The organism is Paraburkholderia sp. SIMBA_027, assembly GCF_046535315.1.
GTDB lineage: Bacteria > Pseudomonadota > Gammaproteobacteria > Burkholderiales > Burkholderiaceae > Paraburkholderia > Paraburkholderia tropica.
Genome location: NZ_JAWRWY010000022.1, coordinates 1 through 57,030, shown reverse-complemented (window position 1 = coordinate 57,030; position 57,030 = coordinate 1). Strand labels below are relative to the sequence as shown.

Below are 57,030 nucleotides of genomic sequence, written 5' to 3'. Positions count from 1 at the left end.
CTGAAACGCGAGCATCAGGCCGACCACGATGAAGAACAGCAGCGAGCCGAACGCATTCGCGGAGACGAACACATTTGCCGCGCGCACGCGCAGTCGCCGGATGTCGTCGATCGTGCCGCTCAGTTCGTGCTCGTAGACGAAGCGGCGGCGCGGGCCGTTCAGGCGCAGCTCCTTGGCGCCTTCGGTGATCGAGCGATAGTGCTTCTGCAAGCGGTCTTCCGCGGCGCGCGCGAGACCGAAGCGCGCGATGCCCGCGCGCCGCGCGAGCGTCTGCACGACCGAGCCGAGCGCGATCGCGACGAGTGCGACCAGCAGCATGACGGGCGAGAGCACCAGCAGATAGCCGAGGCAGCCAATGATCGTCGCGGTTGCGATCGCGAGGCTCGAAAACAGGAACGAGAAGCCGCTGATCGTATCGATGTCCTGATTGAGCGCGGTGACGAGGCGATGGCTGCGGAACTGCTCGATCTGGCCGATGGGCGCCGCGAGAATGCGCTCGCTGAGATCCTTGCGCAACATCGCGATCACGCGCTGCCCGACGATGTTGTTGCCGATGTCGGACACCACTTCGCCGATCAGCGCAATTGCGCACAGGCCCGCGAAGCTCCAGAGCAGCGCGGGCAGCGCGTGGCCGCTTTGCAGCGTGCGGTTGGTGACGGCCAGCAGGGCGGCGGTGGCGACGCCGCTGGCCGCGCCCATCAGCGTGGCCAGCACGGTGATCGGCCACAGGCGGCGAAGCAGTCTTAGCAGTTGCACAAACATCGGGTTCCCCAGAAAGATCGGTAATTCGTGTGTCGAGTCGCGTGTCGTTCAGCGGCGGCGGCCGAGCAGCACCATGAGATACGGCGCGCCGATCAGCGTCGCCACCAGCCCGGCCGGCAGTTCGCGCGGCATCAGCAGCGTGCGGCCCAGCCAGTCGGCGATCACGAGCGTCAGCGCGCCCGTGGGCGCGGCGAGCGCCAGTTGCGCGAGCGGCCGCCGCGCGCCGAAGAGGCGCGCGAGATGCGGCGCGATCAGCCCCGCGAACGACAGCGGCCCGACGATCAGCGTGGCCGCCGCCGTCAGGAGCGCGATCAGGGCGAGCAGCGCGAGACGCGCGCCGCGCATCGGCACGCCGAGTGCGCGCGCGGGTGCGTCGCCGAGCGGCAGGATCTGCAGCCAGCGCTGCGTGAACGGCAGACACGCGCAGAGCGCCACGCACAGCGCGAGCGCGAGGGCGGCGTCGGCGGGCGTGATCGTGTAGGTGGAACCCGAAAGCCATTGCAGCAGCGCCGCCGCCTGCTCGCCGCCGCCGGCGATCGACACGGCCACCACGGCCTGAAACAGCGCGCCGATCGCCACGCCCGCGAGCATCACGCGCTCGGGCGCGTAGCGCGAGCGGTGCGAGAACGCGAGGATCGCGAGCAGCGCGGCCAGCGCGCCGAGGCTCGTCGCCGCGAAGCGGGTGGCGTGATTCGCGCCGATGAAGCCGCTCAAGCCGCTCAAGCCGCTCAGGCCCGTCACCAGCGCGACGAGGCCGAGCGCCGCGCCCGCGCTTACGCCGAGCAGTTCGGGACTGGCGAGCGGATTGCCGGTCAGGCGCTGCATCAGCGTGCCCGCGATGGCGAGCATCGCGCCGGCGGCCAGCGCTGCGAGCGCGCGCGGCGCGCGCCAGATCGTGACGTGCGCCAGCTCGCTCCATCCGCTCAGGTGCCAGCCTTGCGGCCCGCGCGCGAAGACGAGGCTCAGCGCGAGTGCGCCGAGCAGCGCCAGCATCAGCGCCGCGAAACGCCAGCGCAGCGCGGTAGCGGAAGCGGACCGACCGTGTCCGGCCAGCGAAGCCGACGGCGGCGCGACGAGCCGCGCGCCGCGCTGCATGCGCGCGAGCAGGATCAGCATGACGGGCGCGCCGTAGAGCGCGGTCGCCGCGCCGGTCGGCAGCAGGTCGCCCATGACGCCGGAAAAGCGCTGCACCGCTTGATCGGCGACCCAGAGAATCAGCGCGCCGCACAGCGGAGCAGCCACGAGACGCTGCCCGAGCCGACGGGCGCCCGCCATGCGCGCGAGCGGCGGCGCGGCCAGACCGATGAAGCCGATCACGCCCACCGCGCTCACCACCGCCGCGCTCAGCATCACGGCCAGCGCGAGCGCCAGCAGACGCATGCGGCGCAGCGACAGGCCGAGGCTGTGCGCGTTGGCATCGGCGAGACCGAACAGCGTCATCGGACGCAGCAGCAGGAACGCGGCCGCGCCGCCGATCGCGAGACGCGTGGCGAGCATCGTCGCCGCGCGCCAGTCCTGCTGCACGAGCGAGCCGCCGCCCCAGATGAAGAGGCCGCGCAGATACGGCGCGTAGAACATTTGCAGCGCCACGCCGATCGAGCCGCAATAGAGCGTGACGACCATGCCCGCGACGGCGACCGGCACGGGCGCGAGACCGCTGCGCCACGCGAGGCCGAACACCAGCAGCGCGGCGCCGAACGCGCCGCCGAGCGCGATCCACGAACCGGCCGCGCCGGCGAGCGCGGGCGCGGCGAGCGTCGCGATCGTAAGCGCGAGTTGCGCGCCTGCCGATACGCCGAGCGTCATCGGTTCGGCGAGCGGATTGCGCAGCACCTGCTGGAAGATCGTGCCCGCGAGGCCGAGGATCGCGCCGCACAGCCAGCTCACGACGAGACGCGGCAGCCAGCTGTCGTGCACGACGATCTGCTGGATGCCGAGCGGCGCGCGCAGCGCGTGCGCCCATTGCGCGGCGGGCAGCAGCGCGCCGAGATTCGCGAGGCTCAGCGCGAGCGCCGTGGCCAGCAGCGCGGCCGTCAGCAAGGCGGCGAGGCAGCCGTGCGGAAGCCAGCGAAGCAGGCGCGGCGGAGCGAGACGGGCAGTATTCATGTGTGTTGCGGGTCGCGCAGGGCGGACGGTTCGTGGGGCGCGGTGGCGAGTGCAGCGGTAAGTGCGTCGGCGAGCGCATCGGCAAAGCGCGCCGCCGAGGGCAGCATGCCGAAGCCCCAGAACGGCGGCAGCGCGGCCACGCGTCCCCCCGCGACGGGCGGCAGGGCGCGCCACAGGCGATTGCTCGCGAGCTGGCGGTCCACGCCCGCGGGCAGCGGGTCGAAATAGAGCAGGCCCGCGTCGGGCGCGCCGGCCAGTTGTTCGAGACCGGCCACGCCGATGCCCCAGTAATCGGTCGGGCCGCGCCACGCGTTGCGCAGCGCGAGCGCGTCCATCACGTCCTGAAACAGGCTGCGTGCGCCGTAGACGCCCACGTGGCGGCCATCGAAAAAGCGAATCAGGTAGAGCGGAGCGGCGGGGCCGAGTGCGTCGTGCGCGCTCGTACGCGCGTGGTCGAGTCGAGCGCGCGCCGTCTCGATGGCGTGCTGCGTGCCGTCGATCAGCGCCTGCGCCGCCGCTTCGCGCTTGCACAGCTTGCCGAGCTGCAAGGTCACCTCGCACGAACGGCGATACGGCGAGCCCGCATCGGTATAGACCGCGAACGCGCGCACGGGCGCGATGCGTTCGAGCATCTCGCGCTGCGATTCCTGGCTCGAATTGATGAGGATGAGGTCCGGCGCGATCTGCTGGAGCAGTTCGAGGCTCGGCGCGAGGCGCAGGCCCACGTCGGTCACGCCGCGCGGCACGGCGGGCGCGACCACGCTCGCGTTGTAGCTGTCGATCTCGGCGACGCCCGCGGGCATGACGCCCATCGCGAGCAGCGTTTCGACGAGACCCCAATCGAGCACGACGACGCGCGGCGCGCGCGCGGGCACCGATGGCGCAGCAGAAGCGGCCGCGGAAGCAGCAGAAGCGCCGGAAGCCGCGAACGCGCGCGGCATGTCGAGGCACAGAAGCGGAAGCAGCGCGGCGCGCCGCAGCAAGGTGCGTCGCTGCATGTCAGCGCGCGACCGCAAGCCGGCTTCCGCTATGAGGATGCGGCAAGATATCCATCGGAATGCCATAGATCGATTCGAGCACGCGGGCGTCCATCATTTCGTCGGGCGTGCCGCACTGAAGCAGGCGGCCGCTGTGCAGCGCGATCATGTCGTCGCAGAAACGCGCCGCGAGATTGACGTCGTGCAGCACGATCACGACCGTGAGCGCGCGCTCGTCGGTCAGCGTGCGCAGCAGGCGCAGCACCTCGATCTGATGCGCGATGTCGAGCGCCGACGTCGGCTCGTCGAGCAGCAGACAGGGCGCGGCCTGCGCCACCAGCATCGCGAGCCAGACGCGCTGACGCTCGCCGCCCGAGAGGTGATCGGCGAGCTGCGAGGCGAAACGCGCGGTGTCGGTGAGGCGCAGCGCCTCGTCGATATGCGCGTGATCGTCGGCGCTCAGGCGGCCGAGCGCGCCGTGCCACGGATAGCGGCCCAGCGCGACCAGCTCGCGCACGGTCATGTCGGTCGCGGCGGGCGGATTCTGCGGCAGATACGCGACCTGCCGCGCGAACTCGCGCGCGGGCCAGTCGCCCAGCGCCGTGCCGCGCAGACGCAGCGTCCCGCGCGTGCACGCCTGCTGGCGCGCGAGCAGCTTGATCAGCGTGCTCTTGCCCGAGCCGTTATGACCGATCAGCGCGGTCATGCGGCCAGCGGGCAGGACGAGGTCGAGCGGTTGCAGCAGGACGCGCCCGTCCGCCTCGAAGGCGGCGCCTTCGAGTTCGAACAGCGGCGCGGGCGCCGCCGCCGCCCGCGCCGCGCGAGCGTGGGCGTCGCGGGCTGCGTGCGCGTCGGACGATTGAGACGATTGAGTCGATTCAGTCGATGCCATGTCGGTCAACACGCGCCTCCTTGCCTTACCAGCGATAACGCGCGGACGCGATCACTTCGAGGCCGTCGGCGTAGGTGCAAGTCGTCGAGCTGAAGCACGATGCCACGTACTCGCGGTTGAACAGGTTCTTCGCGTTCACCGAGAACAGCCAGTGCTTGCCGGTGTCGTAGTGAACCGTCGCATCGAACACGGTGACGGCGCCCACGTGGATCGTGTTGGTCTCGTCGTAGGTCGCGCCCATGTAGCGCACGCCGCCGCCGAAGCCGAGGCCGCGCAGCGGGCCGCCGTGCAGCGTGTAGTCGAGCCAGGCCGATGCCGTATGGCGCGGAATGCCCCACACGCTCTTGCCTTGCAGCGACGTGGTGGTGCCGCTGATGGTGGTCGCCGTGTCGTTGGACTCGGTCGTCACGTCGTTCAGATACGTGTACGAGAGAATCAGGTTCAGATCGTTCGTGAGGCTCGCGTGGCCTTCGAGTTCGAGGCCCCGCGCGCGCACTTCGCCCGCCTGCGTGTAGTAGCCCGAGTGATCGAGGTCGGCGGTCAGGACGTTGTGTTCGGTCAGGTTGAAGAGCGACGCGGTGACGAAGCTGTTGTAACCCGTCGGCTGATACTTCACGCCCACTTCGTATTGCTGCGCGGTGGTGGGCTTGGCCATGCCGCCGCCATACAGTTCGCCGACCTGCGGATCGAACGACTTCGAGAAGCTCGCGTAGGGCGCGATGCCGTTGTCGAACAGATAGACGAGACCGGTGCGCCACGTGAACGCGCGCGCGGATTGCGCCTCGTAGGTCGCGGTGACGGGGTTGTTGTCGTCGGCGTCGACCCAGTCTTCACGCGCGCCGATCAGGAAACGCCACTTGCCGAACGCCATCTGGTCCTGCGCGTACACGCCGAGCTGCTTCTGGCGGATGTGATCGTACGAGGTCTCGGACGGCATCGTGTTGTTGCCGTAGACCGGATCGAACACGTCGAGCGAGGACGCCGCGAAGTTCGCGCCCACGTCTTCGCCGTAGACCACGCGCTGGAAGTCGAAGCCGGCCAGCACCGTATGCGAGACCGGGCCGGTCGAGAATTTCGCCTGCGCCTGGTTGTCGATCGTGAAGACCTTCGCGCTTTCGCGGTTGTAGAACGTGTAGCGGTTCAGCGTCGTGTTCGAGCCCGAGGCGTAGCCGTACGGGAACACGTTGGTGAAGTCGTCCTTCACATAGGTGTAGTGCGTGTTCTGGCGCACCGTCCAGGTTTCGTTGAAGCGATGCTCGAACTGATAGCCCAGCGAGAGCTGCGTGCGCGAGTGATGATCGAAATCCGGATCGCCGACATTGGTATGCGACGAAATCTTGCCGGCGGGATTGAACAGCACCGTGCCGACGGCGGGCACGAAGTTGTAATAGCCCACGTCCGGATCGCGCTCATACTTCGCGAGCACCGTGAGCGTGGTGTTCTGGTCGGGCTTCCACGTCACGGCGGGCGCGATGTAGATGCGTTTCTGGCGCGTGCCGTTGACCTGCGTGGTCGAGTCGAGGCCGGTGCCGGTCAGTCGATACGAGAGCTTGCCGTCCGAGGTCAGCGCGCCGCCCAGGTCGAAGCCCGCCTGCACGCGATTGTGGCTGCCGGTCGTGAAGAACACTTCGTGGATCGGCGTGGTGGTCGGCTGCTTGCTGACGAGATTGGCCACGCCGCCGGGGTTGGCCTGGCCGTAGAGCACCGAGGCGGGACCATGCAGCACGTCGATGCGTTCGAGACCGTACGGGTCGAAGTTGGGGATCGCGTAGCCGAAGCTGACGTCGCTCGGAATGCGCGCGCCGTCGAGGAACTGTTCGAGGTAGAAGCCGCGGCTGAAGAGATAGGGCGCGCCCGAGGCCGAGGCGCCGCGAATCTCCGAGGTCACGCTGGCGGTGTAGCGCAGCGCTTCGGCCACGGTCTGCGCGCCTTGCGCGGTCATCTGGTCGCTCGTCACTACCGAGACCGACTGCGGCGTTTCGATCAGCGGCGTATCGGTCTTGGTCGCCGATACCGAGGTGACGGCCACATAGCCGTCCGCCGCGCCGGTGGCGTGGTTGCCGCGGTTGCTCGTCACCTTGACGGCGGGCAACTGCCCGTCCGTGCCGGTCGTTCCGGTCGTGGTGGTGTTGTTATTCGTGGTGCTGCTGGTCGTCGTCGCGGTTTGCGCCTGGGCGGCGTGGAAGCCGCTCAACAGGCAGAACAGCAAGGCATTGCTCAACGCGCTTGAAACGCGTACCCCGGTTTTCATGTGATTGACTCGCTGCGTTGGAGGAATGTGAATGAGAGTGATTCGTAATTACAAACTGAAAGGCGATAATGCGTGCTCTTGGTGGCGCTCGATGGGCAAAACCGTGGGGAGTACGGCAGGTCAAGGCGGCGCGAAAGCGGGCCCAGACGCACTATAATCGGAGGCACTGACTTACGTCAGGACAACTTTGTCGTCAAAAAGGACATTTTTGGCGCATCAGACGTCTCACGCCCCATATTTGTCATCGAATAAGACATGGCCGTACCTCGGCTCCAGACCTTCGGACAGAGTGCCGCTGCCAAAAAGGTGATCGCGCAAGCGATTGGCTACGCAGACGGCGCCCACGAAATTGCCCACATTCATCATCGCGCGCAGCTCATCTATGCGGCGGGCGGCATCGTGCGCGTCATCACGCCGGGCGGATTGTGGATGCTCAAGCCGGGCATGGCCTTGCTCATCGGAACGCAAATCGAGCACGAATTGCACATGGTCGGCCAGACCGCGCTGCGCACGCTCTATATCGACCCGGAGGCGCTGCCGCCGCTCGGCAGCGATTGCCGGATGATCGCGCTCGACGATCTGCTGCGCGCGAGCATTCTGTCGATGTGCGCGACGGGTGAGGGCAGCGATGCGGAAGCCATCGAGCAGCGGGCGGCCCTGATCGTGCCGCTGATCCTGCATCTGCTGGCGGAGCGCCTCGCGGGCGCGCCCACCGCGGCCGACGACGAGGTGCGCCTCGCGCTGCCGGAGAACCCGCGACTGCGCACGATCTGCGACAGCCTGATTGCCGATGCCGCGAACGCCGACACGCTCGAACAATGGGCCGAGCGTACCGGCGCGAGCGTGCGCACGCTCGCGCGGCTGTTTCGCCAGGAAACCGGGATGAGCTTCGTGCAATGGCGCGAGCGGCTGCGTCTGGAAGACGCGCTGTCGAGGCTCTCGGTCGGCCACGCGCCCGGCGATGTTGCGCAGGCGCTCGGTTACGCCGATGTGCGCACGTTCGCGGTGATGTTCCGGCGCGCGTTCGGCAGCACGCCGCAGCAGTTCCGGCAGAGCTTGAGCAAGGTCTGAGCGGCCGCTCAGGCAGCGTCGCTGTCACTCGCGGCAAAGCGGTACGTGACGAAATGCGCGTCGCGCTCCACGGGCTGAAAACCGAGCGCCTCGTAAAAGCGCATGGCGGCGTGATTGCACAGGAAGCACGACAGCATCAATGGCCGATTCGATTGCGTCGCCCGTGACATGAGGGTTCGCATGATCGCGCCGCCAATGCCGCGATTGCGAAACGCCGGCTTCAGGATCAGCAACGAGAGATGAAGCGCGTCTGTATCGCTTGTCAGCGCGAGATAGCCCGCGATTTCCCGCCCTTGAGTTTCCTGTCCCTGAACGATCAATTCGATATCGGCATCGTGATACGACCTATCGAAGCGCGCTTGCTGAAATGCGTCGTCCCAGCCGAAAGCCCGGTCGATATGTGCATGCAGCGCCGATTGATAAAGCGCGAATAACGCGGCGCGGTCAAGCGGACCCTCGGGCATGCGAATCAATTCGAATACCAGCGAGTCGCTCGCGCGAATTGCGTTTTGAATCGGTGGCCGGTGGGTTTTCATGGCTCGGGTCTTTGGTGGTCTCTGTAGCGTCTCTTTAGCCGGAGTCGTCCGGCATAGCGCTCAAGCGTTCAGTCGATGCGCCATCTTAGCGCGGCGCATCATTCGCAATCAAAAGCGCAGTACAAATGACCGGTCACTTCAACACATGAAGACTTAAATGCCGACACATCGAGCGAGGAAGAAAGTTCCATGCCCGAATCACCGTCGGCGCGATAACGACTCTTCACCAATCGATGACGGGCGATTGATTAAATTCATTCGTGTGAATATTGACCGCACCTGAAGACGCGGACTAATCTGGAAATGCAAACATTCACCGCGCTTGATTCATCGGCCTGCATCCGGACCGCATAAGACCGCATCAACGCGAAGTTTTCCGATGAAGCCATTCAGGCGTTTGGCGTGGCCATTCATAGACAATGATCGAGGCCAGAAACCATGAATACACTCGACATCCAGGAAAGCATTCGCGACGTCAATCTCTCCTATCTCGTGCTGGCGCAGCGCATGTTGCGCGAGGACCGCGCGGTGGGCATGTTCCGGCTGGGCTTGTCGGCGGAGGTCGCCGATCTGCTGGCGGGACTGTCTCTCGCGCAGGTCGTGAAGCTCGCCACGTCGGATCATTTATTGTGCGCGTTCCGCTTCAACGATCAGATGCTGCTCTCGGCGCTCGTGCAGCCGTCGAAGCACGCCGACATCGTCTCGACGCACGCGGCGATTCTGATGGCCGGACACCCGGTCGAACTGCTGGTCTAGACGCTGCCCATCATGCCCATCACGAATACGATATCCCGCCGGAGCGTCACCGAGGACGCACAAGAGGTCTTTCGTGCCGTCGCGCTGATCGAACTCGGCGCGCGCATGCAGGTGCTGGAAAGCGAGCTGAGCCTGTCGCGCGACCGGCTGATCCGCCTGTATCGCGAAGTGCGGGGCGTGTCGCCGCCCAAAGGCATGCTGCCGTTTTCGGCCGACTGGTACATGCCGTGGCTGCCGAATATTCACGCTTCGCTGTTCTTCAACACCTATCTGTTTCTCAGGCGCGAGGCCAGTTGTTCGCATCTCGATGCGCTCACAAAAGGGTATCGGCTCTATCTCGAACATTGCAAACGCACCGAAGGCGAACCCGTGCTCGATGTCACGCGCGCGTGGACGCTGGTACGTTTCTTCGAAGCCGAGATGCTGCAATTGACGCCGTGTTGCCGCTGCACCGGCAAGTTCGTGGCGCACAAGCACGACTTGCAGAAGGGCGTCGTGTGCGGCGCGTGCCAGCCGCCTTCGCGCGCGGGCAAGACGAGGAAGGCGGCGCGTGCGGTGGAAGAGGCGATCGCCGCGGTGATCGACGAAGAAACGAGCGTGGTCGCCGTGAACGAGGCGGCAGCCGTGGCGGCTTGATATCGCTTGATAGGGCTTGATATCGACATCCGCAATGCACAACGCCAGCGCGAAATGCGCTGGCGTTGTGCTATGGCTTTGCGAATCGACGTCGTATTCAGCGTATTAAACTAGTCCGGTGGTAAGAAACACGGCGATCACGAGAAACGACGCCGCGACCTTAATGCCCGTCATGAAGAAAATGTTGCGATAGGCTTCGCGGTGCGTAAGTCCCGTGACGGCGAGCAGCGTGATGACCGCGCCGTTATGCGGCAGCGTGTCCATGCCGCCCGCCGCCATCGACGCCACGCGATGCAGCACTTCCAGCGGAATGCCCGAAGCATGCGCGGAGGCGATGAAGCGATCCGCCATCGCGGCGAGCGCAATGCTCATACCGCCCGACGACGATCCCGTGATGCCGGAGAGCAGATTAATCGTCACCGCTTCGTTGATGAGCGGATTCGAAATCGACTGCAATGCGTGCGCGACCACCAGAAAGCCCGGCAGCGCGGCGATCACGGCGCCGAAACCATATTCCGATGCGGTGTTCATGGTCGCGAGCATCGCGCCGCCGACGGCGGCTTTCGAGCCGTCCGCGAAGGTGCCGCGAATCGACGCGAAGCCGGACAGCAACACCACGAAAATGCCGCTGCACAGCGCGCCGAGCACGGCCCAGATCGCGTTGATCTTGGCGATCTCGATGCTGATCGGCGCGTTCATGCCCGGCAGGCTGAACGTGTAGGTGGCCGGATACCACTGCGGAATCAGGCGCGTCAGCACCAGATTCACCACGCCGACGATCACGAGCGGCAGGATGGCGACGAGCGGATGCGGCAGCTTCACGTCGTCGGCGGTGACGGGCTCGTTACGCAGATTCGTGCCGTAGCCTTCGCCCTTGCGTTGCGCGCGGCGGCTCTGCACTTCGAGATAGACCACGCCCGCAACGAAGATGAACGCCGAGCCGATCAGGCCGAGCCACGGCGCGGCCCACGAGGTGGTCTTGAAGAACGTCGTCGGAATGATGTTCTGGATTTGCGGCGTGCCGGGCATCGCGTCCATCGTGAACGTGAAGGCGCCGAGCGCGATGGTCGCGGGCATCAGCCGCTTGGGAATGCCGCTCTGGCGGAACATTTCGGCGGCGAACGGATAGACGGCGAACACCACGACGAACAGCGAGACGCCGCCATACGTGAGCAGCGCGCAGACGATCACGATGACCGGAATCGCGCGGTCGCGTCCGAGCAGGCCGATCACGGCGGCGACGATCGAGCGCGACGCGCCCGACAGTTCGACCAGCTTGCCGAAGATCGCGCCGAGCAGAAACACGGGGAAGTAGAGCTTGATGAAGCCGACCATCTTGTCCATGAAGAGGCCGGTAAACACGGGCGCGACCATGGCGGGATCGGTCAGCAGCACCGCGCCGAGCGCGGCGACGGGGGCAAACAGAATCACGCTGTAGCCGCGATACGCTGCCAGCATGAGAAAGCACAATGCGGCCAGCGCAATGATGACGCTCATCGAATTTCCTTGTTGTTGTCGTGCCGGTCGAGTGGCGTGGCCGGCGTGTAAATCGACGCGCGCCCCGAAACACGGGAACGCGGGATCGCGCGATCCCGTTTCCGTTTCGACCTTCGTGGTGTGCGTGTTCACGGGCGCGGCGCAGCGGCCGCGCCGATGAAACCGGCGGTCTCCTGAAGGCGAGGCGCAAGCCCCGCCGCCGAACGCTGCGATGCTGCGACGCTTCGATGCGTCGCGGTGTTATGCCGGCACAGCCGAGCCGTAAGGCACATCCTGCTGGCCGTAACGGCGCACGCGAATGTTCGCCTGTTCGCCGTGCGCGATCATCCCTTCGATCGCGCACAGACGCGAGCAGTACGAGCCGATCAGCGCGCTGGCCTCGTCGGTGAGCACCTTCTGATACGTGCAGGTCTTGATGAACTTGCCGACCCACAGCCCGCCCGTGTAACGCGCGGCCTTGCCCGTCGGCAGCGTGTGATTCGTGCCGATCACCTTGTCGCCGAACGCGACGTTGGTGCGCGCGCCGAGGAACAGCGCGCCGTAGTTCTTCATGTTGTTGAGGAAGTAGTCCGGATCGCGCGTCATCACCTGCACGTGTTCCGAGGCGATGCGGTCGGCTTCCTGCACCATTTCCTCGTAGCTGTCCGCGACGATCACCGCGCCGTAATCGCGCCACGACACGCCCGCCGTGTTGGCCGTCGGCAGAATCTTGAGAATGCGTTCGACTTCGGCGATGGTGTCCTGCGCGAGCTGCATCGAGTTCGTCAGCAGGATCGCGGGCGTGTTGAAACCGTGTTCGGCCTGGCCGAGCAGGTCGGTCGCGCAGAGTTCGGCGTCCACGCTGTCGTCGGCGATCACGAGGGTTTCGGACGGCCCGGCGATCAGGTCGATGCCGATGCGGCCGAACAACTGGCGCTTCGCTTCGGCGACGAACGCATTGCCCGGGCCGACGACCATCGAGACCGGATCGATGCTCTGCGTGCCGAGCGCCATCGCGGCGATCGCCTGCACGCCGCCGAAGGTGTAGATCTCGTCCGCGCCGCCGAGATGCATGGCCGCGACCACGGCCGGATTCGGGCGGCCCTGCACGGGCGGCGATGCCGTGATGATGCGCGGCACGCCCGCGACCTTGGCCGTCACCACGCCCATATGCGCCGACGCGACGAGCGGAAACTTGCCGCCCGGCACGTAGCACGCGACGCTGTCGACCGGCATGTTCTTGTGGCCGAGCACCACGCCCGGCAGCGTTTCGACTTCGATATCGCGGATCGATTCGCGCTGCGCCTGCGCGAAGTTGCGCACCTGCGCCTGAGCGAACTTGATGTCGTCGAGCTGGCCTTGCGAGAGCGAACGCACGGCGGCGGCGATCTCGTCGTCGGACAGGCGGAAGCGCTCGGGCGACCAGTTGTCGAATTTCGCGGACAGCTCGCGCACGGCTTCGTCGCCGCGCGCGGTGACGTCGGCGAGGATGCCCGTGACCGTGTCGCGGACCTTGGCGGCGTCTTGCGACGATTCTTCGGCGGTGCGGCCGTGCTTCAAGTAGTGGATTGCCATGGTTGTTCCTGAGAGAGCGAGGACCCGTTCGCGCCGCCGTTGCACTGCTCTTTGCGTCGGCTTTGCGTTACGATTGGACGCAAATTTAGCGCAAGCTTTTATGCAAATGCAGTGCAAATAGTCCCGACTTACCCTGGGATGTCCGCTGCGATAGCCTTATGCAGGGCTGTCATGACCGCAAGATTCGGGACGAACTCATGCAAAAAAATGCAAACAAAAGCGGCAGGCCGAAAACCGCGAAGGTCAAGCTCGACGACGTGGCCGCGCGGCTCGGCGTGTCGGTGTCGACGGTGTCGCGCTCGCTCGCCGGTCATCCCGCCATCAGCACGCAGACGCGCGAGGCCGTGCAGGCCGTCGCCGCCGAACTCGGCTATCGCATTCCCACGCAGGGGCGGCGCGCGCGCAAGTCGGAGACGCGGCTGATCGGCGTGGTGGTCGGCGCGCTGCACAACCGCTTCATGACCGTGCTGCTCACGCATCTGCACGACGCGTTGCAGGAGTTCGGCTACCAGATCACGCTGATGATCGACCCGATGAACGACGCCGGAAACCTGCTCGCGTTCCGCCCGTTGATCGACGGATATCTCGACGGCCTCGTGTTCGCGACGGCAACGCTCGATTCGCCCGTCGTCGCCGAAATGCAGCGGCGCGGCATTCCGCTCGTGCTGGTGGTGCGTTCGGTGGACGACGTGGCGGTCGATACGGTCGAGATCGACAACGTGCATGCGGGCGCGGTCGCGGCCGAGCATCTGTATCAGCTCGGGCATCGGCGCATCGGTCTGGTGATGGGGCCGAAGAACACGTCCACGAGCCGCGACCGCGCGCGCGGCGCGCTCGAGTGGCTCAAGGGCGCGGGCGTGGAGGCGGACGCGCTGTCGATCGTGTGGGGCGACTACACGACCGAGGCGGGCTATTCGAGCACGATGGCGCTGCTGGGCGAGGCCGAGCCGGTGACGGCGATCGTCGCGGGCAACGACACGATCGCGCTGGGCGTGCTCGAAGCGGCAAGCCGCAGCGGCATCGCGGTGCCGGAGCAACTGTCGATCATCGGTTTCGACGATATGCCGATGGCGGGTTCGCCGCTCGTCGGCCTGACGTCGATCCGGCAGCCGGTCGAAGCGATGGCGCGCACGGCGGCGCGGCGCATCGTCGAGCGCATTCGCGCGGGCGGCATGGGCGCGCCCACGCGCGACGTGCTGCCGATTCAACTGCTCAGGCGCGAGTCGACGGGGCCGCTGAAATGAGCGGCGTGCGATGGCCGTCGCGTCAAGCCACGGCCGCCGCTTCATGCGGGCGCAGCAACGCCGCGCCGCGCCAGTGCGGCGCGCCCGCGCGTTCGTACTGCGGCGGATACTGAATCGCGTCGACCGCGCCGAGGCGCTCGGCCGCGTGCCAGGCCCAGCGCGGGTCGTCGAGAAACGCGCGTCCGATCGCGACGAGATCGGCCTGGCCGTCCGCAATGATGGCTTCCGCGTGCTCGGGTTCGACGATCATGCCGACCGCGCGCGTGACGATACCGCTGGCTTTCTTCACGTGCTCCGCGAGCGCGACCTGATAACCGGGCACGGCCTTGATCGACGCATGCGCCACGCCGCCCGTGGTCACGCACACGTAGTTCACGTCGCGCGCCTTCAATTCGGTGGCGAACGCCGCCGCTTCCTCGACCGTGATGCCGCCGGGCAGCCAGTCCGTGCCGGTGATGCGAAAGCCGAGCGCGACGTGCGCGGGCAGGGCCGCCTTGACGGCTTGCGCGATCTCCAGCGGGAAGCGCATGCGATTTTCCAGGCTGCCGCCATACTCGTCGTCGCGCCGGTTCGCGAGCGGCGAAAGAAACTGATGCAGCAGATAACCATGCGCCGCGTGAATTTCGACGACATCGAAACCGAGACGCACGGCGCGCTGCGCCGCTTCGACGAAGCGATCGCGCACGCGGGCGAGATCGTCGGCCTGCATGGCGCGCGGCGTGTGCCAGCCATCGGCGAAAGGAATCGCCGACGGTGCTTCGGTATCCCAGGGATTTTCGTTTGCGCCGAGCGCGCCGCGGCCTTCCCACGGACGCTGCGCCGACGCCTTGCGTCCGGCGTGACCGAGTTGAATGCCCCAGCGCGTGCCTTGCGGCGCGACCGCGCGCGCCGCGTCGATCACACGGCGCAGCGCGGCTTCGGTGTCGTCGTCGTAGAGACCGAGGCAGCCGTGCGTGATGCGTGCGCGCGGTTCGATGGCGGTGGCTTCGAGCATGACGAGGCCGGCGTCGGAGATGCCGAACTGCATGAGGTTCATGAGGTGCCAGTTGTTCGCCTGGCCGTGCGCGGCGCTGTACTGGCACATCGGCGCGATGGCGATGCGGTTGCGCAGGCGAACCGGGCCGATATCGACGGGGGAGAACAGCTGGCTGGACATGACGATCCCTTTGCGTGAGTGGTGTGCCCGGCTCCGCGCCCTCGCGAAACCGTTGACGAGACTTTACGCGGCGCGCGCCGCGCGGAGAATCGGCACAAAGCGGAACGTGGCGTTGCGTGTCACGCAACGTACGGCGCGCCGGGCGTGGATCGTCGTGCGATCCGTCACGGCTCCAGCAGGCGCAACAGGCGCAACTCTTCGAGATCGAGTTCGGATTCGATGCGATGGAGCACGGCGTCGTCGACCTTGCCCGCGCGATGCAGGCCCAGCAGCGTCTGGCGCGACACGCCCACGAGTTCGAGTTCGACGCGCAGGAAGCGCTCGCGATGCGCGATGCGCTCCTCGCCCGCGGTGTGCGCGTTCTCGTTCGCGCTGACGCGCACGCGGTACTCCGCCTGCAGGCGTTCGAGCATCGCGGGCTCGATGGCGTCGGCGCGCTGGCCGATTGCGTCGAGCGCCTTGAGCGACGCGCCGAACGTGCGCGCGCGCGTTTCGTGCTCGGACATCGTGTGGCGCGCGGGCGGACGCAGCTTCAGCAGACGGATCAGCAGCGCGAGACTGCCGCCTTGCACGACCAGCGTGGCGATGATCAGCAGGAAGGTGCTGAACACGATCACGTCGCGCCCCGGGAAATTGCCGGGCAAGGCCAGCGCCGCGGCGAGGCTGACCACGCCGCGCATGCCCGCCCAGCCCATCACGGCGGCTTCGGCGAAGGACCAGGCGCGGCGGTTGACGTTGCCCGCGCCGTTCGCGTTTTGCGCGTGGTTTGCACCGGATGCGCGCAAGCGTCCCGGCAGCCAGATCGCAACGAACACCCACACGAGCCGCGCGACGATAGCGGCGGCGGTTGCGGGCAGCGCCACGCGCAGGCCTTCGATCACGACCGCGCTTTCGTGATTCACGCGCGCGAGAATGCCGTGCAGCGCGAGGCCGATCAGCACGAACACGAGCGCGTCGAGCATGAACACGATCGCTTCCCACGTCGCCTTGGCCTTGATGCGCATGTCGGCGCTGAACACGCGATGCTGGCGGATGCCGAGCACGAGTCCGCAGGTGACGACCGAAAGCACGCCCGAGCCGCCGACGGCTTCGGCGACGCCATAGCTCGCCCACGCCATCGCGAAGCTCAGCACGATGCCGAGCATCGGATCGACGAGGCGCGCGAGCACCCAGCACATCGCCTGGCCGCAGACGAGACCGACCGCGATGCCGAGCAGGATCAGCGTGAAGAACAGGCCCGCGCCCTGCGCGACGGTGATCGTGGTCGCGGCCAGCGCCGCCGACACCGCGATCTGGTAGATCAGCAGGCCCGAGGCGTCGTTGACGAGGCTCTCGCCTTCGAGCACGGCGACGAGGCGCGCGGGCAGCGGATTGCGTTGCAGGATCGCTTTCGCGGCAACCGCGTCGGGCGGCGAGACGATCGCGCCGAGCGTGAAGCACGCGGCCCACGGCAAGGCGGGATTGAACGCATGCACGGCGAAGGCGACCGCGACGGTCGTGAACGTCACCGCGCCGAGCACGAGCGAGACGATCGTGCCCAGCTCGCCGCGAAACTCCTTCCACGCCGTGTAGAACGAACTCGACATCAGCAGCGGCGGCAGCACGGCCGCGAGCAGCAGGTCGGGGTCCATGTCCGGCACGCGCTTGCCTGCCACCGCGACCACGCAGCCGCCGAACAGCAGCACGACGGCGGGCGGTATCGTCAGGCGTTCGGCGAGCCAGGTGAGCGCGCCCGCGCCGCAGATCAACAGCAGCAGGTAATGAAAAAGCTCGACGTTGCTCATGCGCGCGCGGCCTCGACGAACGGCGCGCGGGCGCGGGAGGGAAGCGAAATCACGATCATCGGGTTTCCTTGCGGGGCCGCCGCGCGTACCGGTGCGCGTCGGCGAATTGAATGGACGATGAAAGGATAAAGCGGTTTTGCGCGCGATGCGCTTAAGCGCCGGCGCGCGCGCCGCATCGCGCCATCACGGGCGCGCGGAAGGCGTGAGGCTCACCGTGCAGGTCATGCCCATCGCGAGCTTGATGCCGGCGGGCACGCGGTCGAGGTGTATGCGCACCGGCACGCGTTGCGCGAGCCGCACCCACGTGAAGATCGGATTGACGTCGGCGAGCAGGTCGCCGCTGCTGGTCGGATTGTCGCGATCGGCGATACCGCTGGCGAGGCTCTCCACGTGACCTTCGATCGGCTCGCCGCCCGAGAGCAGCCGCACGCGCGCGCGATCGCCCACGCGCACGGCGGGCAGCTTCGTCTCTTCGAAGTAGCCGTAGACCCAGAACGAATGCGCGTCGACGAGCGCCATGCGCGCGACGCCCGCGCTCGCGAAGTCGCCCGGATAGAGATCGAGATTGGTGATGTAGCCGTCGGCGGGTGCGTGCGCTTCGCTGCGCGCGAGATTGAGCGTGGCGGTGCGCTGCGCGACTTCCGCCGCTTTCACCTGCGCCTGCGCCGAGGCGAACGCCGCGACCGCGCCTGCGTACGTCGCTTCGGATTGACGCGCGAGCGAGTCGGCGTCGGTGCGGCTTTCCTCGGAGATCGCGTCGCCCGCGAGACGCGCGCGGCGCGCGGCCTGGGCGCGCTTCATCGCGAGTTCGGTTTGCGCCGCCGTCATGCGCGCTTTCGTTTCGGCGAGTTGCGCTTGGGCGCGCAGGAGGTCCGCGTCGGCCTGCGCGATCGCGTACTGGAAGCGCGCCGGATCGAGCACGTACAGCACGTCGCCCTTGTGCACGTACTGGTTGTCGCGCACGCGCACGTCGCTGACGAGGCCCGACACGTCGGTCGAGATGCGCACGACCTGGGCGCGCACGCGGCCGTCGCGCGTCCAGGGCGAGTCCATGTAGTCGAGCCAGAGCGCACGCACGAGCGCGATGGACACGGCCAGCAGCACGAGGGTGGTGGCGGCGCGCAGGAGGGTTCGCGTTGTCATCGGGAAGTCGTCATGGGATGGGGGTGATGTGGGGCGTTTTCGTGCGTGCGGTCATTGCCGCAACAGGAGCGCGACGCCGCTGAACAGCGCGGCGAACAGCGCGACGCGAAAGAGCCCCGGATGCCAGACATGGCGATAGACGCCGATACGCGCGCACGCGAGATCGACGATCACGAACAGCAGCACGCAGCCCGCGAGGATCGGCAGCAGACCCGGCACGAGCAGCGAAAACCATTCAATTTCGCGCGGCATCGGGCGCTCCCTGTTTCGCGGATGTCGTGGATGTCGCATCGGCGACCGGCGATTCGGCGCCGTAGCCGCCGCCGAGCGCGCGCATCAGTTGCGCCCAGGCGTCGAGCCGCTGCGCCTGCACTTGCGCGAGGTTCTGCTCCTGCAGCAACTGCGCGTTCTGCGCGGCCAGCACGTTGAGGAATTCGCTGATGCCGCCGCGATAGCCTTCGTCGGCGAGCCGCCAGGCGGTGCGCGCGGCGTCGAGCGTTGCTTCGGTGCTGGCCTGCTGGGCCTCGAGCGCGCGCAGCGAAACGGCCTGCACGGCGACGTCGCGCATCGCGTCGACGACCGTGCGGTTATAGGCGTCCACGGCGGCGTCGCGCGAGGACACCGCCACGCCGTACTGGCCGCGTCGGCGTCCACCGTCGAAGATCGGCAGCGAGATCGCCGCGCCCACGCCATGCCCGACGCCGTCGCTGTTGATGAAGTTGAAGAAGCCGCCGACGGTCGCCGCCGAGCCGAGCGAGGCGGTCGCGAGCAGGTCGATGTCGGGATAAAAGTCGGCGTGCGCGGCGTCGATGCCTTGCTCCGCCGCGAGCACGCGCCAGCGCGCCGCCACCACGTCAGCGCGATGGCCGACGAGTTCCGCGGGCAAGGCGAGCGGCAGCGCGAGCGGCACGCTCAGCGCGAGCGTCGGTCGCGCGAGCGCGTCGCCGTAACCGGGGCCCTGGCCCGCGAGCGCGGCAATCGCGAGTCGATCGAGCGCGATCTGCTGCTGGGCGCGTTGCAGTCGCGTCGCGCTGGTCGAGAGCTGCGTCTGCGCCTGAGCGGCTTCGAGACGGCTGCCGATGCCCGCGTGCCAGCGCTGCGTGGCGATGTCGAAGGTGCGCCGCTGCTGCTGCTGGATCGCGGCGTAGGCGTCGGCGAGCGCGTAATCGAGCGAGAGCTGCACGTAGGCGCGCACCACGCCGGTCTGCAATTCGACTTCGGCGAAACGCGCGTCGGCGGCGCTCGCATGCAGGCTGTCGAGTGCGCCCGTGCGGATCGCGCGCTGCTTGCCCCACAGATCGAGGTCGTAAGTGAGCGTCGCGCCGACGCTGTTGCTCCAGACCGTCGTGCCGCCGGGCGGCGCGGGCGTGGTGTAGCGCGCGTAGCGGCGGCGCTCGAATTCGCCGTCGACGCTCGCTTGCGGCAACGCGCTCGCGCCCGCTATTTCGGTCTGGAAGCGCGCGGCGTCCACGCGCGCCGCGAAGGCCTGGAGGTCGGGATTGCCCGCCGTGGCGTCGGCGACCACGCGGTCGAGCTGCGCGTCGTGCCATTGTCGCCACCAGTCGCCGCGCGGCCATTGCGCGTCGGCTTGCGTCGCGCGCAAGGCCGCGCCCGGATCGAGCGACGCGGCGTCGAGCATCGACGCTTGCCGGTGGATGCCGCCGCTGTCGATGCAGCCGCTCAGCAGGCAGGCGGTTGCGATGGCGGCCACCACGGGCAACATGCGAACCCACTGCGCTCGCTGCGGTCGACGAAGAACGTGCGCGCTCATGCTGCACGCTCCGTGCGGATCGCGAGCGGGTCGTCGCGCAGGGCGAGTTCGGTGAACTGGAGCAGGGCGTGCATGCGGCAGCGAACGAGGGAGTCGGGACCGGCGGGTGCGTCGGTGGCGGGCTCGATGCCAGGCGGCAGCGCGTCGAGCGCGGCGCGCGTGGCGGCCAGCGCGCGGTCGGCGCGTTCGGGTGTGGGCGTATCGAACAGATCGGCGAGCGCGGTGAGCCACGCCGTTTGATGATCGGGCCACGCAGGCGGCAGCGTGGGCGCGATCTGCTGCGTGTCGAGCCGCATCAGGATCATCGCGCGGCCCGCTTCGAGCACCGCGAACGCCCACGCAATCATGTGCTCGCGATCGACGCACGGATCGGCGGGCGCGCCCGCGATCTGCAGGATGCAGTCGCGCAGCTTGCGCTCGAAGGCGTAGAGCAGGTCGTCGTCGAGCTCGCCGTCGCGCGCGTCGCTCGCGACCAGCGCGCACACTTCCGCGAGATAGCGGCGCGCGATCCATTCGCCCGCGCGCGGCGCGAGCACGGAGAAGGCGACGGCGGCCGCGGCGATGCCGCAGAGCAGCGCGAAACCGGTGTCGAGGTAGGCGCTCGGGTTATAGACCGCCGGATTGGCAATGCCGACGATAAAGCAGAAGTAGATGTTGAAGCCGAGCCCGAGCACGGCCGTTTTCGGAAACGTGTTCACGTAGCCGCCGATCATCACGAGGATCGCGACGACCGCCGCGAGCAGCGCGAACGTGCCGAGCGACGGCAGCACGAAGAAGCTGAATGCGAAGCCCGCGAGCCAGCCCGCAAGGCAGCCCGTGAAGATCTGCCACGCGGCCGTGGGCGGGTCCGGCACGAGCGCGAACAGCGTGCTCGTGATCGCCACCGCGACGATCGCCGTCGATCCGCCGGTCCAGCCCGAGGCGATCCACACGGCGCCGACCAGCAGCACCGCGACCACCGCGCGCGCACCGGCGACCAGCGCCGCCGTGCGGTTGCCGACCGCGCGTTGACGCGCGATGCGGGTGATCGCCTGCAATACGGACACGGTCCAGGGCTGGCGGTCGGCCAGGCGCGCATCGAGATAACTGCGGCACAGCAGACGCAGATCGGCGCTCATGAACAGCAGCGCCGCTCCGGTGCTCTCGACGATCCGGCGTTGCGCGAGCGGCAGGTCGTCGAGCGCGTGAAGCTGCGCGGCGATGCGCGCGGGCAGCGCCGCTTCGAAGGCGTCGAGTTGCGGCAGCAGCGCGGCAGCGGCGTCGTCGGCGATGCCGGGCGGCGTGGTCGTGTCGGGCAACAGCGCGAGCGCGGCGTCGGTCAGGGTGGCGATGGCGGCCTGGGCGCGCGGATGCGCATCGGCGGCCGCGTGCGCCTTCACGCGCTGCAACGCGTGGAGCCACATGACGGTGTCGAGAAAGCTGCGGTCGAGATCGAGAAAAACGGAATGCAGCAGCCGCATCGACGGATCTTCGAATAGCGCGCCGGTGCGCAGCAATTCCACGTTGGCCCGCTCGCCGATCAGGCCCAGAAGTGTGCTGGTTTGCGTGTCGGTTTGAGCGCCGGTTTGTGCACGGGCTTGCGTCGGCGCGGCCTCGCGCGCGAGCGTCGCGCGCAGCGTGCCCAGCAGATGCGTGAAGCTCGCGCGGCCCGCCGCGTAGAGCGCGGGCGCGACCTTGCGCGGCAGCACGACCGTGCTCACCACGCTCGCGCTCAGCACGCCGATCACGACTTCGCTGATCGTATAGATCACGTTGTCGAACACGCCATACGGATTCGAAAGCGCCGGCATCGCGGTGATCGCGGTGGCGAAACCGGCGAGCACGAGCCCGTACGACTGGAAGTTGCGGAAGTACGCCGAGCCGAACGCGCACAGCCCGATCCACGCGGCGAGCGCGATAAAGAACGGCAGCGGCTGCTGTGCGAACAACGCGATCAGCACGAGGCCCGCGAGACTGCCGGCCACCATGCCGAGTCCGCGATAAAAGCCGCGCGCGATCACGATGCCGCTTTGCTGATGCATCATCACGATCACGCAGGACAGCATGGCCGTGGCGGGCGAGCGCAGTTCGAGGCGCATGCACAGCCCCATCGCGATCACGACCGCGACGCCCACCTTGGCGATGTGCAGCAGGCGCGGCGCGTCGTCCTGCCAATAGGCGGGCCATTCGTCGCGCAGGCGGTCGCGCAGGCGCGTGGGTGTGGCGCCGGCGGGCGTCACGTTCATGGAGGTCCCTGGTCGGTGTGGATCGCGAGCGGTGTGCGCACGAGCCGTTGCTGATGCGCTGCCAGGCTCGATCGCCTTGAGCGTTTCGAGCGTTTCAGGCGCGCGACACAGGATTGCACAGAGAAAAAACGCGTGCGCTTAAGCGCAGTTGTATCGACGCCACGCGTTGTTCGATGCGTGAGCGGACATGCAGGGACGAGGGCGGCGCAGCGTCAGCGAGACGCGGTTTTGCGGGTCGACGGAAACACATGTGCGCTCAGGAAATCCACCAGCGCGCGCACCTTCGGTGATGGATGTTTGCTGGCGGGCCACAGCACATGCACGACGCCAGGTCGTTCCAGATGCGACGAGAGCACCGCGCGCAGGCGCCCGTCCGCGAGCGGTTCCCTGATCGAGAAGTCGGGCAGGTAGGCAATGCCGCGTCCTTCGAGCGCGAAGCACACGCGCGTTTCGATGTTATTGCAGATCATCGAAACCGGCAGCGCGAGTTCCGGCTCGCCTTTGGCGCGACGCAGCGCCCAGGTTTCGAGCCGTCCCGTGCTCGGATAGCGGTAGTGCAGGCAGGTGTGATCGAGCAGATCGGCGGGTGTTTTCGGCGTGCCGCGCCGTTCGAAATACGCGGGCGAACCCACCACGCGCCAGCGGAACGTGCCGAGCTTGCGGGCGACGAGCCGCGAATCGCCGGGCTCGCCGATCCGCACCACGGCGTCGAAACCTTCGTCGATCACATCGACGACGCGGTCGGTGAAATCGAGGTCGAGTTCGATCTGCGGATACGCCTGCATGAAGTCGCTGAGCACCGGCAGCATCAGCGCGCTGACGAGCGGCAGGCTCACGCGCAAGCGGCCGCGCGGCGCGGCGCTCGCCTGCGAAATCTCCAGCTGCGCCGCTTCGATTTCGGCCAGAATGCGGCGGCTGCGTTCGAGAAAACGCGCGCCTTCCGATGTCAGCGTGATGCTGCGCGTGCTGCGATGAAAGAGCCGCGCGCCGAGCTTGTCTTCGAGCCGCGCGATGCTCTTGCCGACCGCCGACGCCGAGACGCCCAGCACGCGTCCGGCCGCCACGAAACTGCGGGTTTCGGCGACCTGCACGAACACCATGAAGCCGTTGAGGCTTTCCACTCGATCTCTCCATTACGGACATCGGCGTCCGCATAACGCGGAACTCTACCCCACTTTTTCTTCAATCGTCGGATCACTATCGTGAAGGTATGTTCTTTCGACGAGGTCGAACCGATGACGATTTCCGCTTTTGCTCCGCGCCTGGATGACGCTTTCGCGTCGCTGTCCGCGCGTGTTCACGAGGTAGTCCGGCGCGCGCTGGACGAGCGGCGGCTGGTGGGCGCGGTCGTGCTTGTCGCGCAGGGCGGCGAACTGATTCACCGCGAGGCCGCCGGGCTGGCCGATCGCGAAAGCGCGCGGCCGATGCGCGTGGATACGCTGTTCCGGCTGGCGTCGGTCAGCAAGCCGATCGTGTCGACGGCGGCGATGGTGCTGGCCGTGCAAGTGCGGCTCGACCTCGACGCGGGCATCGAACGCTGGCTGCCGGCTTTCCGTCCGCGTCTGGCCGATGGGCGCGCGGCGCGCATCACGGCGCGGCAACTGCTCAGTCATACGGCGGGGCTCGGCTACCGTTTTCTCGAAGCCGATGACGACGGCCCGTATGCACGCGCGGGCGTGTCGGACGGCATGGACGATTCCGGCATCGATCTAGCGGAAAACCTGCGGCGTATCGCGAGCGTGCCCTTGCTCTACGAGCCGGGGACGGCGTGGGCTTACTCGCTCGCGATCGACGTGCTGGGCGCGCTGATCGAGCGCGTGCAGGACGCGCCGCTCGCCGTGGCGGTGCGCGATCTCGTGACCGGTCCGCTTGGCATGACGGAAACGGGCTTCCATGTGCACGACGCCGCGCGACTCGCGACGCCCTATACACACGACGCAAACGACGCAAACGACGCGAACATGGCCGGCGACGATGCCGGTCCGCGATTGCTGCGCGAAGGCGATCTCGTCGCGCCGTTCGAAGGCACGGTCGGCATCCGCTTCAGTCCGGCGCGCGTGTTCGATCGCGCGGCGTTCCCCTCGGGCGGCGCGGGCATGGCGGGCAATGCGGAAGATGTGCTGCGTCTGCTCGAAACCTTGCGCGAAGGCGGCGGCGCGCTGCTGCCCGCCGAATCGGTGGCGCAGATGGGCCGCGACCAGACCGGCGGCCGCGAACCGCCGGACGCGCCGGGCTACGGCTTCGGCCTCGGCTTCTCCGTGCTGCGCGACCGCGTGCGTGCCGCGTCGCCCGAATCGAACGGCACCTGGCGCTGGGGCGGCGCGTACGGCCATTCGTGGTTCGTGGATCCGGCGCGTCAACTGAGCGTCGTCGCGCTCACGAATACGCTTTACGAGGGCATGTCGGGCCGCTTCGTGACCGAATTGCGCGACGCCGTCTACGGCGTCGGGGAGGTAGCGCGATGACGCCCGCCATCGACGCGCGCCTGCCGCTCGCGAAGTTGTTGCCGCTTTCGCTCGCGGCCTTCGTCACGATCCTGACCGAAGCGCTGCCTGCCGGTTTGCTCGCGCAGATGGCGAAGGGGCTGGGCGTCTCGCAGTCCGCGGTCGGGCAGACCGTGACGGCGTATGCGGCGGGATCGCTGCTGGCGGCGATTCCGCTCGTCGCCTTGACGCAGCGTTTGCGACGCCGTCCGCTGCTGCTGACGGCGATTGCGGGCTTCGTCGTCACGAATGCGTTGACGGCGCTTTCGCACAGTTACGCGCTGACGCTGGTCGCGCGTTTTATCGCCGGTGTTTCTGCCGGGTTGATCTGGGCGCTGCTGGCGGGCTACGCCGCACGCATGGTGCCCGAGCATCGCAAGGGCGCGGCGATTGCCGTGGCGATGGCGGGGACGCCACTCGCGCTTTCGCTGGGCGTGCCCGCGGGGACGTTGCTCGGCACGTGGACCGGCTGGCGCGCGGCCTTTTGTGTGATGAGCGTGCTCGCCGTCGCGCTGCTCGTGTGGGTGCGGGCGATCGTGCCGGATTTTGCGGGGCGAACGCAGGAGAAAACGCGGGGGAAAATGCAGGAAAAAACGCAAACCCGGCGTCCCGCATCGCGCAGTGCGCTCAGCCTGCCGGGCGTGCGTGCCGTGTTGCTGGTCGTGTTGACCTTCGTGCTCGCGCACAATCTGCTTTACACGTATATCGCGTCATTTCTTGCAACGGCGGATATGAGCGATTCAATCGATCGTGTATTGCTGACGTTCGGTATCGCTTCGTTGTTCGGCATCCTGATCGTCGGCGTAGGGATCGATCGTCATTTACGCACGCTGACGCTCGCGAGCACGCTGCTGTTCGCCGTCGCTACGCTGATGCTCGCGCGCGCGGGCCACGCGCAAACCCTCGTTTATGCGAGCGTGGCCGCGTGGGGGCTCGCATTCGGCGGCGCGGCGACGCTGTTTCAAACGGCGCTCGCCCATGCAGCGGGCGAGGCCACCGACGCCGCGCAAGCCGTGCTCGTCACGGTCTGGAACGCGGCGATCGCGGGTGGCGGCATGATTGGCGGCGTGTTGCTCGACCGCTTCAGTATCGCCGCATTTTTTCCGGTGCTGCTGGGCTTGCTCGGCGTGACGTTCGTGACGGTGTGGCTCGCGAAAAGCACGGGCTTTCCAGCGCGGCACCCGCAAAATTTGACGGAACCCGCGCATGCGGAGCGCTGCAGCCAGTAGCCCGTGCTTGCGCATTCAATGCCAGAACAGCGCGATCAGAATGATGATGGGAATCGGCACACCGAGCAGATAAAGAAGAATCGAGCGCATGTCAGTCTCCTGGCGTTTGGAAGAGAAAAGATCGTTGCGATGCCTTCAAACAGGCGTCAAGCACGCATCACCATTCGCGCATGCGTGCGCCCACCGTCGCCATCAGACTGGCAACGAACGCGCCCAGCAGCAGCGAAACGAACAGCCACAACGTGACGTGGATGGTGGCCTTGCGCGCCGTGTCGGCGGCTGCGCGCGCGGCGTTGTCGATCTGGTTCGTCTTGTCCTGCAAGCGCGTCCAGGTCGTCGTGACGCGAGCGCGGGCATCGGCGGGCGAGAGGCCGGTGCGTTGCGCGACGATGCGCGTGACGTAGTCGCTGTCCTCGGCGGAGAGCGCGCCGTTCGCGGGCAAGCTGTTGAGGAAGATGCGCGCGATTTCCTGCTTTTGTTCGACGGTCGTGAGGGCCGTGTCCGCATTTTGCGCGGCGGGTGCCGGCGCATCCGCGACGGGGCGCAGCATGCCGTCGATCAGATAACCCATCGGCCAGCTTCGATACGCGGCGAGCGCATTGCCGCGATCGAGCGTGGACAAACCGCTCGCGAGCGGCGCGCTGCCCGACGCGCTTTCATGCGCGGCCAGCGCGCTCGCGCCTTCGCGAGCGATGCCCGAGAGCGCGGAGGTGAGCACGAAGGCGGTCAGCAAAGTGGCGAGCGCCCACGCCAGAAAACCGTGTGCGGTGTCGCGGAAGTGCGTCTCGTCGGTGCCGATGCCCGGCCAGTGGCGCCGCAGGCGACCCGCGAGATAGCCGCCCAGACCCGCCGACATGATTTGCGTCACGCAGATCCAGACGATGGCGGCAAAGCCAAACGCTTTCGCATGCGCGCCGCTGCCCGGCCACGGCGAAAGCGACGACAGCCCAAGCCCGGTTCCGAGCGTGAGCAGGATGAGCGCGAACGCGGCCATCGCGACGGCGCCCGCGATCACAGCGGACCATGAGACGGCGGAGCGTGATCTGCCGTTGCGTTCATAGGGTGCTTGCAGGGCGCGCTCCGCGGCGTATTGTGCGTCTTCTCGCGCATCCAGTCGGCGTGTCTCGTCCATGATGCCTCCGCTGTCCGGTTGGAGCGCGGCGCCGGACTCTATGCCCGACGCCGCGCGTGTCGTGTGTCTGGCACCGAACAGCAGAAAGCGTGCCGCGACCGCCGTTATGCGAGCAAGACCGCCTGGACTTACTGGCCGAAGTAAACCGGCTTGAGGCCGGTCGTGCCGGTGTGCGCCGGCTGGACGGTCGCGCCGGACGACTGCTCCGGCAAGCGGTTGGGACCCCAGGCCGACGAGCCGGCCGCGACGCCGCCGTAGCCGCCCGTCGAGGCGGCGCTGACCTGCTGCGCGCCGATACGCGCTTCGGCCGCCTGCACCTGACGCGGATACGACGCCTGGTCGCCGACCGACTGGTCGTAGCCGGCCTGACGCATCTGCAATTGATCCTGCTGCACCTGCGCGCGCGTGAGCGAATCAGACGACGGCGCGGTTTGCGCGAGCGCGACGATCGGCGTGGCGAAGAGTGCGGCGACAACGGCTGTGCGTTGGATGGCATTCATCCTGATTCTCCTGAAGAGTTGGGAACGCATGCTTCGGGAAGCAGGTGGTGTGCCGCGTTTTCGGTGAAGCCTTAAAAAACGGTGTTCCGCTACACGCCTTCGATTGCTCGACGAAATCGGCGTATCAGCGTTCGCCGTTCGTCGCCGATCACGGGCGCTGCCGCGTGGTGCGTCTGCGGTCTGACGTGGGATGGCCGCGCCGGGCCCACAGAAGCAGAAGCTATTCCAAACGAAGTGTGCAGCGCAGGGCGAAGCCGATGAACACTTCGCATGCCGCCGCCTCACTTCGCCTGTCGTCGCGACGAGTGGTGCGTGTGCCGCTAAGGTCGGCACAGTGCATCCCGAGATTGGTTCATGAACGTCGACAAACTTTCCCACGCTTCGCAGTCCGGCATCCAGCAAACCGGCAACGACACCCACACGCCGCGCCCCGATCACACCAGCGCATCGACGTCGCAGATGCCCTCGCAGTTGTCGGCGCTGTCGTCGCGCAGTCGTTCGGGTTCCGTTGACAGCAATGCGTCCGGCAACGAGGCGGGGCCGTCGCGTTTTCGCGCGAGTCAGGGCAGCCAGGGAGCGCAGAACGCGTCCGCTGGCCGCAACCCGAATCTGATACACAACGACACGAACGACACGCAGTTTTTCCCGCTCGTCAACGAGCTCAAGAATTACGACGACAAGTATGTGTACGTCACGCATGGCACGCCGGCCTCGAACCTCGCCGGCATCAAGGCGAACGGTCTCGACCCGAGCCATGGCGGCGGACGGCTCGGCGCGGCGTCCTATGAACCCATGCCCAGTTCGGATTCGATCGGCAAGCTGAAGTACGCACACGATCCGAACATCGCGCTCAAGTATTCGAACGAGCCCGCGAACAACCGTCGGGTCGGCGTGCAACTCGAAGCGCGCGTGAAGCGTGAGGCGTTCCTCGGCCGCTTCGATGGCGATCCCGGCTCGACCTACTGGCGCGCGGAAAGCGGCGGCGAGAACGCGCCCGCGAGAATCAACGACGAGCCCTACAAACAGTCGATGGAACCGGCGATGCCGCAGGCCGCCAACACCACGCGGATCTGGTCGTCCGAAACCAATCAGCACATTCCGCCCAAGGATGTGCGCGTGGTGGGCGTTTCGGTGCCGGCGCATCAGAGCTTCGATACGTCCGGGTTGCACACCGAATACGGCGACGAGTAGGCAACGAACAGGCGGACGTGACGGATCGGGACTCAACCGGTCCTGACAATCCCCCAAAAAAACTACTAGACGACCGGTCGACTACGTGTCATAGTGCGACCCATGGAAACGATCAACACCCCCGAAACCGCTGACGTTCGCGAAAAGATCATCGCGATCGGGCAGAGCATCATCGGCGCGAAAGGTTTCGCAGCGGTGGGCCTGAGCGAGATTCTCGCCGCGGCGGGCGTGCCGAAAGGGTCGTTCTACTATTACTTTGCGTCGAAGGACGCGTTCGGCGTGGCGCTGCTCGAAAATTATTTCGAGGACTACCTGGCCGAACTCGACAAGACGCTGAGCCTGCCCGGCATGACCATGGCTGCGCGGCTCATGCAGTACTGGCAGATCTGGCGCGAAACGCAGTCGTTTTTCGACTGCCAGGGCAAATGCCTCGCGGTCAAGCTGGGCGCGGAAGTGGCCGATATGTCCGAGCCCATGCGGGCGGCGCTCAATCGCGGCACGGCCGGGGTCGTCGCGCGGTTGGCGCGGGCGATCGAGGCAGGCGTCGCGGAAGGCTCGCTCACGGTGGACGCCGAACCGCGCGTCGTCGCGCAAAGTCTGTATCAGCTTTGGCTCGGCGCCAGCGTGATGGTCAAGATCGTGCGCAACCTGCAGCCTTTCGAAGTCGCGCTCGAAACCACGCGACGCACGCTGCATCTGCCGGTCTGATCGGCGCAACAACGGTTTTTCAGGCACTTCCTCCGAAGTGCCTTTTTTAGGCCCGGTTACTAGACGACCGGTCTACTATATGGGGCGCATTGCCTCGCTCGACGGAGAAGCAACATGAAAGTCCTGATGGTTCTGACCTCGCACGATCAACTGGGCAACACCGGACGCAAGACGGGCTTCTGGCTCGAAGAACTGGCCGCGCCGTATTACGCGTTCCAGGACGCGGGCGCGCAGATCGTGCTCGCCTCGCCGCAAGGCGGACAGCCGCCGCTCGATCCCAAGAGCGACGAGCCGGCGTTCCAGACCGAACTGACGCATCGCTTCCAGGCCGACGCCGTGGCGAAGGCGCAGCTTGCGGCGACCGTGCGTCTCGACAGCGTCTCGCACGAGGACTTCGACGCGGTCTTCTATCCGGGCGGCCACGGCCCGCTTTGGGATCTGGCCGAAGATCCGGTTTCGATCGCGCTGATCCAGTCGTTCTTCGCCGCCGGCAAGCCGACTGCGCTGGTGTGCCACGCGCCGGGCGTGCTGCGTCACGCGAAGGCGCCGGACGGCCGTCCGCTCGTGGAAGGCCGCAAGGTGACGGGCTTCACGAATACCGAAGAAGAAGCCGTAGGCCTGACCCAGGTGGTGCCGTTCCTCGTCGAAGACGAATTGAAGGCGAAGGGCGGCATCTATTCGAAGCTCGGCGACTGGGCGGTGTATGTCGTGACCGACGGCGTGCTGATCACCGGCCAGAATCCGGCCTCCTCCGGCCCGGCCGCGCTCGAATTGCTCGCGCATCCGGCGCTCAAGGGCAAGCGCTAATCACATCACAACGAGAGCCCGGCACAGGGCTCCGTCGATTCAAGCGACTACATCTCTTTCACGCGGCGCGGGCGATTCAGCCCGCACCCTCTCGCAACACGTTTCAAGGACTCATCATGCAGCACTCCGAATTTTTCGACGCCGTCACGCTCGGACCGTATCGACTGAAGAACCGCATCGTGCTGCCGCCGCTCACGCGTCAGCGCAGCGCGCGCGACGGCGACGTCGCCACCGACCTCATGGCCGAATACTATCGTCAGCGCGCGAGCGCCGGTCTGATCGTGAGCGAAGGCACGCAGATCGAGCCGCGCGGCCAAGGTTATGCGTGGACGCCCGGCATCCATACCGAGGCGCAAATCGCGGGCTGGCGCAAGGTGACCGATGCCGTGCACGAAGCGGGCGGCATCATGTTCGCGCAACTCTGGCACGTGGGCCGCGTTTCGCACAACGCGCTGCAGCCGGACGGTTCGGCACCGATTGCGCCGTCGGCGCTCCAGGCGGAGCAAGCGAAAGCGTTCATTGCGACCGGTCCCGACACCGGCACGCTGATCGCGCCCCCGGTGCCGCGTGCGCTGAGCACGGTGGAAGTCCGCGAGATCGTCGAACTGTATGCACAGGCCGCGCGTAACGCGCTTGCTGCGGGTTTCGACGGCGTCGAGATTCACGCGGCGAACGGCTATCTCGTCAACCAGTTTATTTCGGCGCATTCGAATCAGCGTGACGACGAATACGGCGGTTCGCTGCAAAACCGTCTACGCTTTTTGCGGGAGATCGTCGAGGCGGTGACGAAGGTCGTCGGTCCGGGCCGCCTCGGCGTGCGTTTTGCCCCGCTGTTTGCAGGTACCGATGAGGACCGCGTGTATATCGGCCTTGTCGAAGAGGATCCGCATGCGACCTATATCGAGGCCATCAAGATTCTCGACGAATTCGACGTGGCCTATCTCTCGATCGCGGAAGCCGACTGGGACAACGCCCCCGATCTGCCGATCGAATTCCGCCGCGCCGTGCGCGAGACCTTCCGTGGCCGCATCCTGTATGCGGGGCGTTACACGGCGGAACGCGGCGCGCGTCTGCTCGCAAGCGGTCTCGCGGATCTGATTGCGTTCGGCCGTCCTTTTATTGCGAATCCCGATTTGCCCGCGCGTATTGCCAACGGTTGGCCGCTGAATCAAGTCGATGCCGCAACGCTATACGGCGGCACGGAAAAAGGCTTTACCGATTATCCGACGTACAGTGAATCCCAACGTCTTTCCACCGAAGAGGTGCTGTGATGAGCAATAACATTGAAAGCAAGGTCGTGCTGATTACCGGCGCAAGCAGCGGCATTGGCGCAGTGACCGCGCGTCATCTCGCGGCGCAGGGCGCGCACGTGGCGGTCGCCGCGCGGCGCACGGATCGCCTCGATGCCCTGGTCGCGGAAATCGAATCGGCGGGCGGGCGCGCGAAAGCGTACGCGCTCGACGTCACCGACAAGGCGCAGGTCGAGAGCGTGGTGTCGGCCGTCGTCGCCGATTTCGGGCGTCTCGACGTGCTGATCAACAATGCGGGGCTGATGCCGATTCGTCCGATGGCCGAAGTGAATACGGACGAATGGGACGCGATGATCGACGTGAATATCAAAGGCACGCTCTATGGCATTGCCGCCGCGCTGCCGCGTTTTCTGAAACAGCAAAGCGGCCATTTCATCAATCTCAGTTCGGTCGCGGGCATCAAGGTTTTCGCGCCGGGCGGCACGGTTTATTCGGGCACCAAATTCGCCGTGCGTGCGATTTCGGAAGGGCTGCGCCAGGAAGTGGGCGAGAATATTCGCGTGACGTCGATCGAGCCGGGCGCCGTCGACAGCGAGCTGAAACTCAGCACAACGGGCACGGCGCAGCAAACGGTGCTCGACTTCTACAAGCAGGCGGTGCCGGCCGAATCGGTGGCGCGCGCGATTGCGTTTGCGATCGAACAGCCGGGCGACGTCGATATCAACGAAATCGTGATCCGGCCGACTCGCCAGGAGTTCTAGACATCCGGCCCGCACGATCCACACAATCCGCACGATTCGCACGATCCGCACGCGGGTCATTGCGAAGCGGATCGTGCGGGCGGTAGAATTCGTGTCGCCGAAAATAGAGTGGCAGGTTGGTATCTCCTGCGCCCCGCGAGGGGTTCTATGCATGCCACGGCGTCAACCTGACTTTCACAAGTTGAGGGGGCGCGCGAGGGTATGGACTGCGCGCCCCGCACGAATGGGGATGTGTACCGATGCGCAATCACGCAAACGATCCGGCGGCCGGCAACGGCGTAGTATTCAGCGACACGCATTTCGATCGCGACGACCTCGCTCGCGCGCTCCGCGAGTCCGGCGACGAGCCGACTTTCGAGCGCTGCCAGTTCGACGGCGAAGATCTTTCCAATATCGATTTCCACGCGGCGCGATTCGCGCAATGCACGATCGGGCAAACCCGCTTCGAGCACAGCGATTTATCGCGCACCCGCTGGATTGGCTGTCGAGGCGCGGCGGCCAGTTTCCGCTATGCGAATGCGGGCGACGCACGCTTTATTCGCAGCGATCTGAACAATACCGATTGGACCGGCGCGAAACTCGCTTCAACCGTATTTACCGAAGTGAAATTGACAGGCGCGCGTTTCATCGACACCCGCGCATTGGGCCTGAGCTTTCACGATTCGCTGCTCGTGGGCGCCACGCTTCGAGGTTTGTCGTTTAGAAAACAGACGCTCGAACAATTGAATTTCTCCGATGCCGATCTCGCCGATTGCGACTTTCGCGACGCTGTTTTCGAGGGCGGCAGCCTCGGCAACGTGCGCCTGCTCAATACGCGTTTCGACGGCGCGGACCTGCGTTCCGTCGATTTGAGCGGGCTGCGTTTATCGGATGTTTTGCAGCATCTGAAAGGCACGATTCTTTCGGTCGATCAGGCGGTCATGCTGATCGGCGATTGCGGCGTGCGCGTCATGTGATCGGTTCAGGCGCGCGAACCGGTCCGCGCGCGCGCCTGATTTCGCGCCGTTTAACGCGCGAATGTCAGCCTTCGCCGCTTGATTGCACGACGTCGCGAATCGCCTGGCGCGTTGCGCGCGCCGCGATCCACGCGCGCAGTTGCAGAAAACGCGCGACGAAGCGCTCGCTATGATCGAGGCCGAGTCCCACGAATGGCGACATGCGCAACATCGCCAGCGGATCGCCGCTTGCAAGCAGCGCCCAGTCTTGCGCGTCGAGGCGTGTTTCATTCACGGCAAACGCGTCGCCGCGATCGTCGGTGCCTGCGAGATATTGCTGAAAGCACGCGAGCAGCAGCGCCGCGCGCGAAATATCGCGACCGTCGCGTTCGAGTTTCGCAATCGTCTTGCGATGAAACACCGGAATCTTCGACGCGCCGTCGTGCGCCACGCGCGCTAGTTGATCCGCGAGCGCGGCATTGCCGAAGCGTTCGATCGTGTTGTCGATGTAGGCGCCGCCATCGACGCCCGGCGGCCACGGCAGAATCGGCGCGACGTCGCGCGTCATGAAAACGCGCAACAGCGCGGCGATATCCGGATCGGCCATGCCGTCGTGCACGAGCCGATGCCCGAGCAGCAGCGCCGGATAGGCCAGCAGCATGTGCGAAGCGTTGAGCATGCGGCCTTTCATGGCCTCCCACTCCGAGACGTCGTCGCAGAGTTCGACACCCACGCGCTCGAACGGCGGACGTCCGCAGCTAAACCGATCTTCGATGACCCATTGCGTAAACGTTTCGGCGATCACAGGCGCGGCGTCGCCGGTTCGTGCGTGGGCGCGCGCCTGCATCGACGGCGTGACTTGCGGCGCAATGCGATCGACCATGCTGTTCGGAAACGTCGCGTGTTGCGCGATCCAGTTCGCGAGTTCGGGGTCGCGCGCGCCCGCGAAGGCGAGCACCGCGCGGCGAGCCGTGTCGCCGTTCTGACGCAGGTTATCGCAGGACATCACCGTGAAGGCATCGACGCCCGCGTCGTGTCGTCGGCGCAGCGCTTCGACGATGAAGCCGAACGCCGTGCGCGGCGGGCCGCCTGCGAGATCGTGCGCGATATCGGTTTCGTCGAAGCGAAAATCGCCCGTCGCTTCGTCGAAGTTGTAGCCGCCTTCGGTGATCGTGAGCGAGACGATGCGGATGGCGGGATCGGCGAGCCTGCCGAGCACCGCTTCCGGGTCGGAGGGCGCATGCAGATAGTCGATCAGCGCGCCGACGATGCGGACGTCCTCGCGTCCGTCCGGGCCGATTTCGCTGAGCGAGTAGAGGCCGTCCTGGGCGCGCAGCGCCGCGGCTTTCGCGCGTGCCGACGCGCCATTGCCGAGGCCGATGCCGCAAATGCCCCATTGCTCGGTGTCGGGCAGGTGCAGGCAGTCGTCGACGTAACGCGCCTGATGGGCGCGATGAAAGTTGCCGACGCCGATATGGGCGATGCCCGCTACGAGCGCGGCGCGGTCGTAGCCCGGCACGGCGATGTCCGCGTCGAAGTGTGCGAGCGTGGCGTTCGAGAGCGGGCGATGTGTGGTGTGTGTCATGCGTAATCCTGATGCGTGTGGGGCGCGATGTGCTGCGAGTCGTGCGAATGACCGTCGACGATCGACGCTACGATCGACGGCAACTGCGTCATGCGCTCGAACACGAGGCTCGCGCCCGCGTCGAGCAGTTTGCGGATCTGATCGCCGGGCAGATGTTTCGCGCCGGCAAAACCGAGCACGGTCATGCCGGCGGCGACGGCGGCGCGCGCGCCGGTCACGCTGTCTTCGACCACGAGGCAATGTGCGGGCGCGACGCCCACGCGATGCGCGGCGGCGAGATAGACGTCGGGCGCGGGCTTGGGATGCGCGACCTGATCGGCGGTGAACACGCGGTCGGCGAAGTGGCGGATGAGGCCCGTGCGTTGCAGCGCGCTCGACACGTAGTCGGCGTTGCTGTTGCTCGCGCAGGCCTTGCCGAGCGCGATCGCGCCGAGTGCTGCGTCGACGCCCTCGATCATGGGCGCGAGCACGGCGCCGCGACGCACGGCGGTGTCGATGCTGGCGAGGGTTTCGGCGTGAATGACATGGCCGAGCGTGTCGGCGACGCGCTCCAGCAGCGGCCGCGTGCGCATGCCGAGCAAAGGACGCACGGTATCGGCGATATCGTCGCGCTGCCAGAGCGCTTCGAGCCGCTCGACGATGATGCGTTCCGCGATGGCTTCGCTATCGATCAGCACGCCGTCGCAATCGCAGATCAGAAAGCGGGCTTGCGGCAGGCGGCCGCTCGGTGTGGCTTGCATGAGATGTCGTTCCATTTGTAAATCAGGCGCTGGCGCGCGGGGTGAAGCTGCCGTCGCGCAGCGCGCGCTCGATGTCTTCGAGGCTGCGTCCGCGCGTTTCGGGCATGACGAAGAAAATAAAGATCCACGCGAGCACGTTGAGGCTGCCGTAGACCCACATCGCGCCGCCCACGCCGAGCAGTCTGGTCATCGAAAGGGCGGTGCCGGTGAGGATCAGATTCGAGCCCCAGAGCATCGCGCTGTGCGCGCCGGCCGCCTTGTCGCGTATCGGCAGCGGATAGATTTCGGCGCCCGTGAGCCAGCCGATCACCTGGATGCCGCCCGAGTTGAAGACCATGAACACGATCAGGCAGGCGACCACCCACCATTGCTGCGCGTGGCCGGCGAGATGGAAATGCAGCACGGCGCCCAGCACGAACAGACTTGCGGCCGCGAACGGCAGCGTCGCGAGACTCAGCGCGCGGCGGCCGAGGTGGTCGATGCTGAACTTGCCGAGCAGCGTCATCGTGAGATAGGTGAGCGCCACGCCGAGCGCGGCCCAGAGCGACGCCGAGTCGCCGAAGCCCGCATCGCGCAGGAAAGTGGGCGTGTAGTAAATCATCATCTCGATGCCCGTGAGTTGCGTGAACGCGGCCACGCCCAGACCGGCGATCAGCGCGGGACGCACCCACGGTTGCGCGAGCGCGCGCCAGCCGTGCGCGCCGCCTTCGTCGTGATGCTGCTGGGCGATTTCCATCATGTCGGCGATTTCCTCACGCACCTGTTCGCGCGTGTGGCGCACCTTCGCGAGTTCGATGCGCGCATCGCGCACGCGGTCGTGCTCGACGAGCCAGCGCGGACTGCGCGGCAAACGGCTCATGCCCGCGAGCAGTAACAACGACGGCACGAGCGCCACACCGATCATCCATCGCCATGTAAACACATGCTCGCCCGCCACGCCGACGATCGCGGCGAGCAGAATGCCCACGCCGATCGCGCAGTTGAAATAGGTGACGAGGCGGCCGCGCTTGTCGGGTTCCGCGAGTTCGGCGATATAGGTCGGCACGACCTGGGTCGAGCCGCCCACGGCGAGGCCGATCACGAAGCGCGAGAGCGCGAGGCACGTCACGTTCGGCGAGCATGCGGCGGCCAGCACGCCCACGGAATAGAGCGCGGAAATCATCATGATGGCGCGTCGGCGTCCTTGCGAGGCGGACAGGCGCGTGCAGGCGAGCGAGCCGATCACCGCGCCGAGCAGGATGATCGCGGCGACGAGTTCCTGGGCGCGATAGTCGAGCGAGAACTCACGCGCGATGAGCGGCAGCGCGCCGGAGATGATGCCGGTGTCGTAGCCGTAAAGTCCGCCCGCGATGGCGGCAACGGCGGCGATCAACGTCATGTAGGCATCGGGTTTCAGGCGCTGCGCGGGGGCCGAGTCGAGTGACGTGGTGCTCATACGGTGCCTCCAACGATCGACGGGCAAAGCGGCAAGACAGTAGCGTGGGTGAACATGGGCGTGGTTTCTCTGGGCGTGGCGCAGCCGCGTCCGCGCCGCCGTGCGTGTGAGAAAAGCAGCGGCGTGCGGATAGCGCGAACTGCGCGTATGGGCGTGCATATTTATTTCGCAATGCGAATTACCGTGCAAGCACGGCGGAAATCGCATGGGCGAAGCAACGCATTTCGGCGCGAATCAACGTTGAATCAGCGCGACATCACACGAATGACGGAGCGAGCAAAAAGCAAAATGCAGCGTCAATCAGCGGGCAGGCCGCGTGAATCGCGTGACCTCGTGCGTGATTTGTACGTGATGCGTACGTGAGCGAAACGGAGAACTCAGACGGTCGGCCGTGCGGGCGAGCAGGCAGACGGAAAGCGGCCGCAGGAAGCGGCACAGGGAGCGGTACGACGCGGTCCGCGCGAGCGCAGCGGAGCGTTGTGACGGAGATGGGTCATGGCAGTCGCCTCGTTCTGAACCCGCATGACGCGTGAGCCGGTGAGAGCCGCCGCGTAGCGCGTGTTCTTTGGGGTTGCCGCACGATCTATAGCCGCACTTTGGGGGAAGGTGCCAGTGTCTCCCCTGGCACTTCAGTTCGGGTCGCCGCCGCGGCTCGCAGGATGATCGAGCTCGCGTGCCGCATTCAACAGAACAGTATCCGTCGATTAATGTGCAGCGCAACACATTGCGCCATTGCGATCAATTGTACATCATGCGGGCAAATGCTCAAAAACATCGGGAAAATTCGCCAAACCTCACGCGCGATTGAGCGGCGCAAGACTCTCCACCAATTGATCGACGAATAAGGCCACCTTGCGCGAGCGCGAGCGATTCACCGGATGGATCGCGTAGAAACTCGCGGGTTCCGGCTCGAACGCGTCGAGCACGGTCACGAGCCGGCCATCCGCGACGTGCTGCGCGACCTCCCACCACGACTTCTGCGCGAGCCCGAGTCCCGCGAGCGCCCACGTGACCGGCAAGGTCGAACTCGTGCTCGCGAGCGCGCCCGCGATGCGCTGTCTGCGCGCTTGCTCGCCGCGTCCGAAACGCCACTCCGCGAACAGATGCGGCTGCGTATTGAAGACGAGACAGCGATGCGCGGCGAGCTCTTCCGGTTGCGCGGGCGTGCCGTGCCGCGCGAGATACGCGGGGCTCGCCACGACCACGCGCCGCGTATCGAAGAGATGGCGGCCGATCAGATTGGCATCGACGCTCGGACCGCCGCGAATGGCGACGTCGAACCCTTCGGCGACGATATCCGCATAACGGTCGTCGAGCGTCAGATGCAGGGCGATCTCGGGATAGCGCGCGGCGAACTGCTCGATGAACGGCGCGATCCACGCGTGGCCGAGCGGATTCGGCGCGGTCACGCGCAGCGTGCCGCGCACCGCGCGCGCGCTTTCGGTCACGCGATGCTCGAGCGCGGTCAGGTCGCTGAGAATGCGCCGCGCCTCGTCGAAATAGGCTTCGCCCGCTTCGGTCAGCGACTGACGCCGCGTCGTGCGCAGCAGCAGCGGCACGCCGAGACGCTTTTCGAGCCCGCTCACGCGGTCGGCGATCACCGACGACGCAAGGCCCAGACGCCGCGCCGCCGCCGAGAAACTGCCTTGCTGCACGACCTCGACAAACACTTCCAGTTCGGTAATGGCATGCATGGGATTCCACGGAAAAGCCGGGAGCTGTTTCCGGGATTTAACCATTTTTCGATGCGGCGCAGCATCGGAAAATTCGTGCGTTGCAGCATTTTTCCGTTCGACGAAGGGAGGCAAGACCCGTGATGCAGGCGATTCCCATGATGCAAAAGCCGAAACGACGCGCCGCGCGGATCGCGTGCGCGGCGGCGTTGCTGTTGAGCGCGGCGTCCGCCGCGCACGCCGCGGACTCGAATCTCGTGAGCACGCAAAAGCTGCGCTGGCAAACCGCGCAGGCGCTGGCGGCGGAGGCGGTGCGCGTCTGCGCGAGCGAGGGCTATTCGGTGACGGCCACGGTGGTCGATCCCTCGGGCCATCAGCAGGCCGTGATCAAGGGCGATACGGTCCCGTTGCAGTCGTTATCGGTGTCGTATCGCAAGGCGTACACGGCGTACGCCTATGGCCTCGCGTTCGACAAGGACAGCACGAGCGCGCTGATCGCCGCAAAAGTGACGGGGCCGCTCGATGGCGCAGTGCTCGCGACCGAGCCGGAAGTGCTGTTCATTCCGGGCGGCGTGACGTTGCGCACCGCGAATCGCACGGCCATCGGCGGACTCGGCGTGTCGGGCGCGCCCGGCGGCGACAAGGACGAAGCCTGCGCGCAAGCCGCCGTCGACAGGTTCAAGGGAGACTTCCATTGAAGCGCCGCGATCTGTTTGCCGCGACGGCCGGCGCGGCGCTCGCCGCCGCGTTGCCTGCGCGCGCGCGCGCCGCCGGAACCGTGTCGGGCGACAGCGCGCCTGCGGGCGCGTTCGAGATCGTCGCCGCGTTTTCCGGGGCGGGGCCGTCGGGTATCGCGGTGACGCCGTCGGGGCGCGTCTTTGTCGGCTTTCCGCGACACGCCGACAATCACCGCGAGGCCACGCTCGCCGAATTGCGCAACGGCACGCTGATTCCCTATCCGGACGCCGCGATGAGCCTGCCTTCCTCACGTCCGCCCGAGCAGCGGCTCATGTCGATCCACGGCATGACGACCGACAGCGAAGGACGCCTCTGGGCCATCGACGACGGCAAGCTCGCGGGCCAGCCGATCGCGCCGGGCGCGGCGAAGGTGATCGGCATCGATCCGGCGACCGACCGCGTGATCGCGACGATCGTGCTGACGCCGCCCGCGATGCGCGAGGACAGCCACATGAACGATCTGCGCGTGGATCTCACGCACGGCGCGCGCGGCACGGCGTATGTCGCCGATTCGTCGTTCGGGCACACGGGCGCGCTCGTGGTGGTGGACATCGCGACGGGGCGGCAGCGCCGCGTGCTCGCCGCGCATCGTTCGACCCAGCCCGAAGCGGGCTTTCGCGCGGTGCTCGAAGGGAAGCCGCTGCGTTACGACGCGGCGCATCCGACTTTTCCGGTCGGTGGCGCGGACAGCATCACGCTCAGCGCGGACAGCACGCGGCTTTACTATTCGCCGCTGACGAGCCGCCGGCTCTACAGCATCGCGACCGATCTGCTGGCGAACTTCGACGCGACCGAGGCGCAACTCGCGGCCGGTGTCGTCGATCACGGCGAGAAGGTGATGACCGACGGACTCGCGACCGATGCTGCCAATCGTCTCTACCTGACGGCGGGCGAGCATGACGCGATCATGCGGCTTTCGCCCGACGGCAGCATGGACGTGGTGGTGCGCGATCCGCGTATCGTGTGGCCCGACGGCATCTTCGCGGATGCCACGCATGTCTGGTGCACGCTCGGGCAATGGAATCGATTGCCCGGTTTCAATGGCGGCAAGGATTTGCGTCAGCCGCCGTATCTGCTGATCCGCACGCCGATTGTCAGTAGCCCTGAGTTATCGTGAATGTGACGAGGAGCGCGGCCGCCACCATGCCACGGCCCTGAAACACAGCCAGTTCGCGAGCACGACGCCGATCGCGACCAGCGGCAGCGCCGAGCCGTGGATGCCCGCCGCGATCAACCCCGCTCCCGTGGCGAAGGCCGCGACGAGCGGGAGCAGGAACAGCGCGATGCCGCGCGCCACCGTTGCCCAGCTCAATGCCGCGAGCAATTCGGCGCGCGTCATGCGCAGTTTGCCGGCGTGCGCGATGCAGCCTGCGTAGACCGCGCCCGCGCCATAGACGCACGCGGCCAGTCCCACGCCCGCCCAATGAAACGGCGTCATGGGCGGCGCGGCGTGGTCGCTGCGAAAGTTCACCGCGAGCGCCTGCGTGACGAGCGGATCGACCGAGAGCATCAGCAGGTAACAGCTCGCCGCCGTGTACAGCACATAGCCCAGCCAGCCCGCATTGGCGCGGTCGAAAATCAGGTTCACGGGTTCGCGATACGGTCTCATGGAATCCGGTTTCTCCTGGCAACGTTGCCGATCGGCGCAATCAGGTATCACGCATTACGCATCGCGCCGAGCGCACGCCCAGCGACGCTTTGTCGCTGAATCGAACGCTATTTTATCGGCCGCCTGAATTGCCGCGCATGCAATGAAGCGGGACGCAAACCTTTGCGCGCATTCATATAAAAATAAGCTTTCCAAAACCCTTCAGAAGCCCGACGCGCTGCCGTAACCACAGACGTATCCAGCACGTCCGCGGGACGCGCATTTGCCGTGGGAGGCGTATGAAGGGATTGAAGCTGTCGACTCGTCTGATTGCCGGTTTTTCGTTGCTGACGGTGTTGCTGCTCGGCGTGGCTGGCGTGGCGTTCTATGGATTGTCGCAACTGAACGACCGGCTCGACGAGATCGCGCGCGTCAACAATACCGAATCGCGGCTCGCCAATCTGTTGAAGTCGTCGATTCAGGATCGCGCGATTGCCGTGCGCAATCTCGCGTTTCTGGAGAATCGTCCGGATTTGCTGGCCGAAGTCGATCGAATCAGAAGTCAGGATCGTATTTACGCCGACGCCGCGCGGCAACTGCGCGACATGTTCCGGCAGGAACCTGGCACGAGCGCGAGCGAGCGCAAACTGCTGGGCGAAGTCGATCAACTCGAAGCGCAGGCCATGCCGCCGATGAACAAGGCCATCGATCTCGCGCTCGCCAACGACATCGCGGGCGCGACCCGCACGATCATGCACGAAGCGCGGCCGCCGCAGCGCGTGTGGCTCGCGAAGGCGGTCGCGCTGGCGGAACAGGCCGACGAGGAGAACGCGAAGTCGCAGAAGTCCGCGGTCGCCACGTACGCGAGCATTCGCGTGCTGGTCGGCTCGCTGGTCGCACTGGCCGTGCTGGTCGCCATCGTCACGGCCGTGGTGCTCACGCGCAGCGTGCTGCGCCAGCTCGGCGGCGAGCCCAGCGAGGCGCAGCGCATCGCCGCCGAGATAGCGAAGGGCAATCTGCTCGTGCCGATCACGCTCGCGCGCGGCGACGAGCGCAGCCTGATGGCGTCGCTCGAAGCGATGCGCGCGCAGTTGACCCGCATCGTCATGGACATCAAGATGTCGGCGGAATCGATTGCGTCGGCGGCGGGCGAAATCGCGCAGGGCAACCTCGATCTCTCGCAACGCACCGAAGAGCAGGCCGCCTCGCTCGAACAGACTGCCGCGAGCATGGAGCAATTGACGTCGACGGTGAAGGCGAACACGGACAACGCGCGTCAGGGCAGCACGCTCGCGGGCACGGCGTCGCAGACGGCGGCGTCGGGCGGCGATGTGGTGCGCCGCGTCGTCAGCACGATGGAGGATATTTCGTCGAGTTCGTCGAAGGTGGGCGAGATCATCGCCGTGATCGAGGGCATTGCGTTTCAGACCAATATTCTCGCGCTCAATGCAGCGGTCGAGGCCGCGCGCGCGGGCGAGGAGGGGCGCGGCTTCGCGGTCGTGGCGGGCGAGGTGCGCACGCTCGCGCAGCGCAGCGCCGGGGCCGCGAAGGAAATCAAGGAACTGATCGAAACGTCGGCTTCGTTCGTGCGCAATGGTTCGGCGCTCGTGCAGGACGCGGGCCAAACCATGCACGAAGTCGTGCGTTCGGTGCAGCGCGTGACCGACATCATGGGCGAAATTACCTCGGCCTCGGTCGAGCAGACCACGGGCATCGAGCAGGTCAACACGGCGGTGACGCAGATGGACGAGGTCACGCAACAGAATGCGGCCCTCGTCGAGCAGGCGAGCGCCGCCGCGCAGGCGATGGCCGATCAGGCCGAAACGCTGCGCGCGACGGTCGCGATCTTCAAGGTGGATGGCGCGTCAGCAATACGATGAAACCGCGCTTCAATGAAAATGCTTAGGCACCCGAAACATATCCGCCGTCGACTGGCAAGGTCGCGCCGGTGATGAACGCCGCGCCCGGCGAAGCCAGAAACAGCGTGGCGCCTACGAGATCCTCGGCTTCGCCCCAGCGCTTGAGCGCGCTGCGGGCGGCGATCTTCTGCGCGGCGGCCGGCGACTCCCAGAGCGGACGCGTCATATCGGTGCGATGGTAGCCCGGCGCAATCGCGTTCACGCGCACGCCCGCTGCGCCGAACGCATGCGCGAGCGAACGCGTGAGGCCGAGCACGCCCGTCTTGCTCGCGCAATACGCGGGCACTTCGACATCGGCGAGATAGCTGAGCATCGACGCGACGTTGATCACGCAGCCTTTCGTGCGTTCGAGTTGCGGGCGTAGCGCCATCGACAGACGCATCGCCGCCGTGAGGTTCACGTCGAGCACTTCGCGAAACACGTCGTCGCGGTATTCGTCGAACGGACGCGCCACGCCCGCCGCATTCACGAGCACGTCGAGCGTTTCCGTTTGCGCCGCGAAATCCTGAATCGCCTGTGCATCGCGCACGTCGAGCTGCGCGAAGCGGATCGCAGAGAGCGTCGTGTCCGCGCGCAGCGTGTCGAGTTTCGCGGCCGAGCTGCCGGTTGCGATCACGCGCGCGCCGAGCGACGCGAAGCCGTCGGCGATCGCGAGTCCGATGCCGCTGGTCGCGCCCGATACCAGCACGGTGCGGCCGTCGAACAGGCCGGGGCGAAAGGCGTGCAGTTCCTGCTTTTGCGTCGTGATCATTCGGTATCCTGATGTTGGTGATGGAAATCGAATCGCGCGGCATACGCATCCATCGCCTTGAGCGCGGCGACGACCATCGCCGGTTCGACCGGATAAGGTTCGTTATGGATGATCTCGCCCGCGCGGCAGGCACGCGCCGCGACAATCTCAAGCGCAGCGGTATCGGCGACATCGACGTTGATTTGATGCAGGCGCGTGGGCAGGCCGACCGCGCGGCAGAAGGCGAAAACGCGCCGGCGTTCTTCGTCGGGCACCGTCGAGAGGAACAGCGAGGCGAGCACGCCGATCGCCACTTTCTCGCCGTGCAGCAGATTGTGCGACGAGGGCAGATCGGCGAGGCCATGGTGGATCGCATGCGCCGCCGCCACGCCGCCCGATTCGAAGCCGATGCCCGAGAGCAGCACGGTGGCTTCGAGCGTGGCGTCGAAGTCGGGCGTGACGAGCTGGGCGCGGCAGTCGGCGACGGCTTGCGGCGCGTGCGCGAACAGCATGTCGCGGCACAGACGGGCGGCTTCGAAGGCGAGCGCGGTGCCGCGTCCGCCACACAGATTGCGCGCGTAGGCGCGGCGGCAGGCGTCGGCTTCGTAGTAGGTGGCCAGCGCGTCGCCGATGCCCGCGATGAAGAAGCGCGCGGGCGCGCGCACGATCACGGCGGTGTCGAGCAGCACGAGATCGGGATTACGGCGCACGAAGCGGTCGCGGACCACGCGGCCTGCCTCGTCGTAGATCACGGCGAGCGCGCTGCACGGCGCGTCAGAAGCCGCGATGGTCGGCACGCAGACGAACGGCAGGCGCAGGTCGTCGGCGGCGGCGCGGCCGGTGTCGATCACCTTGCCGCCGCCGAACGACACCACGATGTCCGCGCCGCTCGAACGGATCCAGTCGGCGGTGTCCGCGACGGCGCGCTCGGTGCAGGCGGCGTCCACCGCGCGCACTTGCAGCGCGACTTTGTCGGCGCGCGCGAGCGACGGTTCGAGCAGGCTCGCGACATTGCGGTCGACGAGACAGGCGGCGCGCGTGCCGAGCCGCGCGAGTTCGGCGTCGAGCGTGTCGAGCGCGCCCGCGCCCTGGACGTAGCGCGAGGGAAAGATACTGGTTTTCAGCATGATCGTGGCGAGGTCGAAGGTGGAAGGGAGAGGCCGAGCGCGGCGGCGAGTTCGCTGGCGCTGCGCACGAGTTGAACCTGCGGCGGGAACAGCGCGACGTGGGCTTCTTCCGCGGGCCAGCCGAGCACGCGCATGCCCGCCGCGAGCGCGGCCTGGGCGCCGGTCGGGCTGTCTTCCACGGCGACGGCGTCGCGCGCGTCCACGTCGAGCAGATACGCGGCGCGCAGATAGGACTCGGGGTCGGGCTTGCCGTGGCGCACGTCGTTGGCGCTCACGGAAACGAGTTCGGGCGCTTGCAGGCCGAGCGCGTTCAGATTCGCTTCGAGCAGCATGCGTCCCGCGTTCGAGACGATCGCCTGACGCAGCCCGGCGGCCTGCGCGGCGCGCCAGACTTCCAGCGCCCCGGGCCGCGGCACGAGATGCCGCGCCTCGGCCACATAATGCGCGGCGCGAAACGCCGACCAGTCCGCGAAACCGGTTTCGATGCCGAAGCGCTCTTGCACGATGCGGTGCACGGCTTTGCCGGTCTGCCCGAACATCAGCGGATGCAGTTCGTCGCCCGCGATCACGCCGTTGTGCGCGAGCGCGGCGATCAGCGTGCGCATGTGGAGCGGTTCGCTGAGCGCGAGCGTGCCGTCCATGTCCCAGAGGACCGCGCGCGGCGATGTGCCGGTGCGTGTGCTCATGCGCGTTCTCCTTGCAGCGCGTCGAGTTCGTCGTAGAACTGCTGCGCGTTCACGTAGAGCCGTTCGAACAGCGGCATCATGCGGTCGTAGAGATCGCTCGCGCGCGGGTCGGGCTGCACTTCGCGCTCGAAGCGCACGAACTTGCGCACGGCGTCGCCGAGCGTGCCGAATTGGCCCGATGCGGTCGCCGCAAGCAGCGCGCAGCCGATCACGCCGCATTCGACTTCGGCGGGCACGAGGATCGGCGTGCGATACATGCTCGCCTTGATGTCGAGCCACAGTGCGGCCTTCGCGCCGCCGCTCGCCGCCACCAGACGTTCGATCGGCACGCCTTCTGGCTGGATCATCTGCATATGGCGGCGCACGCCGAACGCCACGCCTTCGAGCACCGCGCGATGCAGATGCGCGAGTCCATGCCGCGCCGCGATGCCGAAGAACTGCGCGCGCGAATTCGGATGATCGCCGAAACGTTCGCCGGTCAGATAGGGCAGGAAAAACAGACCTTCCGCGCCGACCGGCGCTTCGGCGGCCTTGCGCGCGACGGCTTCGTACGAGAGCGTGTTTTCGTGGAACGCGCGACGCGCCCAGCGCATCGCGTCGCCACCCGAGTCGAGCAGCGTGAAGCGGCCCCACAAGCCTTCGCAGGTGGCCACGTTCGAGACTTCCGGATGCAGCATGGGCGTGTCGGCGATCACCGTGATGATCGACGAGGTGCCGGTGATATCGGAGGCGAGGCCCGGTTCGTAGACGCCCGAGCCGAGCACCGAAGCCGGATAGTCCGCCGCGCCCACCAGCACGGGCGTGCCTTCGCGCAGACCGGTCGCGGCGGCGGCGGCGCGCGTCACGTGGCCGAGCAGCGCTTGCGGCGCGCGAATCGGCGGCATCTTGCGGATGTCGAGACCGAGTTCGTCGAACATCGCCGGCGACCAGGCGCGCGTTTGCGGGTCCATCAGGAACATCATCGACGCGTCGCTCCAGTCGCACGCGCGCTCGCCGGTCAGGCGGAAGTTCACGTAGTCCTTCGGCATGAAAACGGTGGACGCGCGCGCGTAGGCGTCGGGTTCGTGATCGCGGATCCACTGGAGCTTGAACGCGGGCCACGCGGCCGTGGGCGGATTCGCGGTGCGCGCGAGGTAGTCGTGGCGTTCGTGCAGGCGGTCGGCGCTACGGTAGCGCGCGCGGAACGCGTCGACCTGCGCGGCCGAGCGCTTGTCGTTCCAGAGCGGCGCGGCGTCGCGCGTGAGTTCGCCGTCGGCGTCGATCAGCACGGTGCCGTGCATTTGCCCGCACGCGCAGATCGCCGCGATCTGCTGCGCGGCGCCGGGCTCGGCGGCGAGTACTTCGCGGATCGCCTCGACCGCGCCCGCCCACCAGTCGAGCGGACGCTGTTCGGACCAGCCGTAGCGCGGCACGATCTGTTCGTGCTCGCGCGCGGCGAGGCGGCGGATCTTGCCGCTGGCGTCGACGAGCGCGGCGCGCACGCTGCCGGTGCCCACGTCGATCGCAAGGTAAGGGGTTGTCTCCATCATCGTTCTATGTGTTCGGGTCGCGAGGGAAGCGTGATGCCTGTCGGTCGAATCGACAGGCTAACCGCTTTGCCGTGGGTCCGTCTGTGCGTTTGCGCGGATACGCCAGGTGCATTGCGTGCGCGCGCGATAGAGCGCGAGCGCGCCGCGCTCCGCGACGATGCGCGTGTCGATCACGGCGGGATCGAGCGTGTTGAAGTCGAACAGGCCATGATGATGCGCGATCATCGCGCGCACGCCCGCATGCTTGCAGAGCGCCACGGCTTCGTCGAGCGTGAAGTTGCCCGGCACGCCGTTGCCGCTGCGTTCGTCGTCGCGGCCGTTCACGGGCAGCAGCGCGAGATGCGGCTGCAAGGCCGCCACGTTTTCATGCAGACCGTCGTACGGCACGCAGTCGCCCGAGTGATACACGCGCACGCCCGCCACGTCGATCACATAGCCGAGCCACGGATGGCGGCCCTGATCGTCCACATCGAGCGTTTCGTGCGCGGACGGCACCGGCGCGATCCGCACGCCCGGCAGCGGCTCCACGCGCTCGCCCGCATCGACGGGAATCAGGCGCGCGACATCCACGCCACAGCGCTTGACGGCTTCGTCGAGCGTGGCGGCGGGCACCACGAAACGCAGCTTCGGAAAGCGCCGGGCGAGCGGCTGGAGCGTGTCCGGGTCCATGTGGTCGGTGTGACGGTGCGTGCACAGCACGAGGTCCACGTGCTCGAAATCTTCGGGCGCGACCGGCGCGGCCATCATGCGCCGGTGCGGATAACGCGTGCCCTGATACTTGCGCGCGAGCGAATCGGAGAGATACGGATCGATCAGCAGACGCAAGCCCGCGCCCTCGATCACGAAGCCCGCCTGGCCGAGCCAGTTCAGCGCGACGCCGCCCGCGGGCGGCGCGGGCGTGAACGGCTTCGGCGCCGGCCGCGTGCGCGCCGCGAGTTGTGCGGCGAGCGGCATCTCGAAGGTATCGACGTCGATCGACAGCATGGCGGCGCTCATCGTTACCAGCACACGTAACCGCCGTCGGCGAGCACGATCGAACCGGTCATCAGGCTCGCGGCCTCGCTGGCGAGAAACAGCACCACCGAGGCGACTTCGTCCACGCGGCCGAGCCGGTTCATCGGCGTGCCGCCGACCCAGTGGCGATACATCTCCGGGTCGTCGTAGACGTACTTGTTCATTTCGGTGTCGATATACGTGGGCGCGACCGCGTTCACGCGCACGCCGCGCGCGCCCCATTCGGCGGCGAGCGAGCGCGTGAGGTGATGCACGGCCGCCTTCGACGCGTTGTAGTTCGCCTGTTCCTGCGGCCGGTTGACGACGAAACCCGACATCGAACCGACGTTCACGATGCTGCCGCCGCCGTGTTCGAGCATGCTCTTGCCGAACGCGCGACAGCAGCGGAACACGCCGTTGAGATTCACGTCGATGACGCGGTCCCAGACTTCGTCGCTCATGGTTTCGGCGGGATGGTTCGAAATGGCGATGCCCGCGTTGTTCACGAGCACGTCCACGCGGCCGTGGCGCGCGATCACGGCGTCGTGCACGCGCTGCACGGCGGCCGCGTCGGTCACGTCGAGCCGTTCGCTTTCGACCTGCGCGCCCGCGGCCGTGAGCTTCGCGACGGCTTCGTCGAGCGCGCCCTGATGCATGTCCGTGAGCACCACGCGCGCGCCCGCTTGCGTCAGCGCTTCGGAGATGGCGAAGCCGATGCCGCGCGCGGCGCCGGTCACGACGGCGAGCTTGCCGTCGAGGCGGAATTTGTCGAGATACATCGTCGATCCTTCGGTTCAGTGTCAGTTCGGTGGTCGTTCTTGATCAGGCGAGCGGTCTGGCGGGCGCCGGCTTGCCCGCCGCGGCGGCGATGCGGCAGATTTCGTCGAAGTCCGGGCCGCGCGTCGGAATGTCGATATGAAACACCTCGGCGATCACGCGCGTCCAGCCATAAATGAAGTAGGTCCAGCCGTCCTCGACCTGCAAGGCGCGCGCGCTTTGCTGGGCACGCGCCTGATCGAGAAACACCAGCTCGCCGCGATAGTTCAGATCCCAGGCGATGGCGCGCTCGGGAAACACGCCCGCGTTCGTGAGCGGCGAACCGGGCGCATCCTTGCCGAGCCCCGTCGCGTTGATGACGAGCGCGCCCGGCGAGAGCCGCGCGAGCACGGCGTCGTTGTCCTGCGGGCGTGGCGCGACGACGTACTCGCACGGCACGCCCAGATGCAGCTCGCGGTGAATCCGCTCGATTTCCTCCAGACGCGCCGCCGAGCGGTTCGAGACGATCACGCGCGACGGCCGGTTCGCGCCCCGGCTCGCCTGCATCAGATGCCAGGTGAGGGCGATGGTCGAACCGCCCGCGCCCATCGAAAACACTTCCGCGCCGGTGCGCGCGAAATGCTCGGGCGGCAGAAAACCGTCGAGCGCGAGACCGGAGGTGATCGGGTCCTTCGCGTGGCAGACGAACTTGCCGTTGCGCTTCGAGAGACAACTGGTCTCGCCCATGATGCGCGCGTGCGGATCGATCTCGTCGAAGAGATCCTCGCAGGCCGCGTACAGGTCGATCTTGTGCGTGGTCACGAGCGCGCCGAGCGACAGCGGATCGTCGCGCAGAAACTCGACGGCCTCGCGGTACGCCTCGCGGCTCGCGTGCAGCGGAAAGTCGATGCCTTTCATTTCGACGTCGCCGAGGCCGAGATGGCGCGCCCATTCCGGGAACACGCGCATGATCGAACTCTGCGCGGTGGTCACGCCGATGAAGTAGAAGGTCGGTCGGGTGGCGGCGGTGTAGCTCATCGGGCTTGCTCCGTTTCGTTGCGGCGCGCGACCAGCGCCTCGATTTCCGCGAGCGTGCGTGCGCGCCATTCGGGATTCGGCTCGCTGCGCCAGCCGCGCTCTTTGTCCTCGACGATGCGCAGGCGCATGCCGTTCGAGCGCTCGATGATTTCGTAGTCCTGGCCCGAATCGGCCGGATAGCAGAACAGCATCACGAAGTCGCCCTGACCGAGATTGACCGAGCGGTGAATCCAGCGCGGCGGCACGTAGCAGACGGTGTTCGCGCGGATCTCCACGATGCGCGTTTCGCCGTCGGGCGCTTCCATCAGCATCAGGCCGTGGCCTTTGAGGCCGAAATACAGCTCCGGGCGGTCGATGTTCGCGTGAATGTGTCCGCGCGTCATGAAGAACTCCTTGCCCACCTTGCCCGCGCTCATGCGCGTCACGCCCGTGATGAGGTCGCCCGGCTCCGCGTTGGGCCGATGGTCGGTGACTTCGTAGACGACTTCGTCCGCGCGCGCGGCGGCCAGCGCGTCGAACGCGGCGGCGTCGGCGTACAGACCGGCGAGATCGCCAAGCCGTTTCTGATAGTGCGAATCCGTACCGGTCATCAGACCCGTCTCCAGATTCACGTCGAACGAACGGGGTTCCGGCCATTGCATGGTGCTTCTCTCCCTGAAAGTGTGTCGATGCCAAAACGTTAGTATTGGTGATGATATAGTTTGTGAAACAAACGAACACTCGGGTTTTCACTAGGGTTAAACGTGTGTTTTGCAAATATAATGGCAGCAACACTATCGTTAATGCATCTCGGGTAGGAGGCAGATCCCATGCAAGATCAGGCTGAAGAAGCGCGCCGCGAGGCAGTGGTCGCGGCATTGCGCGAGGCGCTCGGCGCCGCCGTGGTCAGCCTGCCGGCCGACTTCGCCGGCCGCCGTCACGCCGACTCCAGCCGCATGCCGTGCGCGGAGCCCATCGCGCTGCTGCGGCCGCGCACGACCGAACAGGTATCGAAGGCGTTGAGCATTTGTCACGCGCACCATCAGCCGGTGGTCACGCAGGGCGGCCTCACGGGGCTCGCGGGCGGCGCCTGCATGCTGGGCGGCGAAGTGGCGCTGAGTCTCGAACTGATGAACGCGATCGAGGAAATCGATCCGGTCAGCGCGACCATGACCGTGCAGGCGGGCACGCCGTTGCAGACCGTGCAGGAAGCCGCCGACGCGGCCGGTTTCATGTTCCCGCTCGACCTCGGCGCGCGCGGCAGCGCGACGATCGGCGGCAATCTGGGCACCAATGCGGGCGGCAACCGCGTGATCCGCTACGGGATGATGCGCGAGCAGGCGCTCGACGTCGAAGCCGTGCTCGCGGACGGCAGCGTGGTCGGCGGCCTGCGCAAGATGATCAAGAACAACACGGGCTACGACCTGCGCGATCTGCTGATCGGCAGCGAAGGCACGCTCGGCGTCATGACGCGCGCCGTTCTGCGGCTGCGGCCCAAACCGCGCGCCGTCTCGACCGCGTGGTGCGGTCTGCCCGACTACGACAGCGTGACCACGCTGCTGCGGCTCGCGCAGGAACGCCTGCCCGCGGGCGTGTCCGCGTTCGAGGTGATGTGGCCGGGTTATTACGATTTCGTGCTGTCGCGCCTGCCGGAACTGCGCGCGCCGCTCGAAGGCCGTCACGCGTTCTACGTGTTGCTCGAAAGCAGCGGCGCGGATCCGCAGAGCCAGAACGACGTCTTCGAAGCCTTCCTCGCCGACATGCTCGAAGCCGGCACGCTGAGCGACGCCGCGCTGGCCGCCAACGAGGCGCACGCCGCCGCGTTCTGGGCGATCCGCGACGCGCCCGGCGAATACGGCCGCTTCATTCCCGGCCGCGTGTCGTTCGACGTGAGCTTTTCGGTCGCGCAGGTCGGACTCGCGGCGCAGCGCTGCGAAGCGCGTCTGCGCGAACACTGGCCCAACGCGACAATCCTCATCTACGGCCATCTCGGCGACGGCAATCTGCACATCGTCGTGCACGAGCCGGACTGGCCCGCGAGCGCCGCCGCCGAAGTCAAGCGCGTGGTCTATGGCGTGACGGGCGAGCTGGGCGGCTCGGTGTCGGCGGAGCACGGCATCGGCACCAAGAAGCTCGAGGTGCTCGCGCTCTCGCGCACGCCCGCCGAACTCGCCGCGATGCGCGCGGTGAAGGCCGCGCTCGATCCGCGCGGCATCCTGAATCCTGGCAAGTTGTTCCTTGAGTCAACGCCCACGATGCAGTTGAAGTAGCGCCGGCGCGTTCGTGCCGGTTCAATACGTGACACACCTAAAAGAGGAGGAGACATGTCGCGTCTCATGCAGAAGTTGCTGTGCGTAGCCGCGTTCGCCACGGCGGGCATTCTGGCCGCAGCCCCGGCGTTCGCCGCCGACAAGATCAAGGTCGGCATTTCGATGAAGGTGCTCAACGCGCCGTATTTCGCCGCGGCGATGGAGTCGGCCAAGGCGCGCGCGACCGAACTCGGCGCGGACGTCATCGTCGCCGATGCGCAGGGCAAGATGGGCAAGCAGATTTCGGATGTCGAGGATCTCGTCACGCGCGGCGTCAAGGTGCTGCTGATCGATCCCGCCGATCCGGAAGCGCTGGTGGGCGCCGTCAACGCCGCAAGCGCGGCGGGCGTGAAGGTGGTCGTGTTCGACAGCACGCTCAACGAGAAGGCCAATTACCTGACGCTCGTGCAGTCGTCGAACAGCCAGAACGGCGCGCTGGTGGGCCGCTGGGTCGTCGACAACATGGGCGACAAGCCGCTGAAGATCGCGCTGATTTCCGGTGAGAAAGGCAATCCGGTTGGCCGCGAACGCCGTGACGGCGTGCTCTCGGGAATCGTCGAGGCGCAACTCGAAAAGACCGGCAAGTCGAATCTGCAGATCGTCGGCCAGGGCTGGGGCAACTGGTCCGATGAAGGCGGCCTGAAGGCGATGGAGGATCTGCTGGTCGCCAACAAGGACATCAACATGGTCCTGAGCGAGAACGACAGCATGCTGCTCGGCGCGCGCCGCGCGATCCAGAGCGCGAACCGCGACGGCATCACGCTGGTCGCGGCCGCCGACGGCCAGAAGGAAGCGCTCGCGCTGATCAAGCAGGGCAAGTACGGCGTGACCGCGCTCAACGATCCGGCGCTCGTCGCGCGCACCGCGGTCGATATCGGCATGAAGGCCGCGAAGGGCCAGGCCGTGAATGTGCCGAAGGTCTCGTACACGCCGCCGGTCGCCATCTCGAAGAGCAACGTCGACAAGTACTACAACCCGAAGGCGATTTTCTAAGGCGTTTCGTTCGCCGGCTTTTTTCGACGTATGCGCGCGCCCGCCGGACGCCGGGCGCGCGCCTGAGTGGAGACAGTTCAATGATTCCGTTCATCGCACTAACGGGCATCGACAAGCGGTTCGGCGGCATTCACGCAATCGAGAACATCGATTTCGATGTCCGCAGCGGTGAAGTCCATGCGCTCGTCGGCGAAAACGGCGCGGGCAAATCGACGCTCATGCGCGTGATCGGCGGCGGCCATCAGCCCGACGCCGGCAGCATCAGCGTGCAGGGCCGGGCGATGGTGCTGCGCAATCCCCACGCGGCGCTCGCCGAAGGCATCGCCGTGATTCATCAGGAGACGGCGCTCGCGCCCGATCTGTCCGTGGCCGAGAACGTGTTTCTCGGCGCCTTGCCCGCCGTGATCGACTGGCGCACGCTGCGCGCGAAGGCGCGCGCGCTGATCGAAAGCCTCGGCTTCGAGATCGATCCGGCGGCGCTGGTCGGCACGCTCTCGGCGGCGCAATGCCAGGTGATCGAGATCGCCAAGGCGCTGTCCGGCGAACTCAAGCTGCTCGTGCTCGACGAACCGACCGCCGCGCTCGCGCCGTCGGACGCGGACCGTCTGCTCGACATCGTGCGCTCGCTGCGTGCGCGCGGCGTGGGCATCGTCTATATCTCGCACCGGCTCGAAGAAGTGTTCGCGATTGCCGACCGCATCACCGTGCTGAAAGACGGCCGTCGCGTCGATACCGTGACGCCCGCCGATATTTCGCGCGACGAACTGATCCGCAAGATGGTCGGGCGCCCGCTTTCGGTGCTGTTTCCCGAGCGCAAGGCGCAGACCGGCGCGGTCGTGCTGAAGGTGGACGGCCTGTCGCGCGGCGAGGCCGTGCGCGACGTCTCGTTCAGTTTGCGCGCGGGCGAAGTGGTCGGACTCGGCGGGCTGATCGGCTCGGGACGCACCGAGGTCGCGCGCCTGATTTTCGGCGCCGATCGCGCGGACGCGGGCACGATCGAACTGAAAGGCAAACGCCTGAACGTACGCACGCCGATGGCGGCCGTGCGCGCCGGTATCGGCCTCGTGCCCGAGGACCGCAAGGGCCAGGGCGCGGTGCTGTCGATGCCGATCCGCATCAACGCGACGCTGGCTTCGCTCAAGTCGGTCAGCGCGCCAGGCGGCTTTCTCGCGTTCGGCCGCGAACGCGGCTACGTGGCGCAACTGATGGACGCGCTGCGCATCAAGGCGCGTTCGATGGACGCCGACGTGTCGACGCTGTCGGGCGGCAATCAGCAGAAAGTCGTGCTCGCGAAATGGTTTCATGCGGACGGCGATCTCATCATTCTCGACGAACCCACGCGCGGCGTGGACGTGGGCGCGAAGGTCGAAATCTACACGCTCATCAACCAGCTCGCGGAGCGCGGCAAGGCGGTGCTTGTGATCTCGTCCGAGCATCAGGAATTGATGGGTCTGTGCGACCGCATCATGGTGATGGGCGAGGGGCGGATTCGCGGCGAATTGCAGCCGGACGACTACAGCGAGGAAGCGATTCTCGCGCTGTCGCTGCGGCGCGATCCCGGCGAAACGCATGGCGATCCGCACGGTGAACTGCCGGGTGATCCGCACGCGAGCCAGCAGGCCGGCGCGCGCGACGGCGCCACGCTCATGCACGGTTGACGCCGCCCACGCGCGTCGAAACAGACAGTCATATCAGATTGCATAGATTGGACAGATTGGAGACACCCATCATGAATCCTAGCGCCACCACTCCGAACACGCGTCAGCGCCAGGCCAGCAACTGGCAGCATCTCTGGCAAACGGCGCGCCGCTTCAACACGGTCGCGATTCTCCTCGTACTGGTTGTGGCCGCATCGTTTATTTCCGACGACTTCTTTTCCGCGCCGAATCTGTCGAACATCACGCGCCAGGTCGCGGGCGTGGGCATCATGTCGGTCGGCATGCTGCTCGTGGTGCTCACGGGCGGCATCGACCTCTCGGTCGGCTCGGTGGCGGCGCTTGGCAGCGTGCTGTCGGCGATGCTGATTCCCGAGCATGGCCTCGGGTTCGCGCTGGCGGCGGCGCTCGTGACGGGCGGCCTGTGCGGGCTCGTCTCGGGCGTGCTGGTGGCATTCTGCCGCCTCACGCCGTTCGTGGTGACGCTCGCGATGATGACCGTGGCGCGCGGCATCGCCATGATCGTGTCGAACGGCTCGCCGATTCTCGTCGACGACGCCGGCCAGGCGCTGCTCGACTTCGGCCGCCACAGCTATCTCGGCATTCCCGGCCCGACGCTGGTGATGCTGATCGTGTTCGTGGCGGGCGGCGTGGCGCTCGGCCGCATGCGCGCGGGCCGCGTGGTGCGCGCGATCGGCTCGAACGAGGAAGCGGTGCGGCTCTCCGGCGTGCCGGTCGCGCGCCATATTCTGGGCACCTACGTCTGCTCGGGCGCGCTGGCCTCGCTGGCGGGCATCATCTCGACGGCGCGCGCCAGCGTGGGCGCGCCGACCGTGGGCGTGGGCGACGAACTGACCGTGATCGCCGCCGTGGTGATCGGCGGGGCGAGCCTCGCGGGCGGCAAGGGCGGCGTGCTCAACACGCTGATGGGCGTGCTGATTCTGGGCGTGATCGGCAACATCATGAATCTCGCGAGCGTGCCAGGCTATCACCAGCAGGTCGTGATGGGCGCGATCATCGTCGCGGCGGTGCTGATGCAGCAGGGCGCGGGCTTCTGGCGGCGCTGGATCTTCCGCTAAACTCCTCTTCTGGCGCGCCGCGAACCGAACCGCGATGCACGGCGCGCCGGATTGCAGGACCCTGGCTCCGCGCCCGTACGTCAAAGAAGGAAATCTCGCGTGCCCGATTACAACATCCTCGAAGTGATTGACCGCGCCCGGCCCAATTTGCGGCGCGGCAGCCGGCAGGTCGCCGATTACATTCTGGAAAACGTTCACTCCATCGCGGAGCTGAGCCTGTCCGAACTCGCGCGCCTCGCGCAGGTGAGCGAGCCGACGGTGCTGCGTTTTTGCACGACGATCGGCTGCAATGGCTTCAAGGACTTCAAGATCCGCGCGGTGCAGAGCCTCGCGCTCGGCGCGCCCGCGACGCATTCGGTGCTGTCCGGCGCGGATACGCCCGAAACCGTGGCCACGAAGATTTTCGATTACACGATCACGAGCCTCGACTGGGCGCGCAAGAAACTCGACTTCGAGGCGATCGGGCGCGCGGTCGATCTGCTGGCGGCGGCGTCGCGCATCGAATTTTTCGGCTTTGGCGCGTCGGGCATCGTGGCGCTGGACGCACAGCAGAAGTTTCCGCTGTTCGGCGTGCCGTGCGTGGCGCATCAGGATTCGCATCAGCAGTTCATTGCCGCTTCGATGCTGAAACCCGGCGACGCCGTGGTGGCGATTTCCAACACGGGCGCGACGCGCTCGCTCATCGAAGTCGCGCGCACGGCAAAGGAGCGCGGCGCGCATGTGGTGGTGATCACCGGTTCGCACGGGCCGTTGACGCGTTATTGCGATGTGGCCGTGGTGGCGGAGACGCTTGAAAACACCGACGTCTATACGCCGACTACGTCGCGGCTGGCGGCGCTGGTGATCGTGGATATTCTGTCCACCAGCGTCGCGCTGAAAAAGGGCGAGGCCCACGCGCGCGACGTGCAGGACATGAAACGCCATCTCGCCGATATGCGGACCTCCGGCGTGATCTGATTTTTCATGGCTGGCGATGGCTCTTATTTGAGCGATCGTCTGATCTAATTGGTTAGCTATCCATACGATATGAAGATTATTGTCGCTGTCAAACGCGTGGTCGATTACAACGTGAAGGTTCGTGTGAAGTCGGACGGCACGGGCGTGGATATCGCGAACGTCAA

50 protein-coding genes and 1 pseudogene (1 of these 51 only partly in view) are annotated in these 57,030 nt (G+C 66.7%); 21 read left to right on the top strand and 30 right to left on the bottom strand.

Annotation, left to right across the window (positions count from 1 at the left end):
* The 5 genes in view from SB764_RS32665 to SB764_RS32645 are tightly spaced (at most 48 nt apart) and all read right to left on the bottom strand, a layout consistent with a single transcriptional unit that may run on beyond the window.
* Positions 1-762 carry the start of a cyclic peptide export ABC transporter gene (locus SB764_RS32665; protein ID WP_322007073.1) on the bottom strand. It extends 960 nt beyond the left edge of the window, so only the first 762 of its 1,722 coding nucleotides appear in the window; it begins with the start codon at positions 760-762; the stop codon falls past the left edge of the window.
* A gap of 48 nt (positions 763-810) precedes the next feature.
* Positions 811-2,868, bottom strand: coding sequence for a Fe(3+)-hydroxamate ABC transporter permease FhuB (fhuB, locus tag SB764_RS32660; RefSeq protein ID WP_410865956.1), 2,058 nt, complete (start codon positions 2,866-2,868; stop codon positions 811-813).
* The gene (locus SB764_RS32655) at positions 2,865-3,866 is read right to left on the bottom strand and encodes an ABC transporter substrate-binding protein (protein WP_410865955.1); all 1,002 of its coding nucleotides are present in this window, start codon (positions 3,864-3,866) and stop codon (positions 2,865-2,867) included. The genes fhuB and SB764_RS32655 overlap by 4 nt, the downstream gene beginning before the upstream one ends.
* 1 nt (position 3,867) lies before the next feature.
* A complete protein-coding gene (locus tag SB764_RS32650) occupies positions 3,868-4,749 on the bottom strand; it encodes an ATP-binding cassette domain-containing protein (RefSeq protein ID WP_321942323.1) in 882 nt (293 codons plus the stop codon).
* A gap of 13 nt (positions 4,750-4,762) precedes the next feature.
* Positions 4,763-6,988, bottom strand: a complete 2,226-nt coding sequence (locus SB764_RS32645) for a TonB-dependent siderophore receptor (protein ID WP_410865954.1) — start codon at positions 6,986-6,988, stop codon at positions 4,763-4,765.
* A gap of 255 nt (positions 6,989-7,243) precedes the next feature.
* Between SB764_RS32645 and SB764_RS32640 the strand changes: the two genes are divergently transcribed.
* The gene (locus tag SB764_RS32640) at positions 7,244-8,059 is read left to right on the top strand and encodes an AraC family transcriptional regulator (RefSeq protein WP_183707294.1); all 816 of its coding nucleotides are present in this window, start codon (positions 7,244-7,246) and stop codon (positions 8,057-8,059) included.
* Positions 8,060-8,067: 8 nt separating this feature from the next.
* Here SB764_RS32640 and SB764_RS32635 read toward each other — a convergent pair whose 3' ends face one another.
* Positions 8,068-8,595, bottom strand: a complete 528-nt coding sequence (locus SB764_RS32635; RefSeq protein ID WP_080180808.1) for a GNAT family N-acetyltransferase — start codon at positions 8,593-8,595, stop codon at positions 8,068-8,070.
* A gap of 438 nt (positions 8,596-9,033) precedes the next feature.
* Between SB764_RS32635 and flhD the strand changes: the two genes are divergently transcribed.
* Together flhD and flhC are read left to right on the top strand one after the other, a co-directional pair.
* The gene (gene flhD, locus SB764_RS32630; protein WP_074982114.1) at positions 9,034-9,351 is read left to right on the top strand and encodes a flagellar transcriptional regulator FlhD; all 318 of its coding nucleotides are present in this window, start codon (positions 9,034-9,036) and stop codon (positions 9,349-9,351) included.
* Between the two features lie 12 nt (positions 9,352-9,363).
* Positions 9,364-9,987: a flagellar transcriptional regulator FlhC gene (gene flhC, locus SB764_RS32625; RefSeq protein WP_410865953.1), complete on the top strand. Its 624-nt coding sequence runs from the start codon at positions 9,364-9,366 to the stop codon at positions 9,985-9,987.
* 105 nt (positions 9,988-10,092) lie between these two features.
* Here the strand turns inward: flhC and SB764_RS32620 are convergent, their stop codons facing one another.
* Both SB764_RS32620 and hisD read right to left on the bottom strand, forming a co-directional pair.
* A complete protein-coding gene (locus tag SB764_RS32620) occupies positions 10,093-11,484 on the bottom strand; it encodes a GntP family permease (protein WP_336751091.1) in 1,392 nt (463 codons plus the stop codon).
* Between the two features lie 240 nt (positions 11,485-11,724).
* Positions 11,725-13,038 carry a histidinol dehydrogenase gene (gene hisD / locus SB764_RS32615; protein ID WP_065060756.1) on the bottom strand — a complete coding sequence of 438 codons (1,314 nt, stop codon included), beginning with the start codon at positions 13,036-13,038 and terminating at the stop codon, positions 11,725-11,727.
* A gap of 197 nt (positions 13,039-13,235) precedes the next feature.
* On the opposite strand from hisD, the gene SB764_RS32610 reads away from it, so the two are divergent.
* Positions 13,236-14,282: a LacI family DNA-binding transcriptional regulator gene (locus SB764_RS32610; protein WP_183714915.1), complete on the top strand. Its 1,047-nt coding sequence runs from the start codon at positions 13,236-13,238 to the stop codon at positions 14,280-14,282.
* 22 nt (positions 14,283-14,304) lie between these two features.
* Here the strand turns inward: SB764_RS32610 and SB764_RS32605 are convergent, their stop codons facing one another.
* The 7 genes from SB764_RS32605 to SB764_RS32575 form a co-directional block, all read right to left on the bottom strand.
* A complete protein-coding gene (locus SB764_RS32605) occupies positions 14,305-15,438 on the bottom strand; it encodes an NADH:flavin oxidoreductase/NADH oxidase (RefSeq protein ID WP_410865952.1) in 1,134 nt (377 codons plus the stop codon).
* A 164-nt stretch (positions 15,439-15,602) separates the two neighbouring features.
* Positions 15,603-17,222 carry a cation:proton antiporter gene (locus SB764_RS32600; protein ID WP_074982120.1) on the bottom strand — a complete coding sequence of 540 codons (1,620 nt, stop codon included), beginning with the start codon at positions 17,220-17,222 and terminating at the stop codon, positions 15,603-15,605.
* Positions 17,223-17,405: 183 nt separating this feature from the next.
* Complete coding sequence (locus SB764_RS32595) at positions 17,406-18,365, bottom strand: HlyD family secretion protein (RefSeq protein WP_065060752.1); 960 nt, start codon at positions 18,363-18,365, stop codon at positions 17,406-17,408.
* A gap of 51 nt (positions 18,366-18,416) precedes the next feature.
* Positions 18,417-18,617: a DUF1656 domain-containing protein gene (locus SB764_RS32590; protein WP_065060751.1), complete on the bottom strand. Its 201-nt coding sequence runs from the start codon at positions 18,615-18,617 to the stop codon at positions 18,417-18,419.
* Positions 18,601-20,136, bottom strand: coding sequence for an efflux transporter outer membrane subunit (locus tag SB764_RS32585; protein ID WP_410865951.1), 1,536 nt, complete (start codon positions 20,134-20,136; stop codon positions 18,601-18,603). The genes SB764_RS32590 and SB764_RS32585 overlap by 17 nt, the downstream gene beginning before the upstream one ends.
* A complete protein-coding gene (locus tag SB764_RS32580; RefSeq protein WP_410865950.1) occupies positions 20,133-22,361 on the bottom strand; it encodes an FUSC family protein in 2,229 nt (742 codons plus the stop codon). Before SB764_RS32580 ends, SB764_RS32585 begins: the two co-directional genes overlap by 4 nt.
* Positions 22,362-22,573: 212 nt before the next feature.
* Positions 22,574-23,482, bottom strand: a complete 909-nt coding sequence (locus SB764_RS32575) for a LysR family transcriptional regulator (protein ID WP_065060748.1) — start codon at positions 23,480-23,482, stop codon at positions 22,574-22,576.
* Positions 23,483-23,596: 114 nt separating this feature from the next.
* On the opposite strand from SB764_RS32575, the gene SB764_RS32570 reads away from it, so the two are divergent.
* Positions 23,597-24,826: a serine hydrolase domain-containing protein gene (locus SB764_RS32570; RefSeq protein ID WP_410865949.1), complete on the top strand. Its 1,230-nt coding sequence runs from the start codon at positions 23,597-23,599 to the stop codon at positions 24,824-24,826.
* Positions 24,823-26,073 (top strand): MFS transporter, encoded by a 1,251-nt coding sequence (locus tag SB764_RS32565; RefSeq protein ID WP_183714923.1) that lies wholly within the window; start codon positions 24,823-24,825, stop codon positions 26,071-26,073. The genes SB764_RS32570 and SB764_RS32565 overlap by 4 nt, the downstream gene beginning before the upstream one ends.
* 157 nt (positions 26,074-26,230) lie before the next feature.
* Here SB764_RS32565 and SB764_RS32560 read toward each other — a convergent pair whose 3' ends face one another.
* Together SB764_RS32560 and SB764_RS32555 are read right to left on the bottom strand one after the other, a co-directional pair.
* Positions 26,231-27,067, bottom strand: coding sequence for a hypothetical protein (locus SB764_RS32560; RefSeq protein ID WP_143064409.1), 837 nt, complete (start codon positions 27,065-27,067; stop codon positions 26,231-26,233).
* A 266-nt stretch (positions 27,068-27,333) separates the two neighbouring features.
* Complete coding sequence (locus tag SB764_RS32555) at positions 27,334-27,705, bottom strand: DUF4148 domain-containing protein (RefSeq protein WP_176081305.1); 372 nt, start codon at positions 27,703-27,705, stop codon at positions 27,334-27,336.
* 354 nt (positions 27,706-28,059) lie between these two features.
* On the opposite strand from SB764_RS32555, the gene SB764_RS32550 reads away from it, so the two are divergent.
* The 6 genes from SB764_RS32550 (at position 28,060) to SB764_RS32525 (ending at position 33,378) form a co-directional block, all read left to right on the top strand.
* A complete protein-coding gene (locus SB764_RS32550; RefSeq protein ID WP_183714925.1) occupies positions 28,060-28,896 on the top strand; it encodes a hypothetical protein in 837 nt (278 codons plus the stop codon).
* A gap of 111 nt (positions 28,897-29,007) precedes the next feature.
* Positions 29,008-29,604: a TetR/AcrR family transcriptional regulator gene (locus SB764_RS32545; protein ID WP_373681605.1), complete on the top strand. Its 597-nt coding sequence runs from the start codon at positions 29,008-29,010 to the stop codon at positions 29,602-29,604.
* A 114-nt stretch (positions 29,605-29,718) separates the two neighbouring features.
* Complete coding sequence (locus tag SB764_RS32540; protein ID WP_065060742.1) at positions 29,719-30,411, top strand: type 1 glutamine amidotransferase domain-containing protein; 693 nt, start codon at positions 29,719-29,721, stop codon at positions 30,409-30,411.
* A gap of 116 nt (positions 30,412-30,527) precedes the next feature.
* Entirely contained in the window at positions 30,528-31,682 is a 1,155-nt protein-coding gene (locus tag SB764_RS32535) for an alkene reductase (protein WP_110327316.1), read from the top strand.
* Positions 31,682-32,422: an SDR family oxidoreductase gene (locus SB764_RS32530; protein WP_065060740.1), complete on the top strand. Its 741-nt coding sequence runs from the start codon at positions 31,682-31,684 to the stop codon at positions 32,420-32,422. Before SB764_RS32535 ends, SB764_RS32530 begins: the two co-directional genes overlap by 1 nt.
* Before the next feature lie 239 nt (positions 32,423-32,661).
* Entirely contained in the window at positions 32,662-33,378 is a 717-nt protein-coding gene (locus SB764_RS32525; protein WP_065060739.1) for a pentapeptide repeat-containing protein, read from the top strand.
* Between the two features lie 64 nt (positions 33,379-33,442).
* Here the strand turns inward: SB764_RS32525 and SB764_RS32520 are convergent, their stop codons facing one another.
* From SB764_RS32520 to SB764_RS32505, 4 genes are all read right to left on the bottom strand, one after another.
* The gene (locus SB764_RS32520) at positions 33,443-34,942 is read right to left on the bottom strand and encodes a mannitol dehydrogenase family protein (RefSeq protein WP_110327319.1); all 1,500 of its coding nucleotides are present in this window, start codon (positions 34,940-34,942) and stop codon (positions 33,443-33,445) included.
* On the bottom strand, positions 34,939-35,682 hold the full coding sequence (locus tag SB764_RS32515) for an HAD family hydrolase (protein ID WP_176081309.1): 744 nt from the start codon (positions 35,680-35,682) through the stop codon (positions 34,939-34,941). The genes SB764_RS32520 and SB764_RS32515 overlap by 4 nt, the downstream gene beginning before the upstream one ends.
* A gap of 22 nt (positions 35,683-35,704) precedes the next feature.
* Complete coding sequence (locus tag SB764_RS32510; RefSeq protein WP_074982140.1) at positions 35,705-37,117, bottom strand: sugar porter family MFS transporter; 1,413 nt, start codon at positions 37,115-37,117, stop codon at positions 35,705-35,707.
* A 794-nt stretch (positions 37,118-37,911) separates the two neighbouring features.
* Positions 37,912-38,811 carry a LysR family transcriptional regulator gene (locus SB764_RS32505; protein WP_321905281.1) on the bottom strand — a complete coding sequence of 300 codons (900 nt, stop codon included), beginning with the start codon at positions 38,809-38,811 and terminating at the stop codon, positions 37,912-37,914.
* A 137-nt stretch (positions 38,812-38,948) separates the two neighbouring features.
* Here SB764_RS32505 and SB764_RS32500 point away from each other — a divergent pair, with 137 nt between their 5' ends.
* Together SB764_RS32500 and SB764_RS32495 are read left to right on the top strand one after the other, a co-directional pair.
* Positions 38,949-39,488: a GlcG/HbpS family heme-binding protein gene (locus SB764_RS32500; RefSeq protein WP_197520337.1), complete on the top strand. Its 540-nt coding sequence runs from the start codon at positions 38,949-38,951 to the stop codon at positions 39,486-39,488.
* Complete coding sequence (locus SB764_RS32495; RefSeq protein WP_410865948.1) at positions 39,485-40,645, top strand: SMP-30/gluconolactonase/LRE family protein; 1,161 nt, start codon at positions 39,485-39,487, stop codon at positions 40,643-40,645. Before SB764_RS32500 ends, SB764_RS32495 begins: the two co-directional genes overlap by 4 nt.
* Here the strand turns inward: SB764_RS32495 and SB764_RS32490 are convergent.
* Positions 40,637-41,137, bottom strand: a complete 501-nt coding sequence (locus SB764_RS32490) for a hypothetical protein (protein WP_410865947.1) — start codon at positions 41,135-41,137, stop codon at positions 40,637-40,639. The genes SB764_RS32495 and SB764_RS32490 overlap by 9 nt on opposite strands.
* Positions 41,138-41,415: 278 nt before the next feature.
* Here SB764_RS32490 and SB764_RS32485 point away from each other — a divergent pair, with 278 nt between their 5' ends.
* Positions 41,416-42,996 carry a methyl-accepting chemotaxis protein gene (locus SB764_RS32485; protein ID WP_321942300.1) on the top strand — a complete coding sequence of 527 codons (1,581 nt, stop codon included), beginning with the start codon at positions 41,416-41,418 and terminating at the stop codon, positions 42,994-42,996.
* Between the two features lie 22 nt (positions 42,997-43,018).
* Here SB764_RS32485 and SB764_RS32480 read toward each other — a convergent pair whose 3' ends face one another.
* Genes SB764_RS32480 through SB764_RS32445 form a run of 8 tightly spaced genes read right to left on the bottom strand, consistent with a single transcriptional unit; the run spans position 43,019 to position 50,535 of the window.
* Positions 43,019-43,786 (bottom strand): SDR family NAD(P)-dependent oxidoreductase, encoded by a 768-nt coding sequence (locus SB764_RS32480; RefSeq protein WP_065060734.1) that lies wholly within the window; start codon positions 43,784-43,786, stop codon positions 43,019-43,021.
* Positions 43,783-44,892, bottom strand: coding sequence for a glycerol dehydrogenase (locus SB764_RS32475; RefSeq protein WP_074982145.1), 1,110 nt, complete (start codon positions 44,890-44,892; stop codon positions 43,783-43,785). Before SB764_RS32475 ends, SB764_RS32480 begins: the two co-directional genes overlap by 4 nt.
* The gene (locus SB764_RS32470) at positions 44,886-45,578 is read right to left on the bottom strand and encodes an HAD family hydrolase (protein WP_410865946.1); all 693 of its coding nucleotides are present in this window, start codon (positions 45,576-45,578) and stop codon (positions 44,886-44,888) included. Before SB764_RS32470 ends, SB764_RS32475 begins: the two co-directional genes overlap by 7 nt.
* Positions 45,575-47,107 (bottom strand): xylulokinase, encoded by a 1,533-nt coding sequence (locus SB764_RS32465; RefSeq protein ID WP_321901202.1) that lies wholly within the window; start codon positions 47,105-47,107, stop codon positions 45,575-45,577. Before SB764_RS32465 ends, SB764_RS32470 begins: the two co-directional genes overlap by 4 nt.
* Positions 47,108-47,164: 57 nt before the next feature.
* The gene (locus SB764_RS32460; protein WP_321905279.1) at positions 47,165-48,115 is read right to left on the bottom strand and encodes an MBL fold metallo-hydrolase; all 951 of its coding nucleotides are present in this window, start codon (positions 48,113-48,115) and stop codon (positions 47,165-47,167) included.
* Complete coding sequence (locus SB764_RS32455; RefSeq protein WP_410865945.1) at positions 48,106-48,879, bottom strand: SDR family NAD(P)-dependent oxidoreductase; 774 nt, start codon at positions 48,877-48,879, stop codon at positions 48,106-48,108. Before SB764_RS32455 ends, SB764_RS32460 begins: the two co-directional genes overlap by 10 nt.
* A gap of 43 nt (positions 48,880-48,922) precedes the next feature.
* A complete protein-coding gene (locus SB764_RS32450) occupies positions 48,923-49,894 on the bottom strand; it encodes a shikimate dehydrogenase family protein (protein WP_110327327.1) in 972 nt (323 codons plus the stop codon).
* A complete protein-coding gene (locus SB764_RS32445; protein WP_065060728.1) occupies positions 49,891-50,535 on the bottom strand; it encodes a glucose-6-phosphate isomerase in 645 nt (214 codons plus the stop codon). The genes SB764_RS32450 and SB764_RS32445 overlap by 4 nt, the downstream gene beginning before the upstream one ends.
* A 168-nt stretch (positions 50,536-50,703) precedes the next feature.
* Here SB764_RS32445 and SB764_RS32440 point away from each other — a divergent pair, with 168 nt between their 5' ends.
* The 6 genes and pseudogenes from SB764_RS32440 to SB764_RS32415 all read left to right on the top strand — a co-directional run.
* Positions 50,704-52,143 carry an FAD-binding oxidoreductase gene (locus SB764_RS32440; protein ID WP_176081315.1) on the top strand — a complete coding sequence of 480 codons (1,440 nt, stop codon included), beginning with the start codon at positions 50,704-50,706 and terminating at the stop codon, positions 52,141-52,143.
* A gap of 54 nt (positions 52,144-52,197) precedes the next feature.
* Complete coding sequence (locus SB764_RS32435) at positions 52,198-53,175, top strand: substrate-binding domain-containing protein (protein WP_231957583.1); 978 nt, start codon at positions 52,198-52,200, stop codon at positions 53,173-53,175.
* An 80-nt stretch (positions 53,176-53,255) separates the two neighbouring features.
* A complete protein-coding gene (locus SB764_RS32430; RefSeq protein WP_321901205.1) occupies positions 53,256-54,833 on the top strand; it encodes a sugar ABC transporter ATP-binding protein in 1,578 nt (525 codons plus the stop codon).
* A 71-nt stretch (positions 54,834-54,904) separates the two neighbouring features.
* Positions 54,905-55,909, top strand: a complete 1,005-nt coding sequence (locus SB764_RS32425) for an ABC transporter permease (RefSeq protein ID WP_074982152.1) — start codon at positions 54,905-54,907, stop codon at positions 55,907-55,909.
* A 99-nt stretch (positions 55,910-56,008) separates the two neighbouring features.
* The gene (locus tag SB764_RS32420; protein ID WP_080180813.1) at positions 56,009-56,866 is read left to right on the top strand and encodes an SIS domain-containing protein; all 858 of its coding nucleotides are present in this window, start codon (positions 56,009-56,011) and stop codon (positions 56,864-56,866) included.
* A gap of 69 nt (positions 56,867-56,935) precedes the next feature.
* Positions 56,936-57,030 (top strand): annotated as a pseudogene (locus SB764_RS32415) (electron transfer flavoprotein subunit beta/FixA family protein); the annotation flags it as partial.

Excerpts from the sequence above, each read along its gene's own strand:
- SB764_RS32595 (WP_065060752.1), bottom strand. The coding sequence starts at position 18,365 with ATGACAACGCGAACCCTCCTGCGCGCCGCCACCACCCTCGTGCTGCTG.
- SB764_RS32635 (WP_080180808.1), bottom strand. The coding sequence starts at position 8,595 with ATGAAAACCCACCGGCCACCGATTCAAAACGCAATTCGCGCGAGCGAC.
- SB764_RS32455 (WP_410865945.1), bottom strand. The coding sequence starts at position 48,879 with ATGTATCTCGACAAATTCCGCCTCGACGGCAAGCTCGCCGTCGTGACC.
- SB764_RS32500 (WP_197520337.1), top strand. The coding sequence starts at position 38,949 with ATGATGCAAAAGCCGAAACGACGCGCCGCGCGGATCGCGTGCGCGGCG.
- SB764_RS32535 (WP_110327316.1), top strand. The coding sequence starts at position 30,528 with ATGCAGCACTCCGAATTTTTCGACGCCGTCACGCTCGGACCGTATCGA.
- SB764_RS32530 (WP_065060740.1), top strand. The coding sequence starts at position 31,682 with ATGAGCAATAACATTGAAAGCAAGGTCGTGCTGATTACCGGCGCAAGC.
- SB764_RS32485 (WP_321942300.1), top strand. The coding sequence starts at position 41,416 with ATGAAGGGATTGAAGCTGTCGACTCGTCTGATTGCCGGTTTTTCGTTG.
- SB764_RS32435 (WP_231957583.1), top strand. The coding sequence starts at position 52,198 with ATGTCGCGTCTCATGCAGAAGTTGCTGTGCGTAGCCGCGTTCGCCACG.
- SB764_RS32490 (WP_410865947.1), bottom strand. The coding sequence starts at position 41,137 with ATGAGACCGTATCGCGAACCCGTGAACCTGATTTTCGACCGCGCCAAT.
- fhuB (WP_410865956.1), bottom strand. The coding sequence starts at position 2,868 with ATGAATACTGCCCGTCTCGCTCCGCCGCGCCTGCTTCGCTGGCTTCCG.
- SB764_RS32555 (WP_176081305.1), bottom strand. The coding sequence starts at position 27,705 with ATGAATGCCATCCAACGCACAGCCGTTGTCGCCGCACTCTTCGCCACG.
- SB764_RS32430 (WP_321901205.1), top strand. The coding sequence starts at position 53,256 with ATGATTCCGTTCATCGCACTAACGGGCATCGACAAGCGGTTCGGCGGC.
- SB764_RS32605 (WP_410865952.1), bottom strand. The coding sequence starts at position 15,438 with ATGTCCAGCCAGCTGTTCTCCCCCGTCGATATCGGCCCGGTTCGCCTG.
- SB764_RS32565 (WP_183714923.1), top strand. The coding sequence starts at position 24,823 with ATGACGCCCGCCATCGACGCGCGCCTGCCGCTCGCGAAGTTGTTGCCG.
- SB764_RS32640 (WP_183707294.1), top strand. The coding sequence starts at position 7,244 with ATGGCCGTACCTCGGCTCCAGACCTTCGGACAGAGTGCCGCTGCCAAA.
- SB764_RS32505 (WP_321905281.1), bottom strand. The coding sequence starts at position 38,811 with ATGCATGCCATTACCGAACTGGAAGTGTTTGTCGAGGTCGTGCAGCAA.
- SB764_RS32655 (WP_410865955.1), bottom strand. The coding sequence starts at position 3,866 with ATGCAGCGACGCACCTTGCTGCGGCGCGCCGCGCTGCTTCCGCTTCTG.
- flhD (WP_074982114.1), top strand. The coding sequence starts at position 9,034 with ATGAATACACTCGACATCCAGGAAAGCATTCGCGACGTCAATCTCTCC.
- SB764_RS32620 (WP_336751091.1), bottom strand. The coding sequence starts at position 11,484 with ATGAGCGTCATCATTGCGCTGGCCGCATTGTGCTTTCTCATGCTGGCA.
- SB764_RS32600 (WP_074982120.1), bottom strand. The coding sequence starts at position 17,222 with ATGAGCAACGTCGAGCTTTTTCATTACCTGCTGCTGTTGATCTGCGGC.
- SB764_RS32465 (WP_321901202.1), bottom strand. The coding sequence starts at position 47,107 with ATGATGGAGACAACCCCTTACCTTGCGATCGACGTGGGCACCGGCAGC.
- SB764_RS32585 (WP_410865951.1), bottom strand. The coding sequence starts at position 20,136 with ATGAGCGCGCACGTTCTTCGTCGACCGCAGCGAGCGCAGTGGGTTCGC.
- SB764_RS32450 (WP_110327327.1), bottom strand. The coding sequence starts at position 49,894 with ATGAGCTACACCGCCGCCACCCGACCGACCTTCTACTTCATCGGCGTG.
- SB764_RS32470 (WP_410865946.1), bottom strand. The coding sequence starts at position 45,578 with ATGAGCACACGCACCGGCACATCGCCGCGCGCGGTCCTCTGGGACATG.
- SB764_RS32550 (WP_183714925.1), top strand. The coding sequence starts at position 28,060 with ATGAACGTCGACAAACTTTCCCACGCTTCGCAGTCCGGCATCCAGCAA.
- SB764_RS32515 (WP_176081309.1), bottom strand. The coding sequence starts at position 35,682 with ATGCAAGCCACACCGAGCGGCCGCCTGCCGCAAGCCCGCTTTCTGATC.
- SB764_RS32580 (WP_410865950.1), bottom strand. The coding sequence starts at position 22,361 with ATGAACGTGACGCCCGCCGGCGCCACACCCACGCGCCTGCGCGACCGC.
- hisD (WP_065060756.1), bottom strand. The coding sequence starts at position 13,038 with ATGGCAATCCACTACTTGAAGCACGGCCGCACCGCCGAAGAATCGTCG.
- SB764_RS32475 (WP_074982145.1), bottom strand. The coding sequence starts at position 44,892 with ATGCTGAAAACCAGTATCTTTCCCTCGCGCTACGTCCAGGGCGCGGGC.
- SB764_RS32540 (WP_065060742.1), top strand. The coding sequence starts at position 29,719 with ATGAAAGTCCTGATGGTTCTGACCTCGCACGATCAACTGGGCAACACC.
- SB764_RS32570 (WP_410865949.1), top strand. The coding sequence starts at position 23,597 with ATGACGATTTCCGCTTTTGCTCCGCGCCTGGATGACGCTTTCGCGTCG.
- flhC (WP_410865953.1), top strand. The coding sequence starts at position 9,364 with ATGCCCATCACGAATACGATATCCCGCCGGAGCGTCACCGAGGACGCA.
- SB764_RS32510 (WP_074982140.1), bottom strand. The coding sequence starts at position 37,117 with ATGAGCACCACGTCACTCGACTCGGCCCCCGCGCAGCGCCTGAAACCC.
- SB764_RS32520 (WP_110327319.1), bottom strand. The coding sequence starts at position 34,942 with ATGACACACACCACACATCGCCCGCTCTCGAACGCCACGCTCGCACAC.
- SB764_RS32560 (WP_143064409.1), bottom strand. The coding sequence starts at position 27,067 with ATGGCCGCGTTCGCGCTCATCCTGCTCACGCTCGGAACCGGGCTTGGG.
- SB764_RS32610 (WP_183714915.1), top strand. The coding sequence starts at position 13,236 with ATGCAAAAAAATGCAAACAAAAGCGGCAGGCCGAAAACCGCGAAGGTC.
- SB764_RS32645 (WP_410865954.1), bottom strand. The coding sequence starts at position 6,988 with ATGAAAACCGGGGTACGCGTTTCAAGCGCGTTGAGCAATGCCTTGCTG.
- SB764_RS32425 (WP_074982152.1), top strand. The coding sequence starts at position 54,905 with ATGAATCCTAGCGCCACCACTCCGAACACGCGTCAGCGCCAGGCCAGC.
- SB764_RS32445 (WP_065060728.1), bottom strand. The coding sequence starts at position 50,535 with ATGCAATGGCCGGAACCCCGTTCGTTCGACGTGAATCTGGAGACGGGT.
- SB764_RS32480 (WP_065060734.1), bottom strand. The coding sequence starts at position 43,786 with ATGATCACGACGCAAAAGCAGGAACTGCACGCCTTTCGCCCCGGCCTG.
- SB764_RS32525 (WP_065060739.1), top strand. The coding sequence starts at position 32,662 with ATGCGCAATCACGCAAACGATCCGGCGGCCGGCAACGGCGTAGTATTC.
- SB764_RS32440 (WP_176081315.1), top strand. The coding sequence starts at position 50,704 with ATGCAAGATCAGGCTGAAGAAGCGCGCCGCGAGGCAGTGGTCGCGGCA.
- SB764_RS32590 (WP_065060751.1), bottom strand. The coding sequence starts at position 18,617 with ATGCCGCGCGAAATTGAATGGTTTTCGCTGCTCGTGCCGGGTCTGCTG.